Below are 53,971 nucleotides of genomic sequence, written 5' to 3' on the forward strand. Positions count from 1 at the left end.
CCGACGAGCCGCCCGGGACTGGGCGGCCGCTTGGTGTTGGGTCTGCGCGGATGAGCAGTGCCGCCCTGTTAGGGGCGCCACCAACCGAGAAATGAGTGGATCATCCGCATGACGCCTACCGTACCACCCGGTTTGGAGCGGATGCGTCCTCGGGTTGGTGCTGGATATTCCTGACGGCTAAAGGGCGGGTTTGGTGGCATTTCGGGGGTTTGGTCCGGGATTATGCTGCCTGTGGCGATGCTTCGGTTGTTGGCAATCGGGTTTCTTGCCGGTGTCGTGGCGTTCCCGCTCCTGTGGCTGGAACGCGCGGACGGCTTTCAGCATGCGCGGATCGCGGCACTGTTGGCACTGGGGGTGGGGCAGTTCGTCACCGTGCCGGTCGCGCTGGTCGGGGGGCTCGTGCTCGCCGCGAGAGGGGTGTGGGCTCGTACGCCGGGTTATCTGTTGGGGACCGTCACCACCTTTTTCGGAGTGCTTGTCGCCACTCAGGCGTGGGCCATGGGCCGATGGGTCGAGGGACGCGCCGAGGTGGACGATATCGACACCGAAACCGTCCTGGCGTTTCTGGCGACCATTTCCGGGACGGTGACGACGGCCGTCGGCCTGTCCATCGTCCTGTTGCGATGGTCCGGTTATGATTCCCGAACCGCGCCGTTACGTCAGCGGCGTGCGCGCAGGCGCGGGTGAACGAATTCCGTCACGCACGGAACTCCGTTTCCGGGGCTGATCGGTGGAACAAGGAGTTCGGTGAAGTACTGGTTATGGCGGGTGCTGGTCGCGTTTGTCGTGGCGTTCTCAGGAATGGCGGGACAGGCCGTGGCGGCGCCCGGTCACGAAGGCGGTGTCGGTGACGACCAGGAGATCGCGGTCTTCCTGTGCGCGCCGTCCGCGGCCAGGTGTCACAAGCGGTACGCGACGGCGAAGCAGCGTCGTGAACTCGGGGCGTTCCTGAAGTCGGTGCCCGAGGTGACCGAGGTGCGGTTCGTGAGCCGGGCGGCGGCGTACGCGGCGTTCCGGCGGGAGTTCGCCGGCCGGAAGAAGACGCTGGCCGGGGTGCGGGCCAAGGACCTGCCGGAGTCGTTCCGGGTACGGGTGTCGGGGGTGGCCGATCGGGCTCGCGTTCTGGCCGCGGCGGAATCGCGGCCGGGGGTGTGGTGGGTCGTCGACCAGGCGGATGGCCGTTTCAAGACCCAGCCGTCCTGGAACGAGGATTTCTCTGTGCTGCTCTGCACGGGAACCTCGTTCACGAAGGGGTGCAAGCGCGGGCGGGGCAGTGCGAACGACGCGGCTGCCACGGCGAAGGAGAAGAAGGCGATCGTCGCCGCCATCGAGCGGATTCCCGGCCTGGAATCGTACGTGTTCGAGGATCAGCAGACGGCGTATCGGAACTTCGTCGAGACGTACGCGGACGACGAGCCCCTGATCTTGGCCACCAAGATGTCGGACATGCCCATGAGATATCGGCTGTGGGTCCGGCCGAAGGGGAATCCCGGTTCCTGGGGCCACCGGCTGGCGGGCATGCCGGGGGTGAGCCAGGTGGACGACCTGGGCTGTCTGGCCGAAGGAGTGCGGTTCTGGCTGGAGTACGGGCTTGAGAATCACCGGTCCTGGACCAGGGAATGCGAGTTGCGCTGAGACAGGGCGGCCGCCGGTTCGAGCGTTTCGTTCAAGACCGGCGACACGATCGTGGACGCCGGCCGCGGCACCGGTTCACAGGCGATGCTGCTCCACCGTCCCGAACCGCGGGCCCGGGTCATCGGCGGGATCAGCTCCAGGTGGCGCGCTTGAGCACCCCGGCCAGCCCGTAGGTGTTCCAGGCGTCCACCACCAGGATCCTGGACTGCGGCAGGAACCACTCCCGCTGCGTCCACTTCGAGGTCGTGCGGCCGGTGTCGTTCGTCACGCAGCGGTTCGGCCAGGTGGTGTACTGCGCCTTGTGCCCGGCGCCCACCGGCCGCAGCCCGCGGTAGGAGGCCTTCTCGCCGGGGTACCAGCTCAGCTTGGAGTTGTACGGGCACGGGATCACCCCGCTGAACGGATGGAACTGTTCCTTCCCCGTGTACGTGAAGGAACCGCCGCCGACCGGCACGTTCGTGTACTCCTTCGGCCCGAAGATCCAGAAGCTCTCGCAGTCGGGCGCGAACGGCTCCGCCTTCTTGCACAACAACCCGGTCACCACCACGACGTGGTCGCCCGACCGGCGCACCTGCCAGTCGGCGGGGATCCTCAGGGTCATGCCACGGAAGGAGACGGTCTTGACCTGCGCGGACGAGGAGGCCGACGCGGTGGACGCGGTCGCGGGCAGTACGGCCGCCGAGGTCAGGACGGCGAGAAGGAGAAGGCTTTTTCTCATGGTTCGGGAAGGTACGCACCCTCACTTGCGGAGGGCTGGCCATCCACTTGGAGGACGTCCGCCTCGGGTGGGTATGGGGTAAAGCATGATCTTCCTGAGACGGGCCGTCCTGATGGTCCTCCTCGCCTTCCTGGTCATCCCGATCACCGAGGTCGTCGCCGGTCCGCAGCCGGCCGCGGCGCAGTCCCGCGCCGAGGCGCAGGCCGGTGCGGCACGGGCCCGCCGCATGCTGGCCCAGCTCCGCGTCGCCAGGCCCTTGTCGCTGCGCGGCTACAGCCATCGCCGGTTCCAGCCCCGGTGGGGACGTCACAAGGGAAGGTGCGACGTACGGGAGACCGTCCTGGCCCGCGACGGGCGACGGGTGCGCAGGAACGCCGCCTGCCGCGCGGTGAAGGGCGTCTGGTACAGCCCGTACGACGGCAGGCGGTTGAAGAGCGAGCGCCTGGTGGACGTCGACCACGTCGTGCCGCTGGCCTACGCCTGGCGCTCGGGCGCCAAGAGGTGGAGCCAGGCGCGGCGGCGGGCCTTCGCCAACGACCTCACCCGTCCTGAGCTGGTCACCGTCAGCCATTCCGCCAACATCGCCAAGGGCGGGCAGGGGCCGCAGAGCTGGCGTCCGCGCCGCCGCGCCTACTGGTGCCGCTACGCGACCTCGTGGATCACCGTGAAACACCATTACCGGCTGTTCGTGACGCGCGGCGAGCGCAAGGCGCTGTCCAACATGCTCAGGACCTGTGGGCGCTGACCCAGAACGGGAGAAACAGGGATGAAGCCTGACAAAACTGCTGTTGATCAGCGGTTGGATGGGGTGCATGACTGCTCACGAGGTGGCCCGGAGGCTGCCCGACATCCCCGTGCTGCGTGACCTCTGCCGATCGATGGCGGTGCTGGAGGCGGTCCTGAGCCCGGAGTGGGAGGACCGCTTCCACTCCTTCGACGCCCACTGGAGCCCGGGTGAGGAGATGGCCTCCCTGCGGAACGGCTCCGGCGACGACTACTCGATCGTCTTCTCCTCGAAGGGCGCCTACATCCGTGCTTTCGACCACGAGTCCGAGATGAGCCCGTACGCGAACGACGGGCCGTGGCCCGGCGTGCTCGACTCGGTCCCGGACGTCTTCCTCGACTGCGTACGTGAACCCGCGTTCCGCGACGAGGACGGCCTGCCACTCGTGACCGCCTGCATCTGGCGCGAGACCGGCGACGGGGAGTGGCGCACGGGCGACATCGCCTACCCGGACGCGGCCGAGGACGCCGACGGCGCGTCGGGCCTGTTCGCGCTGCTCACGGACCCCTCGCCGGAGGCGTTCCGGCGGTTCGCCGAGGACCACTACGAGATCCCGGTGGATTTGGACGCGGTCCGGCACGTCTTCGCCCTCCGCCCGCTCACCCCCGCCGTCGTGGCCGCGCTGAACGCCGAGCTCACCCTCCAGGACCTCGCCGAGGACCTTGCGGAAGCCGGGTACCCGATGCCGGAAGCCGGCCACCCGATGGCGGAGGCCGGGTAGCCGGGCGGTCGCGCTCACGCCTGCCCGGCGAACACCGCCTTGAGCGCCTCCGCCGTCGCGCGTGGGAAGGCGGTGTTGCCGTTGTGGCCGCCCGGGAGCGTGACCGGCTCGGTGCCGAGCAGCTCCGCCAGCGCGAGCGCGCAGCGGTAGGTGTGCACCGAAGGCCGGGTGGTACGGCCGATCGCCGGGATCACCCGCGTCCCGGTGTGCGTCAGCTCCGCCGGGGCGAGGTCGTCCGCCATGACCGCCGTGAACTCCGTCCCGATGAAGAAGCCGAAGTTGGCCTGCCGCCTCGGCGTGAGCGGTTGCGGGGTGAGCCCTTCCTCGGTTTCGTCGTGGGCCGGGTCGATGCCGAGGTGCCGGGTGATCGCGGGGAAGGCCGCCGGCAGCCCGCCGGACGCGTACGCCTGCTGGATGGCCGTCAGCTCGGAGACGTGCTCGGCCCGGCCGGCGGCGGGCAGCAGGTTCGGCGTCACGGGCTCGTGCGCGATCAGTGTGCCGAGCACGCCGGGGTGCCGCGCCGCCACCTGGAGGCCGATCGCGCCTCCCATGCTGAACCCGGCCATCAGCGCGGGCCCGTCGGCCACCTCGGCGAGCAGCCGCACGACGTCGTCGGCGTGGTCGGCCATGGTGACGGGCGGCGCGCCGGGGTCGAGGGCGCTGCGCGACAGGCCGCGCCGGTCGTAGGTGACGACCGTGAAGGCGTCGGCCAGGAGCGGCACCAGGTCGGCGGTGCGGTCGGCGTCGCCCTCGCCGCTCTGGGACAGCAGGAGGACGGGCCCGTCGCCCTCGACCTGGAAGTGGAGGGTGGCACCCGGGACGGAAAGCGCGTTCATGATCGGTCTCCTCTGCGAAAAGCATCTAAATCGATGCATCGATATAGATGTATCATGTCCTCATGAACGGAGTCCAACTGTTCCTGCTCGGCCGCACCCTCATGAAGATCGGCGAGCAGGCGATGCCCCAGCCGAAGGGCGACGGCCCGCGCGGCTCGGTCCGTACGGTGCTCGTGGTCCTCGGGGACGTGGTCGCCCATCCCGGCACGACGGTCAGCGAGATCGCGGCGCGGACCGGCCTGCCGCAGAGCCAGGTGTCCACGGCCGTCGCGCGGCTGGAGTCCACGGGGTCCGTCGAGGGCGTGCCCGATCCGGCCGACCGGCGGCGGCGGCTCATCCGTCCCGCCGCGACGCCGTCGGCCCGGGTCGCCGAGGTCAGGGCCGCCACGATCGACGACGCCCTCGCCGCCGCGCTCCCCGACCCGGGCCCCGAGGCGGTCCGTGAGGTCGCCGCCGCCCTGGACGTGCTGGCCCGCCACCTCACGCCGGAGGTCACCGCCCGCGTCCGCGCCGTCGACATGGAGAGCGCCGTCGACATGGAGAGCGCCGTCGATGCGGAGAGCGCCGTACGATCTCAACCGTGACCGCCTCCGGCAGGACCCTCTACGTCATCGTGTGCGCGGCCGGCCCGGCCGGCGACGTGGCCAGGCTCGTCGTCCCGGCCCAGGGCGAGGGCTGGGACGTCCAGGTCGTCGCCACGCCGTCGGCGCTCGACTTCATCGACGTGCCCGAGCTGGAGCGCCTGACCGGCCGTCCGGTCCGCAGCCGCTACCGCAAGCCGCACGAGCCCAAGCCGCCCAGGGCCGACGCGATCGTCGTCGCCCCGGCCACGTACAACACGATCAACAAATTCGCCATGGGTGTCGCCGACACCTACGCGCTGGGGGTGCTGGCCGAGGCCCCTGGGCTGGGCATCCCGGTGGTCGTCCTGCCGTTCGTCAACAGCGCGCTCGCCGCGCGGGCGCCCTTCCGGCGCAGCGTCGAGGAGCTGCGGTCGGAGGGGGTGCGCGTCCTGATCGGCCAGGGGCAGTTCGAGCCGCACGCCCCGAGCACGGGCGACGGCAACGACACCTACGTCTGGGAGAGCGCGCTCACGGCGCTGCGTCCGTAGAGGGCCGATCGCGGCCCTTGTCGAACGAGATTCGCGAATGACATTCTGGAATTCGGAACCTCGTCCCCGGAGGACGCATGGACAAGGAAGCCCTCCGCCGCAAATACCTCGAAGAGCGCGACAAGCGGCTGCGCCCGGACGGCGACGACCAGTACGTCCGCCTCACCGGCCGCTTCGCCCACTACCTGGACGACCCGTACACGCCGAGGACCGAGCGCGACCCGAAGACCGACCACGTGACGGTGGCCTTCGTCGGCGGCGGGTTCGCCGGGCTCGTCACCGGCGCCCGGCTCAAGGAGGCGGGCATCGACGACGTGCGGATCGTCGAGAAGGGCGGCGACTTCGGCGGCACCTGGTACTGGAACCGCTACCCGGGAGCACAGTGCGACACCGCGTCGTTCGTGTACATGCCGCTCCTGGAGGAGACCGGCCACATGCCGACGGAGAAGTACGCGCACGCCCCCGAGATCCTCGAACACTGCCGCCGCATCGGCAAGCACTACGGCCTGTACGACAACGCCCTCTTCCACACCGAGGTCCAGGACCTGGAGTGGGACGCGTCCCGGTCGCGCTGGACCGTCCGCACGAACCGCGGCGACGCGTTCACCGCCCAGTTCGTGGTCATGGGGATCGGCCCCCTGCACGTGCCCAAGCTCCCCGGCGTCCCCGGCATCGACGACTTCCTAGGGCATTCGTTCCACACCAGCCGATGGGACTACGACTACACCGGCGGCGATCCCACGGGCGCGCCCATGGACCGGCTGGCGGGCAAGCGCGTCGCCGTCATCGGCACGGGCGCGACGGCCGTGCAGTGCGTGCCGCACCTGGCCCGCGCCTGCGCCGAGCTGTACGTGTTCCAGCGCACCCCCTCCTCGGTGGACGTACGCGACAACCGGCCCACCGACCCCGCCTGGTTCGCCGGGATCGCGACCCCGGGCTGGCAGCGGCGCTGGCTGGAGAACTTCACCGGCAACCAGACCGGCGGCCTGACCGACGAGGACCTGGTGATGGACGGCTGGACCGACATCGCCCGGCGGATCCGCGCCCGCATCACGGCGCTTGCGCCCGAGGACCTGACCCCGGAGAAGATGGCGCAGGCGTACGAGGACTCCGACTTCGAGAAGATGGAGGAGATCCGGGCCCGCGTCGACGCGATCGTCCGCGACCCGGAGACCGCCGCGAAGCTGAAGCCCTGGTACCGCCAGCTCTGCAAGCGTCCCTGCTTCCACGACGAGTACCTGCAGTCCTTCAACGTCCCCGGCACCCGCCTGGTCGACACCGACGGCAAGGGCGTCGAGCGCGTCACCGAGCGCGGCGTGGTGGCCGGCGGCGTCGAGTACGAGGTCGACTGCGTCATCTACGCCTCGGGCTTCGAGGTGACCACCGACTACACCCGGCGCGCCGGCTACGAGCTGACCGGCCGCGACGGCGTCCGGCTCACCGACCACTGGGCGGACGGCATGCGCACTCTGCACGGCATCCACGCGCACGGCTTCCCGAACGCCTTCGTCGTCCAGCCCGCGCAGGGCGCGAACCTCATCTCCAACATCCCGCACAACCTCACCGAGGCCGCCCGGACGGTCGCCCTGACCATCGGCCACGCGCTCGCCCACGGCTTCGACGAGATCGAGGTGACCGAGGAGGCCGAGGACGCCTGGATCGAGCTGCTGCTGTCCGGCCCCGGAAGCATCCTCGGCGCCTCCGCCGACTGCACACCCGGCTACTACAACAACGAGGGCCGCGATCCGGGCAGGAAAGGCCGCCTGAACATCGGTCACCCGCAGGGCGCAATGGCGTACTTCGCGTATATCGACGGGTGGCGGACGTCGGGCGCGTTCGAGGGGCTGGAGTTCCGCAAGCGCGCAGAGGGAGATTGACCCGATCGGTCCCCTGGAAGCATTACTGCCCTGCCGGTGAATTCACTCTTCCGTGACCGGACATTGTCGGCCATCGTATTCGATGTCACACTCATGCGTAACGCCACCAGGGAAAAGGGGTTATGCCGTGGCGCGTCCATGGGAAGCTGACGCATCGGCCGAGCTGCGACGACGCCTGGGGAGGTCGGCCCTTGAGCTTGGCGATACCACCGCAAGTCCCTCATGTCCTGATATCTGGGAACTGTCCAACGGCGATATCGCGATAATCGGACGCGACCTTACGGACAGTTACCGGGGCCGGCTGCCCGCGGGGGTTAGTATTGCCCGTGACGAACGCCTGGTCGTCATTCCCCGCAAGATGCTCGTAGCCGCCAAGCCGGATATCCCTGATGCTTAGAAACGTCGCTGCGGCCAAGTCCCAGCAGCTCACGCCCGACGAGTATTTCGCTGATTTCTGGCCGTACTTCCGCGATCTCGAACGGGTGTTTTGGAAGCTTGAGACGCGCCAGAGCTACCGTGAGCCCGACGAGCCGAGCTGGCTGGCCCTCGACGCCGGCGACTGGGGCGAGGCGATCCGGCTCATCGACGAGCGCCGGCAGGAGATCCAGCGGCCGCTGCGCGAGGCGGGGGAGTTCGCGATGCGGCGGGTCCGGCTCGTCGAGCGGCCCTTCAGTTCCTACCTGCAGTGGGAGCTCTACTACATCCGCCTGCGGGCCCTGGCCGGCGAGCACATCCGCGTCCTCGAGGCCGACGGCCTGGCGGCGCTCGGCTTCCCCGAGGCGCTGCCCGAGGTGGTCATCCTTGACACGACGGTCATGTACGAGGTGCTCTACAGCCAGGACGGCACACTGACCGGAGCGCGCAAGATCCTCGACCGGTCGTTGATCGAGAGCTGCGGAGACGACATGGAGAAGCTGTTCGGCCAGGGCGCGGAGCTCATTCCGTACATGACCGCCGAACGCGACGTGCTTCCTCCGCCGCTGCGCCACTCGGCCACGTTCTAGCCCGGTGAACAGACGGTCGTTCGGGCGCTACTGGGTGACCATCCTGCTCCTGCTGTCGGTCGTCGCCGCCGCCGGCCTGGTCGTGGCCTCCCCCTTCTTCCTGGCCGCCCTGGGACGCAGCCGCGGCGACTGGTCGGTGCTCGGCGACATCGGCCAGACGTACGGCGCGGCCTCGGCCATCCTGGCCGTGCTCGCGCTGATCGGCGTGGCGTTCTCGCTCGTGCTCCAGGCCAGGGAGGCCAAGTCCGCCAGGGAGCAGGCGCTGCGCACGCTGCACGGCGACCTGATGAAGATGGCGATGGACGACCCGCTCTACCGGGCGTGCTGGGGGGCGTTCTTCGCCTCCGGCGACGAGGAGGGCCAGCGGGCCCACCTGTACGTGAACATGATCCTCAACCACTGGCTGCTGATGTGGGAGCTGCGCTCGATCACCGAGGCCCACCTGCGGGAGGTCGCCGCGACCGTGCTCGCCGGGCCGATCGGCGGCGGGTTCTGGCGGCAGGTGCGGGCGTTGCGGATGACGAGCGCCGGGTCGCGCAGGGAGCGCCGGTTCAACCTGATCATCGACGACGTCTACTCCGAGGTGACCGCCGGCGGGACGGCGTCCGTGGCGGCGGCGCCGCGCCGGGGAGGTTCCGTGGCGGTGCGGGTCGGGGTGGTGCTCGCGTTGGTTGTGGTCGTACGGCGTATTTTGCGCAGGTTCGTGGGGGATTGGCACTAGTTTCGTGCACCATGAGCTACGAACTGTACTTCGGCTCGGAGGACGACGAGCCGCGTCCACCGGACCTGGTGGCCTGGAACAACGTCGTCACCCAGGCCCGCGCGCTCCTTGGCGAGGTGAAGATCTTCGAGGACCCGCCCAACTGGGACCTCGAACACGAGGGCACCGGCATCTCGGTGAACCACTGGGAAGGCGGCTGGGGGATCAGCGTGCCGTTCTGGTGGCACGGTGACGCCGCCGGCCGGGTCGTGGAGCTGATGTACCAGGTGGCGCGGATCGTCGAGCGGGAGTCGGGGCTGGCCGGCAGCGATCCCCAGCTCGGCCGCCCACTGGCGGAGGCCGACGCGGCGGAGGCGGTCCTGATGTTCGACTCGGTCGCGGTGCGCTACGGGAAGGTTTGACCCCTTCAATCTGAACGATCGGTCGTTAATGTATGCTGAGCGGCATGGCCGACGTGAAGGAAGACGGTCGCCGGGCGCGCGGGCAGCGCAGCCGTGAGGCGATCCTCGGGCAGGCCGTGTCACTGGCTTCGGTGCACGGCCTGGACGGGCTGACCCTGGGCCGGTTGGCCGAAGCCGCCGGGGTCAGCAAATCCGGATTTTTCGCCCACTGGCGCGACAAGGAGCAGCTCCAGCTCGACACCGTCGAATGGGCCGTCCGCCAGTGGACGGACGAGATCGTCAGGCCCGCGCTCAAGGCCCCGCCCGGCGTGGCCCGCGTCCTGGCCCTGCACGAGGCCCGGCTGCGCTTCTACGAGACCGGCGTCCTCCCCGGCGGGTGCTTCTTCTACACCGCGCAGGTCGAGTTCGACGACCGTCCCGGCCCGGTCAGGGACCGGGTGGCCGAGGCGGCGGCCGACTGGCTCGCCTTCATCGAGCGGCTGGTGCGCGAGGCGGTCGAGCTGGGCGAGCTGCCGCCGCAGACCGACCCGGCGCAGCTCGCGTACGAGATCGAAGCCCTGGGGGAGTCCGTGGTCACCCAGACCCGCCTGCTCGGCAGGGGCGGGGCCGCCTACGAGCGGTCCCGTCGCGCCGTCCACGACCGACTGAAGGAGCCCGTGTGACCCAGACCCGACCCGCCCAGGTGCACTTCGACGACCTCGACGCGATGGGCCTGCTGCACAACTCGCGCTACGCCCTGCTGGTCGAGCGCGCCATCTCCGCCTACTGGGCCGAGCAGGGCTGGAGCTTCGACCCGGCGATCTCCAAGTTCAAGGACCTCTACCTGGCCGTCCGCGAGTTCAAGATCACCTACAACGCGCCGGTCATGGGCGCGGGTGAGGTGCTGGTCGACTTCTGGATCGACCGCATGGGCCGGACCAGCGGCGTCTACGGCTTCCGGGTCCTGTCCGGCGACCGCTCGGTCGTGCACGCCGAGGGCTACCGCGTCAACGTCAACCTCGACCCGCAGACCTTCCGGCCCGCGCCGTTCAGCGCGGAGCTGCGTACGGCCGCCGAGCCGCTGATGGCGGGCTGAGCCGCCGAAGGTAGACCCCGCACTACTGCGCGCCGTTCCCCGCCGCCGATACGGTCACCGGGTGGGAAACAGGACCGCGCTCGAAGCGCTCACGCAGCGCCCGCCCGCCTTCCTCCGGTCGGCCTGGACGTGGCGGTGCGTGGCGTACCTGCTGGGCAGCGTGGTCCCGGGGGCGGCCGTCGGCCTGGGCGTCATGGTGGTCGGGCTCGCCGGGCCGCCGGTGAGCCTGCTGCTCGTGCCGGTGCTGCCGGCGCTGGTCGTGCCGCTGATCGCCCGGTTCGAGCGCGTACGGCTGCGTCTGGTGGACACCGTGCCGCTGCCGCCGGTGCCCGACCGGCGCAGGCGGGAGGCCGGGGTCGCCGTCATGACGGTGTTCGCGATGTGGTGGATCGACCTGCTCATGCTGGGGTTCACCGTCGGGGGGCCGGTGCTGCTGATCCTGTCGCCCGTGGTGCAGCCGGAGGTCGTGCCGGCCGCCGGGCTCGTGGCGAGCGTGGCGGGGGTGCTGCTGCTGCCGGTGGCGGCGTACACGATCACGGCGTGGGGCGGGGCGCGCGGCGCGATGGTCAGGGCGGTGCTCGCGCCCACCGGGTCGGAGCTGAGCGAGGTCATGCGGTCGCGGGCGCGCCTGGTGGACGCGTTCGAGACCGAGCGCCGCAGGATCGAGCGGGACCTGCACGACGGCGCGCAGCAGCGGCTGGTCGCGCTGTCGATGACGCTCGGCCTGGCCAGGCTGGACGTGCCCGACGACTCCCCGATGGCCCGGACGCTCGGCCGGGCGCACGACGAGGCCAGGCAGGCGCTGGCCGAGCTGCGCGAGCTGATCAGGGGCGTGCATTCGCAGGTGCTGACCGACCGGGGGCTGGGCGCGGCGGTCCGCGACGTCGCCGGACGCTCGCCGGTGCCCGTGGACGTGGACGTCGACGGGCTGGGCCGGCTGCCCGCGCCGGTCGAGGTCACCGCGTACTACGTGGTCAGCGAGGCGCTGGCGAACGTCGCCAGGCACAGCGCGGCCACCAGGGCCGCGGTCACCGCCCGGACGGCGGCCGGCACGCTGGCCGTCGAGGTCCGCGACGACGGCGTGGGCGGCGCCGACCCGGCCAGGGGGACCGGGCTGACCGGCCTGGCCGACAGGCTGGCCGTGGTGGAGGGAAGACTGTCGGTGTCCAGCCCGCCGGGCGGCCCGACCCTGGTGAGAGTGGAGATCCCGTGCGCGTGGTGATCGCTGAGGACGCCGTGCTGCTCCGCGAGGGGCTGGTCGGACTGCTCGAACGTTTCGGCCACACCGTGGCCGCCTCGGTCGGCGACGCGGACGCCCTGGTCGCGGCGGTCGCCGAGCACCGCCCCGACGCCGTGGTGACCGACGTGCGGATGCCTCCCGGCTTCACCGACGAGGGCCTGCGCGCCGCGCTCGACCTGCGCCGCCGCCATCCCGGCCTGGCCGTGCTCGTGCTCAGCCAGTACGTCGAGCAGACGTACGCGGCCGAGCTGCTGGAGTCCGGCGACGGCGCGGGCGTCGGCTACCTGCTCAAGGACCGCATCGGCGACGTGCGCGAGTTCGTGGACGCGCTCGACCGGGTGGCCGCGGGCGGCACGGTCGTGGACCCGGAGGTGGTGCGCCAGCTTCTGCGGCGGCGGCGCGGCCCGCTGGCCCGGCTCACCCCGCGCGAGCAGCAGGTCCTCGGCCTGATCGCCGAGGGCCGCGCGAACGCCTCGATCGCCAGGGAGCTGGTCGTCACCGAGGCCGCTGTGGCCAAGCACATCGCCGGCATCTTCACCAAGCTCGATCTGCCGCCCGAGTCCGACGGGCACCGCCGGGTCCTGGCCGTGCTGGCCTACCTTCAGGGATGACCGGCAGGAAGTCCGAAAAGTAAGGTTCGTTGGCATGAACGAGCGGTGGCAGGAGGTCGGCGACCGGGTCTACGTGCGCCGCCATGAGTCCTTCGACATGAACACGGGCCTGATCGTGGGCGACGGGCACTGTCTGGTGCTCGACACCCGCAGCTCCCACCGGGAGGCGGCCGACCTGATCGACGCGATCAGGACGATCACCAGCCATCCATGGACGGTCGTGAACAGTCACTCACATTTCGACCACTACTTCGGCAACGCGCTCTTCCGTCCCGCCGAGATCTGGAGCCACGTCCGGTGCGCCGAGGAGATCGACGTCTACGGCGAGCAGCATCGCGCGGACGTCCTGGAACGGCTGCCCGACCGCCGCGCGGAGATGGAGGAGATCGCCATCGTGCCGCCCGACCACACCTTCACCGCCTCGGCCAGCCTCGACATCGGCGGACGCATGGTGCACCTGCGGCATTTCGGGCTCGGGCACAGCAGCAACGACATCGTCCTGCACGTGCCGGACGCCGGCGTGGTGTTCGCCGGTGACCTGGTCGAGGAGGGCGCGCCGCCGGCGTTCGGCGACTCCTACCCGCTCGACTGGCCGGTCACGACGGGCGCGATGCTCGACGCGCTGCCGGAGCAGGTGTTCGTGCCGGGGCACGGCGCGGTGGTCGGCCGGGCGTTCGTCCAGGAGCAGCGGGCCGAGCTGGAGCTGGTGGCGGAGCTGGCCGCGAAGGCCCACGTGGAGGGGTTGCGCGACTCGATCACGCGGTTCCCGTACCCGGAGGAGGTGTCGCGGCAGGCGATCGAGCGGGCCTTCCTCCAGCTCGACGGCTAGGCTATATTGCAAAGTGCAATATGGAGGGTGGCAACATGGCACAACGCAAGGGCCTGGTCGACCTGACCGTGCTCGCCCTGCTCACGGTGCACCCGAGCCACCCCTACGAGCTCCACCGCTTCATCATCGACACGCACAAGGACTACATCACCGGCCTGCCGCGCAGCCTCTACCACGCGGTCGAGCGGCTGGCCGCGGACGAGCTGATCGTCCCCGCCAAGACCGACCGTGAGGGCCGCCGGCCCGAGCGCACGGTCTACGAGATCACCGACGAGGGCCGCCAGGAGCTGATCACCCGGCTCCGGCGGCTGCTGGAGCAGCCCGACCCCGACCGGCGCGCCTTCGTGGCGGCCATCTCGCTGATCGGCTGCCTGCCGCCGTCCGAGGCGCAGCGGGCGCTGCGTGCCCGCGCCGCCACGCTCGAAGGCACGCTCGCCGGGATGGAAGGGCACATCAAGGCCATGAACGACAGTGGCCTGCCGGAGATCCTCATGCTGGAGGTCGAGTGCGAGCAGGCTCTGCACGCCGCCGAGCTCGCCTGGATCAGGAGGCTTCTCGACCGGCTCCACCAGGGCGAACTCACCTGGACGAGCACGGCCGAGGGGTGAGATGACAAGGGCCGCCGGGGTGAGCCAACACCCCGGCGGCCGACATCCGAACACGGCGCCTGCCCTGCCCGGACGCGCAACTCCCAGGATAGGCGCCGCCACGAAGGGAGCTGTGCCATGTCCGAAGAGATCACCCGCCTGGTCGAGCGGATGACGGAGACCTGGAACGCCGGCGACTCCGCCGGCTACGCCGGCCTGTTCACCGAGGACGCCGACTACATCACCTTCTTCGGCCTGCACCTCAAGGGCAGGAAGGCGATCGAGGAGACCCACCGCGCGCTGTTCAGGACGTCCATCAAGCTCGCCGAGGGCGGCCCCGCGCCGACCGTCAGGCCGCTGACCGACGACGTCGCGCTGGTGATCGCGGGCGGCACCTCGTCGGTGGACGGCGTGCCCGACCCGACGAGGGCGTCCGTCGTCACGCTGACCGCGCTGCGCACGCCGGAGGGCTGGCTGTTCGCCTCCTTCCAGAACAGCCGGGTGAGCAAGCCATGAGGAAACGGCTGATCACCGAGGTGGCCGGGGTGATCGGCGCCCCGGTCGAGCAGGTGTGGCAGGCCCTGACCGGCTCGCCGCCCGCCTACCCGATGACCGTCGAGCAGGACGGGCACACCGTCGCCTACCAGGGCGGCTGGTGGTACCGGGGCGAATGGACCGTCCTGCCGCACCCCGAGGGCGCCCGCGTGGAGCACCGCGTCTACGACGTGGCCGGGTGGGGAGGCTGGGGAGTGGCCCTGGCCAACCGGTTCTTCATCGGGTTCGGGCGGCGGACGCGGGAGGCGTTCGCCGAGCGGATCGCAGGGGTCGGAAAACAATTGGGGTGCTTCACCAGGCTGGCCTAGGCTGCTGGCCATGAGCCTGGCGTGGGAACCGCTGACCCTTGACGACACCGAGGCGCTCGCCGACCTCCTGGCCGCGATCGAGGCCGAGGACCGCATCGGTGAGGTCCACGACCTCGACGACGTCAGGGAGCAGCTCGGCCACCGCCTGATCGACCTGGCCGCGGGCACGCTCGCGGCCAGGGAGGGCGGCGAGATCGTCGCCTACGGCTACCTGCCGGTCCGGCAGTCCGCCACCGACACCCACGTCATGCGGCTGTCGGGCGGCGTGCACCCCGGCCATCGCGGGCGCGGGCTGGGCCGGCGGATCATCGACTGGAGCCTGGCCGTCGCGCCGGAGCTGAGCGAGAAGGCCTTCCCGGGCGTCCCGCTGGAGATCCATCTGTACGTGCCCGACACCAACCTCGGGCTGAAGGCGCTGGCCGAAAGGGCCGGCTTCGCCGCCAACCGCTGGTTCGCCCACATGGGACGGCCGCTGTCGGGCGAACTGCCGGCCTTCACGCCGCCCGCCGGGGTGTCCGTCACCCCCTGGTCGCCCGAGCTGGACGAGGGCGCCCGCCACGTGCGCAACGAGGCGTTCCTCGACCACTGGGGCAGCGTCCCGCACACCCCCGAGAGCTGGCAGGACTACATCGTCGGCTCCCGGAACTTCCTGCCGGAATCGTCGTTCGTGGCCCTGCACGAGGGGCGGGCGGTGGGCGTGCTCATCACCCACACCTTCGAGGGCTACAACGAGCAGGCCGGCGTGCGCCGGGCCTGGATCCAGATCATCGGCACGCTCCGGGAGTGGCGCGGCAAGGGCGTGGCCAGCGCGCTGATCGCGCACGCCCTGGCCGCCTTCCGCGCGCAGGGGTTCGACACGACCGCGCTGGGCGTCGACGCCGACAACCCCACGGGAGCCGTCAGCGTCTACGCCCGCTCCGGGTTCGAGATCTTCGAACGCAGCTCGAACTACGCCCTGGCCGTCAAGCCGGACTGAGCGCCCCCTCGGCGAGCGGGAAGCGGGCCACGAAGCCGGCGTCCGTGTACGTCAGCGTGCCGCCGTGCAGGTGGGCGATGTCCCTGGCGATGGGCAGGCCGAGCCCCGCGCCGCCCGCGTCCCTCGCCCGCGCCTCGTCCAGGCGGGTGAAGCGGCCGAAGACGGCCTCGCGGTGCTCCGGCGGGATTCCGGGGCCGTCGTCCTGCACTTCGAGCACGGCCTGGTCCTCCTCGGCGCGCACCCGTACGCGTACGGCCGAGGCGGCGTGCCGTACGGCGTTGTCGGCCAGGTTGGTGACCAGCCGGTCGAGGTGGGCGCGGGAGCCGTTCAGCACCACGTCGGGCTCGATGTCCAGCTCCACCCGGACCTCGGGCCGCCGCCGGGCGCGCAGCGACTCCTCGGCCGCCACCTGACCCAGGTCCAGCTCGCCGGTGCGCAGCGGCTCGCCGGCGTCCAGCTTGGCCAGCATGAGCAGGTCGGCGGCCAGCGCCTGGAGGCGTTCGACGTCGGCCAGCGCCTCGCGGGTCAGCTCGCTCTGCTCGGCCAGTTCGAGCCGGGCGCGCAGGGTGGCGATCGGGCTGCGCAGCTCGTGCGCGGCGTCGGCGACGAACCGCTTGTGCCGGCCCACGGCCGTCTCCAGACGGTCGAGGGTGCCGTTCACGGTGGTGGCCAGGGCCGCGATCTCGTCCTTGGAGCCGGGTACCGGCACCCGCTGGTGCAGGTCGCGGGCCGTGATGTCGGCCACCTTGGCCCTGATCGCGGCCACGGGGGCCAGCGCGCGGCCCACGGAGAACCAGGTCATGCCGGCCACCACGAGCAGCAGGGCGGGCACGCCGGGCAGCAAGGCGCTGTACAGGGCCTCGACGGCCTTCCGCACGCCGTCCAGGGAGACCCGCGACCAGAGCGTGGCCGGGCCGGTCGGCGTGGTCACCTGCAGGCCCGCGACGGCGTAGCTGGCCGGCTGCGCCCACAGGGCGGGCGAGCCGGTGGCCCGGCCGGCCAGGACGAGGTCGGGATCGGCGAGCCGGACCACGGCCGCGTCCTCCGCCAGGATCTCGCTCGCCTGGCCGGAGGTCGTCCTCGACGGTGGCGTCGCCCCCTCCGGCGCGACCGGCACCGTCTCGGTGGCCGGCAACGTCTCGGTGACCGGCAACGCCGCGTACGGCACAGTCTCCGCGTACGACACCGCCGCCGCGGCCCGCCTGGCCGCCTCCTCGCCCGCGTTGCCCTCCAGCGTGCCGCGCAACGCCATGACCAGCACCAGGGCGGCGACGCCGAGCGCCAGGGCCACCACCAGCGTGGCCGCGACGGTGGCCCGCAACCGCACCGACGACAACCCGGCCGACACCCGCCCCCAGCTCACCCGCCCCCAGCTCACCCGCCCCCAGCTCGCCGGGCCCCAGCTCACCCGGCCCTGGCTCAGGCGCCCCCAGCTCACCCGCAGCCGGTTGAGCCGCGCTCCGAGCGGGGCCCTCACGCCGGCTCCAACCGGTAGCCCGCCCCACGGACGGTCATCAGTGACGTCCGGCCGAACGGCAGGTCGATCTTCCTGCGCAGGGCGCTGATGTAGACCTCGACGATGTTCGGATCGCCGTCGTAGGAGAAGTCCCACGCCTGGGCCAGCAACTCGCCCTTGGAGACCACCTCCCCGGGCCGCCGGGCGAGCGCGTGCAGCACCGCGAACTCCTTCGGCGTCAGCCCGATCTCCACCCCGCCCCTGCGGCAGCGCAGGCCGGCCGGGTCGACCACCAGGTCGCCGACGGTGATCGTCACCGGCCGCTCGGTCCCGCCGCGCCGCACCAGGGCGCGCAGCCGGGCCAGCAGCACCACGTACGAGAACGGCTTGGCCAGGTAGTCGTCGGCGCCGTTGTCGAGCGACTCGGCCTCGTCGTGGACGCCGTCCTTGGCGGTGAGCATCATGATCGGGGTCCAGTCGCCCGCCTCGCGCAGCCGGGAGCACACCGTGTAGCCGTTCATCCTGGGCAGCATCACGTCCAGGACGATCACGTCGTAGGCGTTCTCGGTCGCCATCCACAGGCCGTCGCGCCCGTCGTGGGCCACGTCGACCGCGAAGCCCTCGCCCGCCAGCCCGCCCTTGATCAGGCCGGCCAGCCGTTCCTCGTCCTCCACCAGCAGCACTCGCACGACGTCCAGAGTGCCTGAGTGAACCTAAAGCCAACCTGAAGATCATTTTGGGCGCGTTCAGGATCGCTTCAGGTGCGGGCGAGCACGATCGGGGCGTTCGGATGGATGCGACTGAATTCGACTGGATTCGACTGAGGAGAATGCATGTTCAAGCGACGTCTCGCGGTCCTCGGCACGGTGGGGGTGCTCGCGCTCGCGGTCCTGGGCGGCTCCGCCCTGGCCGACGCGCCCCCCGCCCCCGACGTCCCCGCAGCCACCACCGTGGCCGCCACCGCCCTGGCCGCCTCTGCGGCCCCCACCATGGCCCCCACCATGGCCGGGGTGTCCTGCCGGACGCCGGACGGCAAGGAGGTCAAGTTCGTCCACAGCGTGGCGGCCCGCGTGTTCGTCGCCCGCGACGAGAAGGGCGAGCGCAAGGACGGCGCGCCCGCACCTGACGCCGAGCCGGGCGTCACGGTCGAGATCTCCCCCCTGACCACCACCGAGGCCGCCCCCACCACGCCCAGCGCCCCCGCCGCCCCTGAGGGCGCGCCCGGCGCCCCCGAAGCCGCGCCCATCGCTCCCGCCACCCCCGAGGACGCGCCGAGCGCCACCCTGCCCGAGGGCGAGACGGTTCGGGCGGTCCCCGCGCTGCCTGCGACCGAGCTCCCGCCGGGCGCCGTGAACGCGGACGACCCCAGCAAGGTCGTCCAGATCGTCTGCGCTCAGGCGAAGCCCGTCGACTAGTTCTGTCCAGGGAACGACGGGTGCGGGCCCAGCGCCCAGTACTCGAACAGGCCGTGGCCGACGAGCCCGTCGTACTCGAAGCGGCCGACGGCGTCGACCAGGCCCCACATCCTGGCGGCGTCGTCGGGCAGCTGGTACGTCACTCCCTGCACGACCGGCCCCGGCCCCTGGTACATGCCGTGCCTCCAGTCCGGTTCCAACCCGTACCCGGTGCCGACCATGAGATGGACCGGCAGCACCGGCGTGCAGCGCACCTCGAACGGTCTGCCGCCCGGCGGCGAGAAGGCGATCACCGCCTCCACGACGTCCCGGGTGTCAGGGGCGTAGACCGGGCGGTAGTCCGGCCGGCCGAGGTACTCCTCCTCCCGCCCGTCCGACCACACGCGCACGGCCTCCTCCAGCAGCCGCCGGCCATGCTCGTCCTCCTGGACGATGCACAGGATGGCGTGGTCGTCGAACCTCATCGGCGCGTACAGCCAGTAGTAGGTGAATAAGACAACTCTTCTTCGGGGAGTTCGCCGGGAAGCAGTGTCATGCCTGAAAAGGTCCCCGTCCCCAGCCATAGCGTTGAGCAGGGAGAACGCTGCGACTCCGCCGGTAGGCAGTGATCAAACCGCGATGCCGGGGACGGTTTGGCGAGGAGTTTCATTACAGGGTCAAGGGCTCGCTGCGCTCGCCACGGGGCCGCCCGCCCGCTCAGCGGTCTGGCGGGCTTGCGCGTGCGGCCTGGGGGCCGTTCGCGCCCGCCACCGCACGCGGACGGGCGGCCCCGACGATGTGCTTCCAAGATTCTGCCGCCCCGCTTCCGGTGCTCGGGCCTGGAGGCCCTGTGCTCCGGGTCGGGTTGCCATCGATTCACCCGGGTTGCTGCCTGTGGTGGTCACTGGTCTCCGACTTCAGGTTCGCGGCGAGTTCGTCCAACGTCCTTCCGCAACGGATGTTGGACAGCCCGCTCGCAGGGGAAACCGCGACCTTCCGCATGGCCACCCAGCCCCCGGCCATGTCCTGCACCTGCCACCCCGGGTAGTCGTTGAGCAACTGCCGCAGGGTCACGGGCACGGCTGTGCTCCGGCGACCAAGGGAGAGAACGGGTGAGACTCCCGCAGTTGGGCGTAGCGGAGAGCGATTCTGTGGGCGGCCCGAGCAGGGTCGATGGAGGGATGCCAGGCGTAGATGACTCGGTGTCGTCTCGCATCCCATGCTGATCGCCACCAGTACCGATCGCCGTGACACCAGACGATCAGTCCAACCCAGACGGACACCAAGGCCAGGCCGTAGCCGTCGTGGACGTCTGCTGCGATCTCCATGCGCTCCAGCGCGCGCTGGAGCTGAATGGCGGTGTTCAGAGCGTCATCGTGTGCGGGGGTGAGATCGGCAGTGCCGAGGTTGCTCGTTGGCATGCCACCGAAGCTAGATTTGGCCCCGGCGTAAAAGTCGCACGCCTTGTGTGACTTGCCAGACTCCGCCTAAACGGGCGTGGTCATCTGTATGCGCCGGGCCAATGAGCGCAATGTCTCAGGTATGCGGGTATGGCCCCTCAGAAGGCTGTTGACGGTTTCACGCACCATCGGGTGGTACACCGTGTGCTGTGGCGACAGCCTGTCGGCCCGGTTCAGGGACTCAAGCGCGCGATCAGGTTCTCCGGCCATGAGCTGTACCCGCGCGAGATCGATGTAGTGATGGGACGAGCGCTCCGGAGGAAGGTTGCGCGGCGGTTTGAACCCTTCATTCCTTCTCATTGCCTCATCTGGGTCTTCTAGCTCAATGGCCGCCGCTATCTCATGGATTCGGACATTGCTCGGGCCGAAAGTGAGGCCGTAGTGATTGGTGTCGCGTCCTATGCGTGATGCGTATTCATGCGCTTGGGCAAGGTGCTCCCAGGCATCCACGCCGCGTGGGTGTTGCCGCGCGGCCAGAATGGCGGACCGCAGATGCATGGAGCCCGTTATCGCCAGACCGGCTTCGCGCGTGGAGATGAGCGAGTCGTACTCACGATGTGCCCGATCGAGGTAGGCGAGCCCGGCTCGGTACGCCGTCGAGGCGAAGAACACTTGGCTGCGCTCTTCGGCGGCATAGGCGAGCAGTTCGGGGTTGTCTGTTTCGCGCGCCGCCTGAGCCGCCCGGTCCACGGCTACCGATGTGAGATCCACGTAGCCCAGGCGATAGGCGACAGACTTGGCCGCGACGAAGGCGTGCATCAGCATCTCGGCAACGGTCTTCCGTCGCGCGCCCTCACTGTCATGCAGGATGACGGACATCTCCTCGATGAGCCCCGGCAGCCGCTTGCCCAGTTCGACATAGTTGATCTTGTCGAGCAGGGCATTGACCTTCCGCACGTCCTGGCCTATCGCTGCGAGGTCTCTGGGCTCGACCTCTGGCTCGGGCGGTACGTCCCAATGGCTGAGGGCTATGCGGATGGCCGGGATGCTGGCGTGCACTCGGTCGGTGTGCCGTGTGGAGCCCCGGTACGGCTGCCCGGTCAGCTCCGTGACGTCGATGTGCAGCGCTCGGGCCACGGCCGCGACCAACCATGGGGTCGCGGGTTTGCAGCCCCGCTCGACCTGCGAGACCAAGCTCTTGGAACAGGGGACGAGCAGGGCCAGGCCGTCTTGGGTCAGTCCGGCGAGCTTGCGGGCTTCGGCGATGCGGGGGCCGATGCCTGCCTGATCCATGATCAGAATATTCGTGCCGACGGGGGTCATGGGTGTCACCCTTCCCGAGGTCTCGGCTACCGTCCTCTTTGCCAGAGTAGGCCGAAGCGCAGAGATGGGTGACTACCCAGAGCGAATATCAGGTCACCTTGTGAGATCCTCGCGTCGTCGCTCGCGTGCGATTCGGCGGGCGTTTTCCACTCGCTGGCGGATCATCTCCACCCAAAGGTGCTCGCCGTTGCGGTGGCCACTTCCGGCGAAGCGCCATTCTTGCCGGATGACCGTCTCTCCGGCGGACGGGTCGGGCAGACCTCGTGCAACCCGCGCCTCCTCCGCTCGGTGATCGGCCCGCGCCTGCCGGAGGTCCCCGAGAGTGGTGGAGTAGTGGCGGCTCTTGGTCGAGAAGTGGCCTCGGTATCCGAGCATGTGAGCCCATGCAGCAAGGCGTACCCCTCGATGCGGAGGCAGGTCCCCGAGCATGAAGCAGGTCAGGATCATCCGCCGAGCATGCTCTGTGACGTCGAGGGTCCAGACGTCCCCCCGGTTGCGGATCGGACGATCCACCGTGCCCGCCGACTCCGCGCCCTTGGTCGCGTACTTGGCGATGTATCCGGCGACCCGGTGATCTGTGATGCCCTCCAGTTCGGTCCCGACGTACACGGGCTCCACGTCGAGTTGTTGGCCCCAGCGGAGCGTGATCCTCTCGTCGGCGTCGAGCCCAGGTATCTCCACGGTGATCTGTTCGGCAGCCTGCCGAATCGCAGTCTCCAGCGTGGGGATCGTTGCCCATTCCGGAGGACGGCTTGCGGGACCGTCTGGGCCGTCCACCCGGATCACCCCGTGAAAGTGGATGAGGCCCCGCGCCTGGTACTCGGCGACCTTGGCATAGGAGAGCCGCAGTCGCCGGCGGAGTTCCGTCCGGGTGATGCCTAGTTGCCGGGCGAAGACTGCCGGCAGGGCCTGTGTGAGCCGCCGCCACAACTCCCCGGCATGGGCGTTCCACAGGACGGCGGTCTCGTAGTCGTAGCAGTCCACACAGAGCGGTTGGCCGATCTGGGGGTCGCGCTCCCTGTGCCGCCGGGTGCAGCTCTGGGGCTGTCCGTGCTGGCACACAGGGTGGTCGCGCCGAGGACGGCACGGCAGGCACTTGCCTCCCTTCTCGCGCCTGCTGTGAACCGGCCCGAATGACGGTGCGGTGAAGGTCGCGAACACGCGAGGATGCACGCTCACGCCCTCGGGGACGCCCTTGCCGCCTCGCAGGCCGGAAAGGATCAGGTGGTAGGTGTCATCCCGGTAGACCTCGGAGCAGGCCGGACAACGGGAGGCACGGCGATTGCCGCAGGCGGTCAGGAGATATCCGGTCGGCTCGTCAGCCGTCCGGTAGACGTTCAGGACCTCACCCGATGTGGCGTCCACGGTGACGCGCTCGCCGTGGAGCCGGATCGGGTGAGAGCAGCCGCCTGTGGCGCGGACCATCTGTTGCCATCGGGCGAAGTCAGGCATGGCAGCGCGTTGTGCGGCGGCGATGATGTCGGGAGACGGGAACGGTTCGGTCATGCTGCCCTCCCGCTCGAGGGGGAAGCGGAAGGCTGAACCGCCGGAAGCGGTTCGATCTCGACTTCAAGCAGTGCCCCCACGCGCCGCCACTTCTCGGGGGACCACTCAGGCAGTTCCGCCGCCTTTCGCCTGCCCCACTCCTGAGCAAGCTTGAGGTGCGGAACCAGGTTTTGAGGTAGCAGGTGGACTCCTTTCGCCGAAGGGAGCCACCGCCTGACGGGACGGGCACGCGCAGGCACAGGGAGAGGTCACAGTGCGACCTGATAAACCCTGTGCCAGCAAGAATTTGGAGTGTGAGTGTCTTTTGCGCGGCCTTCTTCTATACCGGGTGGCGTGCCTGTCTTTGGCCTACCGCTGGGCCGGGTCCCTCCAGCGGAACGGCAATAAGTGTTTTGTGTGTCTTAGCCCGGTAGCTGGTTCACGCCGTGTCTGCCGCGTTCCGGTCCTTGCCTGCTTCGTCTCCTTCATCGGGTGGCCTTGATGTATCCAGATCTACCACTGAACAACGAATAAGCGCAGGTCATGGTTCCTGTAGTGCAGAAGTCCGGGAGCGTCCCAGCGAGTCCGTTGAGGTCCGTAGAAGTCCGCGTTTCCCTTCGTGTCATGTGGAAAGTAGAAGGGCTGTCACCTATGGGTAAGGTGAGAGCCCTTCGGGTGACTGAATGACGTCCTAGACGTCCTCGCGTGGGATCGGCTCAAGCAGGTCCGGGTTGAATGGTGCACGCCCTGTCTTGCCGCTCGGATGGACAATTACCGCATGAAGGACCTCGCGGACGTATGCCCTCTTGCGTGATATTGGTAGCCCACCCTCTTCCTCGGTCAGGTACCAGCGGCGCCGGATCTCGTCCACGTCAGTCTGCGCACGCACCCGGCGAGTGGTCGTCTGCCCTTCCCACTTGGCCTTCTCGGCCCGGAGCTTGTCCCGCTCCGTCTCCAGGTCGGGCAGCAGCCGGTAGAACAGCGTCCTGCTGATGCTCTTGTTGACCATGAACTCGTGGACGTGCTGATCCACTGCTTCTTCCGCCTCGGCCAGCTCCGCCTGCTTCGGCCACGTCACGGACGTGGGTACGGTCCTGATCTTCGCTTCTTCGAGCTTGGCCAGCACGGTCTCAGACAGGTACAGGTCCACCAGATCGCCGCGTCGCCCGAGACCTCCACAGCCGCCCTTGGCCTTGGATGGGCATTGGTAGCTGTAGCGCCCGCTGGACGCCTGCGTGCTGACCTTGAGAGGCGTGTTGCACAACCGCCCGTCTTCCAAGATCTTCCCGCAGCGAAGGATGCCGGTGAGCAGGTGACGGTTCTCGCGGGCGTCGTGCAGCAGCGGAGCCCCGACGCTTCCGTCACGGTTCACGCCGTGGCCCCGGCGTCCATCGATGATCGCTTGAACGGCCTGCCATTCCTGAGGTGTGAGGAGCGGCTCCCAGTGGCCGACGACCGGTTCGCCGTCTTCGCCCATCACGATCTCGTTGTTCAGGCTGCGCCAGCCACAGAGCCGGGGGTTGGTGAGCGTCCGGCTCAGAGTGTCCGTCCGCCACCGCTTGCCACGCGGAGTGGTCACCCCCTCACTGATCCACTTCGTCACGATCGAGTGGAGCGAGGTGCCGCCGATGAAGTCGAGCGCGGCCTTCCGTAGCATGGCGGCCTCGATGGGGTCGAGCGTCAGGCGATCGGCCTTCCAGCCGAAGGGGCGGGGGCCGCCAACCGGTATGCCGCTCTCGGCCCGTGCCCGGTGAGAGTTGCGCATGCGACGCTGCATCTTCCGCACTTCCATCTTGGAGATCACGGCCCCGAACAGGCCCATGCTCTCCACGTCCTCGCTGTAGAGGTTCTTGGTCTGCTTCTCGTCCGCGAAGACGAAGCCGTCGTGGTACGTGCATGCCTCTACGAAGCGCTCATAGTCCCCAGGACGGCGGATCAGCCGGTCGTCGGCGACGACCACCACGCCCCGGATCGGTCTGCCGTCGTTCATCTCACCCTTGCGCAGGGCCTTCAGCATGGTCTCGAAGTCGTCGCGGTAGACGTCGGCCTTGGCTGCGGACTTGTCGTTGTCGTCGAACTCATGGACCACCATCCAGCCGTGCTTGGCCGCCGTCCTGTGGTTGATCTTGTGCTGGTCCTTGATCCCGTGTTCGTCCTTGCGGTTGTCCGAGGAGATTCGCGCGTACGAGACGACGGGGATCATGCCGGGGGCCAGGGCGGCGAGCTTCTGCATCGGGGGCTCCTCTGCGAAAGACCTGTCTAAGAACCCTTCTACCAGTAGAACGTGCCGGAGTTGTTCGCCTGGATGCCGGGCGGCTCGGGCTCGCCGACCGGCCGGACGCCCCAGGAGCGGTCCCTGGTGCCGAGCCAGCGGTCGGGGGTGACCGGGATCACCTGGTCGCCGATGGTGATGCTGCCCGTCCAGCGGCCGGTCTGGGCGAGCCGTACCGAGTCGAACATGACCCGCTCCTGCCATCGCAGGAAATGGCGGGGTTCGAGGGTCGCCGGGATCGTCCCCTCCCAGTCGAGCTCGAAGGACAGGCCATGCTCGTTCGGCTCCAGGATCACACGGAGCCGCTTGAGCCCTTCGACGACCTCGACGCGGAACGGGCCGATCCCGGTGTTCATCCGGTCGGGGCCCAGCTCGCGCGAGGCGCGTACGACGCGGTGCAGGTCGCCGTGCCGTACGCAGGCGAAGGCGTCGGTGACGCCGAGGTTGGGGTACTGGCCGAGGCCGACGATCAGCATGAGCTCGTCGGTGCCGGCGTGGCAGTTGAAGTAGTAGCGGTCGTAGAAGTTGCGGTCGGAGGTGGCGACGTGCCGCATGACCTGGGCGGTCTGGTGCACGGGGTGATCGTCGAGCGGTGACAGCGCCATGCCCGGAGTTGTAACAAGCGCTTGGTTCGCCGTCAACAGGCCGGTGGAACACGAAGCGCGCCCCCGCTCTCACGAGAGCGGGGGCGCGCTTTCGAGCCGGATCAGGGCCTGTGGTGGGACGCCTGATCCGTCTTGTTCTGCACGTTGGACGCCATCCGGTCCGCCGACTGCGCGGACCTGTCCGCCTTCTCGCTGACCCAGCGTGACGCATCGGAGGCAGAGTCCTTCATGTGCTCGGTCCACTGCTGGGCGTTGCGGCGGTAGGCCATGTAACCGATCGCGCCGACCGCAAGACCGGTCAGCAGCACCATCGTCGGCCACCGCCGTGACCGGGACGGTTTCGGGTCGATTCGCTTGGCCGCCGCCGTCAGCATCCTGCTGACCTTGGGGGCGACCTGATCCTCGAACCCGTGCGCCGCGGCGTCGAGCCTAGGCGCCGCCCAGTAACGGGCGTCTTCGATGCGCTGGGCGGTGGCCACCTTGGCCTGGTCCGCCATTGGCGCCATGCGATGGCCGGTCTTGACGGCCTGGGCCTTCATTCGGCCCATCCACGTGGCGGGTACCTCTATTACCACGCGGCGTCTCTTCAGTGTCAGGGACACGACAACCTCCCCTGTCGTTGGGGCCCCGCGCTTGACCTTCCCTGGACAAGGCGGCTCAATCATGGCGGTCCATGGGAGGATGGCCGAGGAGGCCGAACGGCCATATTCCTCAGGACATCACATACAACCCTGTACATAGAGGGGGGCAGCTGTCTCGTGGCTGAGAAGCTGATCGCTAATTTGAAGACCAATCGCGGCGACATCAAGGTCGAGCTTTTCCCGAACCAGGCGCCGAAGACCGTCCGGAACTTCGTGGAGCTCGCCGAGGGCACCCGCGAGTGGACCCATCCGGAGTCGGGCGAGAAGAGCACCGCCCGTCTGTACGACGGGACCGTCTTCCACCGGGTCATCTCCGGTTTCATGATCCAGGGCGGCGACCCGCTCGGCCAGGGCATCGGCGGCCCCGGCTACGAGTTCGACGACGAGATCCACCCGGATCTCTACTTCAACCGCCCCTACCTGCTGGCCATGGCCAACGCGGGCGTGCGGTTCGGCAAGGGCACCAACGGCTCGCAGTTCTTCATCACGGTCGTGCCCACGCCGCACCTCAACGGCAAGCACACGATCTTCGGTGAGGTCGTCGAGGGCCAGTCGGTCGTCGACGCCATCGCCAAGACCGACACCGACCGGCGCGACCGGCCCGTCCAGGAAGTCGTCCTGGAGTCGGTCACCATCGAGCGCGTACAGGGCTGAGCCGATCCCTGCGGGGGGCGGGCCACTCTCGGGTCCCGCCCCCTGGGGAAGCCCCAGAACCCCTGATCGACGGCACACAGCTGGGTCTGGTACGTCATAGGCTCTGGACATGACCAGCCAGCCGCCCAGCCCGCCCTCGCAGCCCGAGCAGCCCGCCGAGGCGGTCCCCACGTGCTTCCGGCACCCCGGCAGGGAGACCTGGGTCCGCTGCCAGCGCTGCGACCGGCCCATCTGCCCCGACTGCATGCGCGACGCCGCCGTGGGCTTCCAGTGCCCCGAATGCGTCGCCCAGGGCAACCAGGGCTTCCGCCAGGCCCGTTCCACCTTCGGCGGCCAGGTCGTCAGCACGCCGTACGTCACCTGGGCCATCCTGGCCCTCAACGTCCTCGTCTTCGGCGCCCAATACGTCATGCCCACGGTCACCGGCACGCTGCAGATGTGGCCGGCCGGAGTGGCGGTACTCGGCGACTACTACCGGCTGGTCAGCGCCGCGTTCGTGCACGCGGGCGTCTTCCACATCCTGTTCAACTGCTGGGCCCTCTACGTCGTCGGGCCCTACCTGGAGCGCGCCTTCGGCCACGTGCGCTTCGCGTCGCTCTACCTCATCAGCGCCGTCGGCGGCAGCACGCTCAGCCTCTGGCTCGACCCGCTGAGCCAGCCGACGGTGGGCGCGTCCGGAGCCATCTTCGGCCTGTTCGGCGCCATCTTCGTGGTGAGCCGCAAGCTCAACATGGACGTACGCGGCATCGCCATGCTCATCGTGATCAACCTGGTGATCACCTTCGTGTTCCCCGGTATCAGCTGGACCGGGCACGTCGGCGGCCTGATCACCGGCTCGCTGCTGGCGGGAGCGATGGCCTACGCCCCCAAGAACAACAGGACCCTGTGGCAGGTGCTGGCGATCGTGGGAGCGCTGGCCGTGCTAGCCGTGCTCGTGATGGCCCGGACCTCGGCGATCCTGAGCTCGATCTGACTTCCCCAGGCTGTGGAAAAGACTGTGGAAAGAACTAACGCCAGCGGGTGGAAAGAACCACACCGAAGATGATGAACACAAACCCGATCAGCAGGTTCCAGTTCTGGAGGTCGCTGAAGAAGGGCGCCTGCGGGGCGACGTAGTAGATCGCGATCCACAGGATGCCGATGATCCACGACACCACCATGGTGGGCGCCAGCCAGCGCGGGCTGACCTTGATCTGCTGGGACTTCTGCGGCGGCGTGTAAACCGCCTTCTTGCGAGCCTTGGACTTGGGCACTGGGTAACTCCTGCTGAGGGCCTGGGCTTCCGGATCGTCCACAGGCTCTTCGTTAAGCGTAGTTGAAGCGTGCCCCAGGATAGTCGCCACGCGCACGCCATGGCGATCCCCCGCGTCGGGAGATGTGACGAATACGCTGACGACATGCGGTCCATCTTCCGGGCCGTGGGGGAGCTGAGCATCACCGCCGGCCTGGTCCTCATGCTGTTCTGCGCCTACCTGCTCTGGGGCACAGGCGCCTACACCAAGAGCCAGCAGTTGCTGCTCCAGCGCGAGCTGGCCGCCGAGAAGGCGGAGCACGACCGCGGCCGCATCGACAAGATCGAGCTCGGCAAGGCCGTCGCCATGCTGAGCATCCCGAGACTCGGCCACGACTACCGGTACGCCATCGTCGAGGGCGTGGACGCCGAGCACCTGAAGAAGGGCCCGGGACACTACCCCGACAGCGCCATGCCCGGCCAGATCGGCAACTTCGTGCTCTCGGGCCACCGGACCACGTACGCGGCCCCGTTCAACGAGATCGACGAGCTCGAACGCGGCGACGAGATCATCGTGGACGCCCCCGAGGCCCGCTACACCTACCGCGTGACCTCCCAGGACATCGTGGAGCCCACCGAGGTGGACGTGCTCGCCCCCGTGCCCGGCAAGCCCGACATCCGCCCCATCCGCGCGTACATCACCCTCTCCACCTGCCACCCCGAGTACTCCGCCGCCCAACGCCTCATCGTGTACGGCGTCCTCAAGAAGACCGAGCTCAGAAAGGAATGACATGTACGGCTGGATCTGGCGCAACCTGCCCGGCGACCCCCGTACCAAGGTGCTGACGGCCGCCTTGCTGGTCGTGGTCGTGGGGGTCGTACTCTGGTATGCCGTGTTCCCGCTCCTGGAGCCCGCGGTGACGCTCGACGAGGTGACCGTAAGAAGATGACCCGCCTGCTGGTCGTGGACAACCACGACAGCTTCGTCCACACGATCGTCCAGTACCTGCGCGTCCTGGGCGCCGACTGCGACGTCCGCCCCCGCGACGTCGTCGGCGTGCGCGACGGCGACGGCTTCGACGGCGTCCTCGTCAGCCCGGGGCCCGGCACGCCGGAGGCGGCCGGCGTGAGCGTGCCTCTGGTGCTGCGCGCCGCCGAGCGCGGCACGCCCCTGCTCGGCGTCTGCCTCGGCCACCAGGCCATCGCGGTCGCCTTCGGCGCCACCGTGGCCCGCGCGCCCGAGCTGGTCCACGGGCGCACCAGCCCGGTGTTCCACGACGGCAAGGGCGTCTTCGAGAGCCTGCCGTCGCCGGTGCCGATGACCCGCTACCACTCGCTCGCCGTGCTGCCGGAGACCGTCCCCGAGGTCCTCGACGTGACCGCCCGCACCGACGACGGGGTCATCATGGGCCTGCGCCACCGCCACGCGCCGATCGAAGGGATTCAGTTCCACCCCGAGTCGGTGCTGTCCGAGCACGGCCACCGGCTGCTGGGGAACTGGCTGCGCGGGATCGTGTAACGCCCGGCTCGCGCAGAGCGACTACCAAATGAGCGCCCCCGCCGTTGCCCCCGAGCGGCGGGGGCGCTCTTCGCGCCCGCCCCTGGACGGCCGGCGCCGCGGAACCCTTCCGGGAGAACGACGAGGGCCGCCCTCCCCGTGGGGAAAGGCGGCCCGTCGTGCTTCGTCAGCCGTCAGAACTCGTCGTCGCCGATCGGGTTGTCCTCGGTCGGCTCGTCGGACGGGAAGTCCGTCTGGTCGTCGGTCGGCTGCTGGGTCGGCTGCTCGTTGGTGGGCGGCGGAGCCGTCTCGGGACCGGTGGACACCACGATCGTGATCGTCGTGCCCGGCATCAGCTTCTGGCCCGCGGGCGGGTTCTGCTGGATGACCGTGCCCTCGGCCTGGTCGTTGGCCTGCGGCGAGACCTTCACCTTGAAGCCGGCGCCCTTGAGCGTGGCGGTGGCGTCCTGCTGGGTGTAGCCGGTCACGTCGGGCAGCTCGGTCAGCTCGAAGGGCACGTAGAGGGTGACGCTGGCGTCCTTCTCGATCTCGGTGCCGGCCGCCGGCTTGGTCTCGAAGACCTTGCCCTGCGGCTTGCTGGACTGCTTGGTCTTGACCACGCCCTTCAGCCCGACGTCGTCGAGGGCCTTGATCGCCTCCGTGGTGGTCATGCCGATGAGCCCGTCGGGGACGGCGACCTTCTCCTTGCCCTTGGAGACGAACAGCTTGACCGTGGCGCCCTTGTCGACCTTCTCGCCCTCCGCGGGCTCGGTCCTGATCACCGTGCCCTTGCCGAACTCGTCGCTGGCCTCCTGCACCACCTCGGGCTTCAGGCCCAGGCCGATGAGCGCGCGCTGAGCGGGCTCCAGCTTCTGCGTGGCCAGGGCCGGGATGGGGATCCCGGCGTCGGTGGGCGTGGCCTTGGTGCCGAACACCAGGTAGCCGACCGTGACGAAGGCGCCGATGACCAGCAGCGGGATGACGATCCACAGCGCGGTCCTGAGCGCGTTGCCACCACCGCCGCCGGACGCCCTGCGCCGCCCCACGCGGCTGCCGCCGTCGCCGCCCTCGTACTCGTACGGCGGGATCGCGCCGGTGCGCTGCGTGGCCGGGCCCTGGGCCGCCTGGGTGGCGGTCATCATGCGAGTGCCCTGGTTGAAGTTCCCGGTCATCGCCATCGTCTGCGCGTCGACCGGCATGCCGGACATGGCGCGCTGGATGTCGGCCCGCATCTCGCCGGAGTTCTGGTAGCGGTGGGCCGGGTCCTTGGCCATGGCCTTGAGCACGATCGCGTCGGCCCACGCCGGGATCTCGCGGTCGATCTGCGAGGGCGGGATCGGGTCTTCGCGGACGTGCTGGTAGGCGATCGCCACCGGGGAGTCGCCGGTGAACGGCGGCTGGCCGGTGAGCAGCTCGTACAGCACGCAGCCGGTGGAGTAGATGTCGCTGCGGGCGTCGACGCGCTCGCCGCGGGCCTGCTCGGGCGACAGGTACTGGGCGGTCCCTATCACCTGCGCGGTCTGGGTCATGGTGGCGGCCGAGTCGGCCATCGCGCGCGCGATGCCGAAGTCCATCACCTTGACGTCGCCGGCGCGCGTGATCATCACGTTGGCCGGCTTGATGTCACGGTGGACGATGCCGCCGCGGTGGCTGTAGTCGAGCGCGCGCAGGATGCCGTCGACCAGCTCGGCCGCCCGCTCGGGCAGCAGCCGCCGGTCCTGGCGCAGCAGGTCGCGCAGCGTCCTGCCGTCGACGTACTCCATCACGATGTAGGGCACGGGGGTGCCGTCGGTGACGTCTTCGCCGGTGTCGTAGACGGCGACGACGGCGGGGTGGTTCAGCGAGGCCGCCGACTGCGCCTCACGGCGGAAACGGGCCTGGAAGGTGTGATCGCGCGCCAGGTCGGAGCGGAGGGTCTTGATCGCGACTATGCGGTCCAGCCGGATGTCTCGGGCGCGATACACCTCGGCCATGCCGCCGCGCCCGACGACACCGTCGAGCTCGTAACGACCTCCGAGTAGCCGAGGCTGAGTCATTTCCTGCACTGTCCCTTACCGTTCATCTTGGGTACCGGCCTGCTCGGGGGGCCGCCGGTGTCCATCATCGACCCCGTAGCGCATCACGTCTCCTCCTGCGGCGGGTTTGTACCACCCGGGTCCGGCGAAGCGGTTGGTGTCGGAGTTGTCGGTGTCCTGCTGGGCGTTGGGGTGGTGGGGGTGGGAGTCGGGGTACGGGTGGTCGGGGTTGGCTTCGGTGACGGCTTCTTCGTAGGTGCAGCCGACTTGCTTACCGTAGCCGACCGCGAGGGTACCGGCCGCGTCGACTTCACCGGAAGCGCGGGTGGTCGGCGCGTGTGCTTCTTCGCCCGCGTGGGCCTGAGCAGCTCAGGCGACTGCATCGGGGAGTGGCTGGGTTCGGCGATCTCCGGAAGCGGCGGCGGCGTCGTATCGCGATTGGCGAACGTGATCGCGCTCAGGCCCACCGCGGCCACGCAGCCGGCCGTGGCGACCAGCGCCAGCGTCCTCGCGCCGCGGCGGCTGCGGGCCGGCGGCTCGGGCGGGCTCTGGACCGTCGTCGCCGGGGCGAGGTTCTCGGTCGCCTGCTGGTCCTCCGTGGCCGGCTCGCGCACCCGGAAACCCGCGGGATCGGTGAACATGCTGAGGACGGCGCCCTGCTCGACGCCCTCGACCAGCGACTGGCGCAGCACGTACGCCCGGTCGGCCGCCTCCAGCGCCGAGGCCGGACGCATCCCCGGCTCCTTGGCCAGCAGCGTCATGACCAGATCGCGCACCGGGACGGGCACGTCCGCGGTGAGCGGCGGCGGCTGCTCGTTGAGGTGCAGCAGCGCGATCGCCACCTGGCTGTCGGCCCGGAACGGCGTGTGGCCCGCCAGGCACTCGTAGGCCACCACGCCCAGCGAGTAGAGGTCGGTCGCGGGGGTGAGCGGGAAACCCTGGGCCTGCTCGGGGCTGACGTACTGGGCCGTGCCGAGCACCGTGCCGGTCTGCGTCACCGGCGCGGCCTCCAGGGCGCGGGCGATGCCGAAGTCGGTCACCTTGATCGTGCCCTCGCGGGTGACCAGCAGGTTGCCGGGCTTGACGTCCCTGTGGATGATCCCGGAGGAGTGGGCCGCGTGCAGCGCCTTGGCGGTCTGGTGCACCACGTCGAGCGCCACCTCGGGCCCGAGCGCGCCGTTGCGCGCCAGGATGGCCGACAGCGGCTCGCCGTGCACCAGCTCCATCACGAGGTAGGCCAGGTCGCTCTGCTCGCCGTAGTCGAAGATCTGGGCCACCCCGGGGTCGGCCAGGGCGGCGGTGAGGCGCGCCTCGTTGCGGAAGCGCTCGCGGAACGTGGGGTCGGCGTGCATGTGGCTGCGCAGGATCTTGACCGCGACCTCGCGGCCCAGAAGCTCGTCACGGGCGCGCCACACCTCTCCCATACCGCCCGTGGCGATGCGGGAGAGCAGGAGATAGCGGTTACGGAGCCGCATGACCCAGCACGTTACCGTCATTCACTTGTTCAGCACCGCCTCCAGCACAGCCTTTGCGATCGGGGCGGCGGTGTGGCCGCCCGTGGCCTCCGCGCCGACGTTGGCGGCGCCGGACTCGACGATGACCGCCAGCGCCACCTTCGGGTCCTCGGCAGGCGCGAAGGAGATGAACCAGGCGTGCGGCGGCGCGCCGTCGGCCGTCTCCGCGGTGCCGGTCTTGCCCGCCACCTGGACGCCCGGCACCTGCGCGAGGTTGGCCGTGCCGTTGTTGACCACGCTCACCATCATGTCGCGCAGCTTGCCCGCCGTCTCGGAACTGACCGCTTCGGTCAGCTCCTCGGGCTTGGCCTCCTCCATGACGTCGTTCTTGGAGTCGGTGATCTTGTTCACCAGGTACGGCTTCATCACCTTGCCGTCATTGGCGATGCCGGCCGCCACCATGGCCATCTGCAGGGGCGTCATCCGGTTGTCGCGCTGGCCGATCGAGGCCATGGCGAGCGCCGCGTCGTCGTACTTGCTGCCGAAGTCGCTCTGGGCCACCGACATCGGCACGCCGATCTGCTTGCCCATGCCGAACTTCTCGGTCTGCTCGTTGAGCTTGTCGTAGCCCAGCTGCATGCCGATCTTGGCGAACGGCGTGTTGCAGGACTTCTCCAGCGCGTACACGAGCTGCACCTGGCCGGCGCCGCAGGCCGCGCCGCCGTAGTTGGGCAGGCTGATGGTGGTGTTGGGCAGCGGCAGCCGCTGCGGCGCCTCGACGGTGGTGCTCGGGCCGCGCGAGGAGTCGTCCTCCAGGTACGCCGCCGCCGTCACCACCTTGAACGTCGACCCCGGCGGGTACGTCTGGGCGATGGCCCGGTTGAGCAGCGGCTGGCTCTTGTCCTTGTCCAGCTCGTTGTAGCGGCCGAACACCTTGCCCTTGTCGGTGCCCGACAGCTCGGCGGGGTCGAAGGTGGGCAGCGACACCATCGCCAGGATTCCGCCGGTCTTCGGGTCGAGCGCCACCAGCGCGCCGCGCTTGCCGCTCGAGCGCAACGCGTCGTAGGCCGCCTTCTGCGCTTTGGGGTTGATCGTGAGGTCGACGTTCGCGCCCCTGGTGGGCTCGCCCGTGAACAGGTCGATGCTCCGCCGCAGCAGCAGGTCGGCGCTGGAGCCGTCGAGCAGCTTGTTCTGGGTGCCCTCGATCGCGCTCGCGCTCTCGGGCGAGAAGTAGCCCGTGACGTGCGCGTAGAGCTTCCCGTCGGCGTACTTCCTGATGAACCGGAAGTTCTTGTTGTCGGTCTCCACCGACTGGGCGATCACCTTGCCGCCGGCGGTGATCCGGCCGCGCTCGACGGCGTAGCGCTCGTAGTAGTTGCGGCGGTTGCTCGGGTTGGAGCGGTAGTCGTCGGCCCGGACCGCCTGGAGGATGTTCACGTTGATCATCAGAAGCGCGAACATGACCAGGCAGGCCACGGCCGCGCGCTTCAGAGTGCTGTTCATCGCTGGAACACCTGGGTGAGTCCTTCGTTCTGGATCGCCTGGGGCGGGGGCCGTCGCGCCGCGTCTGACATGCGTACCAGGAGCGCGATAAGGATCCAGTTAGCCAGCAGGGCCGAGCCGCCCTGCGACATGAACGGGGTGACCAGGCCGGTCAGCGGGATGAGGTTCGTCACGCCGCCGACGATGATGAACACCTGCCAGGCGAGGATGAACGACAGGCCGCCCGCCAGCAGCTTCGAGAACGGGTCGCGGGCCACGAGCGAGGTGCGCAGGCCGCGTTCGACCAGCAGGGCGTAGAGCATGAGCAGCGCCATCAGGCCGGTCAGCCCGAGCTCCTCGCCGGTCGCGGCGAAGATGAAGTCGGAGAAGCTCAGCGGGATCAGGTCGGGGTGGCCCTGGCCGAGCCCGGTGCCGAGGATGCCGCCCGCGCCGAACCCGAACAGCCCCTGCATGATCTGGTAGCTCTTGCTGCACATCGGGTCGCCCGGCGGGTCCTCCAGGCAGACGGGGGCCGTGCCGAAGAAGACCGGGTTGCTGGGGTCGAGCCAGGCGGCGAAACGCGCGCCGACGTGGTCGAAGACCTGCCCGGCGAGGAAGGCGCCGCCGACGAAGAGCAGGATGCCGATGAGCACCCACGAGGTGCGCTGGGTGGCGATGTAGAGCATCGCGATGAACGTGCCGAACACCAGCAGCGAGGTGCCCAGGTCCTTCTCGAAGACCAGCACCAGCAGGCTGAGCCCCCAGGTGACCAGGACCGGGCCGAGGTCTCTGGCCCGCGGCAGGTCGATGAAGAGCAACCGCCGCCCGGCCAGGGCCAGCACGTCACGCTTGGCCACCAGGTAGCCGGCGAAGAAGATCACCAGCGCCAGCTTGGCGAACTCGCCCGGCTGGATGGAGAAGCCGCCGATGCGGATCCAGATCTTCGCGCCCTGCACCTCGCTGAGCGAGCCGGGCAGCAGCGCCGGGATCGCCAGCAGCACCAGGCCCACCGCGCCCGCCGTGTACGTCAGGCGTTGCAGCATGCGGTGGTCGCGCAGCACGACCAGGGTGATCGAGAACATCACGACGCCGACCCCGGTCCACATGATCTGGTTGGTCGTGGAGGCGCCGCCCATGTCGGCCGACTCCAGCCGGTAGATCATCACCAGCCCGAGACCGTTGATCAGCGTCACCAGCGGCAGGATCAGCGGGTCGGCCCACGGTGCGAACTTGGCCAGCACCAGGTAGGCCGCCAGCATCAGGCCGCCCAGGCCCAGCCCGTAGGCCAGCATGCCGGCGGGAACCTTGCCGTCGACGGCCAGGCCGACGTTGGCGTAGGCGCCCATGATGATCAGCACCGCCAAGGCGAGCAGGACCAGCTGGGCCATCCGCCGTTTGGCCGGCATCGGGACGGGGGTCGCGAGCATTTCTGCCATTTATTGCGATTTCGTCTTGGTGGCGGAGGGCGTCGGGGACGTGGCCGTGGTGGAGGTCGTGTCGCCCGTGTCGCCCTTGTCGTCCTGGGAGAACTTCAATCCGTTTATCTTCGTCACGCCTTCGTCGACGTCGGTGACGGGGATGCCGCTCTTGATCAGGGCCTGGTCCGCCGGGGACAGCTTGGAGAGCGGACGGCCCGTGCGCTTCTCCACGTGGAAGAACTCGATCGGGCCCACCTCCTGCTTGATCCCCTGGAAGATGACCACTTCGTCGCCCCTGGCACCGACGAAGAACTGGTCCTGGGTCCACTGCCATCCGAGGTAACCGCCGGCGCCCAAGGCGACGACGCCCACCCCGAGCACGGTGACCAGCACGGGCCACACACGACGACGCCGCCCCGAACGCCGGGTCGCCTGCGCGACCGGCTCATCGAAGTCGTCGCCGTCGGTGATCGCCGGCTGGGGTGCGGTCACCGCGCTCACTCGCCCCGGCTGGGTCTCCGGGGCGCCTCCTCGTAGCCTGGTCATCCCCGCGGCGCCGACCACCGCGGGCTCCGCGGGAACCTCCTGGCCGTCGGTGATCTCCAGCACGTCGGCGAGCACGCACGTGATGTTGTCGGGCCCGCCGCCCCGGTTCGCCAGATCGATGAGCTGGCGGACCACCTCTTCGGGGTCGTCGATGTTGGTGAGCGTGGCGTGCAATGTCTCTGCGCTCACCACGCCCGACAGGCCGTCGGAACAGAGCAGGTAGCGGTCGCCCACCTGCGCCTCGCGCAGCGTGAGGTCGGGGTCGACCTCGCCGCTGCCGTCGAGGGCGCGCAGCAGGATCGATCGTTGGGGGTGCGTGGCCGCCTCTTCGGGCGTGATGCGCCCGTCGTCGACGAGCTGCTGCACCAGGGTGTGGTCATGGGTGATCTGGTAGAGCTCGCCGCGTCTCAGGAGGTAGGCGCGCGAGTCGCCCACGTGCACCAGGGCGACCTGGGTGCCGTTCCAGAGCATGGCGGTGAGCGTCGTGCCCATGCCTTTGAGGCTGGGATCCCGCCCGACCATCTCGTGCAGCCGGCGATTGGCGTCGCGTACCGCTGCCTCGATGGCGTTGAGCAGGTCACCCCCCTGTTGGGCCTCTTCCAGAGAGGCCATGGCGGCGATGGCGACAGAACTCGCCACCTCGCCGTGTGCGTGCCCGCCCATGCCGTCGGCGACGGCCAGCAGGCGGCCGCTAGCGTACGCCGAGTCCTCGTTCCCTTCGCGGAGGAGGCCGACGTCCGAGCGGGCGGCGTAGCGGAGTGCGATGGTCATTTGCGCAATTCAATGACTGTCTTGCCGACACGGATCGGAACACCGAGCGGCACCGGGGTCGGACGGGTGACTTTCGAGCGGTCGAGATACGTGCCGTTGGTCGAACCGAGATCTTCCACGATCCACTGACCGTCCTGAGGGAAGAGCCGGGCATGCCGGCTGGATGCGTAGTCGTCGCTGACTACCAGCGTGGCGTCGTTCGCCCGGCCAATGGTGATGGGCGTCTCCGTGAGGTTAATGGTGGTGCCCTGCAATGGGCCACCGGTAACGATGAGCTGGCGTGGCTCGCCCTTCTTGCTCTTGGGCTTGGCCACCGGTTTGGCGGGCTTCACGGCTTTCCGTGGGCCCGCGGGAGCCGTGCGTGAACCGAACAAGTCAGTCCGGATCACGCCGACTGCGGCAATGACGAAGAACCACAGCACCGCCAGGAAGGCGAGCCGGATCAGCAGCAGCGTGAGCTCGGACATGGACCGTCTGTCTACCCCTAATCGCGCCGGAACACCAGAGTCGTGCGTCCCAGCGTCACTCGCGTGCCGTTCTGGAGCTCGATTCTGCGTACCGGCTGGCCATTGACGAAGGTGCCGTTCGTCGAACCGAGATCGACGAGGGCCACGAGCTGGCCCTCGACGCGCAGCTCCGCATGATGCCGCGACACTCCCGGATCGACAAGACGAAGATCGCAGTCGGTGCCCCTGCCGAGCAAGGTCACCGGCGTGGTGAGCTCGTAGGAGCGGTCGCCCTGCGGGTCGTCCTGGGTGGAGACGAGCAGCCTGGGCCGCCCGTTGAAGGCCCCGGGCCTGGACGGGGGCAGGTCGCTCGCCGGCTGGCGGATCTCGTCCTGCTCGACCGTCGCGCCGCGGATGACGCCCGACCGGATGCGGAACAGGCCCACAGCCAGGTCTCCGGCGGTCTCGAAGCGCACCCGGACCGGTCCCACGAAGGAATAGCCCTGTTCCTTGGCATACTCCCTGGCGAGGTTGGCCAGTTCGTGGCTGATGCTGTCGGCGTAGACCTCAAGCCTCTCGCTGTCGGTCGTGGACAGCTCCACCACGAAGTCGTTGGGCACGAGCGTGCGGCCCTGTGCGACGATCGCCGCCCGCTCATCCATCTCCCGCTGAACCGCGCTGGCGACCTCGACCGGCTGAAGGTCAGATTTGAACGCCCGCGCAAAGGCCCCCTCAACCAAGCCTTCGAGCCTTCGCTCGAAGCGCTGAAGGACTCCCACCGGGTACCTCCCTTCTTCCCTGCATATGATCGCGGCCCCAGACGCTTCCGGCGCCCGGTTTCCGCTCGTCCCACGTGGCGGCGTCGTGACGCTCGTTGCCAGTCGCGCCCAGCTCCTCCGCTTCCGTGTCTTCTGCGATCGTATCCGGGTTCAGTACCAGTGGCTGTTCCGTGCTACTGTTTCTCCGCACCCACAAACGGGCGGGTGGCGGAACGGCAGACGCGCACGGTTCAGGTCCGTGTGTCCGAAAGGACGTGAGGGTTCAAATCCCTCCTCGCCCACTTGGTGACTAGGGGATCCTTGGTCGCCGGCCTTACAGGTCGGCTTCCTCGGGTCCCCTCGTCATATCTGCCCGGGGGATAACCCCCGGACCCCCAGGGGGACAAGCTTCGGGGGATTCTCTTCCGGGCCCCCGTTCATGGTGGTTGCCCTCTCGCCTCTTTTGGACTGGCCCACCGTTTCGTACCGTGTCTTGGTTCGCAAGGGTCCTGTGGTTTCTTTCTTGTGACGTGGCTCAAACGACTTTAGGTCGGGGTCCTTGCAGGGGGCTTTCGCGTGGCTTGCGTGATTTAGGTCACATTGGTTTGGTGGGCGGGTTCGGGTGATCCTGGGGGCTACGGCAAACTGTGGCCGCTGGGTTCCGTTCAGGGGGGTTGCCGCTCATGGATGACTCGATGGTTCAGTTGCTCACGCCCTCCGGCGAGCGCGTGGAGCATCCGGAATATCCGTTGCTTATCTCGGATGATGAGATTCGCAGTCTTTATCGGGATCTCGTGGTCGTCCGGCGGATCGACTCCGAGGCCGTCGCGCTCGCGCGGCAGGGAGAGCTGGGGCTGTGGACGTCCCTGCTCGGTCAGGAGGCCGCCCAGGTCGGTTCCGGGCGCGCCGTCGGCGATCTGGACGCCGTCTTCCCCTCGTACCGGGAGCACGGGGTCGCCTACTGCCGCGGGATGGACCCGCTCGACGTGGTCGCCATGTGGCGGGGCGTCAACCACGGCGGCTGGGACCCGGCCCGGCACAACTTCTTCCTCTACACGATCGTGATCGGGACTCAGGCGCTGCACGCCACCGGATACGCGATGGGCATGCAGCGCGACGGCGTCATCGGCACCGACAAGGCCGGGGCGACCATCGCCTACTTCGGCGACGGCGCCACGTCCCAGGGCGACGTGAACGAGGCGTTCGTCTTCGCGGGGGCCTGCCACGCGCCGATCGTGTTCTTCTGCCAGAACAACCAGTGGGCCATCTCCGAGCCGCAGGAACGCCAGTCGCGCATCCCGCTGTACCGCAGGGCCGAGGGCTTCGGCTTCCCCGGCGTCCGGGTCGACGGGAACGACGTGCTGGCCTGCCTCGCGGTCACCCGCAAGGCGCTGGCGGACGCGCGGTCAGGGCAGGGGCCCACGCTCGTCGAGGCGTTCACGTACCGGATGGGGGCGCACACCACCTCCGACGACCCCACCCGCTACCGGGCCAAGGACGACGTGGAGGCATGGCGGCGGCGCGACCCCATCGAGCGGGTCAGGGCGTACCTGACCGCGGCCGGCACCGGGGAGGACTTCTTCGACGAGGTCGAGGCCGACGCCGCCAAGATCGGGGCCGAGCTGCGGAGGCGCTGCCTCGAACTGCCCGACCCCGTCCCTTCTGCGATGTTCGAGCACGTCTACGCCGAGCCGCACGCGCTGATCGAGTCCGAGCGGGCCCAGCACGCCGCCTACCTCGACGGGTTCGCCGCCGGGGAGTAGGCGCGCGAGGCGGCCTTGGTGTCCAGGAGCTCGCCCAGCAGGTCCGTGAGGCTCACCATGCCGATGACCGCGCCGCCCTGGCCGGTGACCAGCGCCAGGTGCGCACGGGCTTCCTGAAGGGCCGTCACGGCCTCGGGGACCTGTGTGACGCAGGCGAGCCTCGGCAGCGGCCTGGCCAGTTCCCCGGCCGTCAGCGTGGGCTGCAGGAGGGCGTCGCGGGCGTGCAGGACGCCCTCGATCCCGGCGGGGCCGCCCACCAGCAGCCGCAGGTGGCCACTGCCCGCCGCCCTGGCCCTGATCTGGGCCGCTCCGGCGGTCGGGAGCACCTTGACGGCTCGGTCGATCGGGACCATCAGGCGCTCGATGCCCTCGGCCTGGAGCCGCAGCGCGCGGGTGAGCAGGTCGTGCTCCTCGCGGTCGAGCAGGCCCATCCGGCCCGACTCGCCCACCAGCATGGCGAGCTGCCGGGGAGTGCGGGTGGTGGCCAGCTCGTCACGCGGCTGCACGCCGAACAGCCGCAGTATGAGGTTGGTCAGCGCGTTCAGCGACGACAGCAGCGGGCGCATGAGCTGCGTGAACCCGCGGAACGGCAGCGTCAGGACCAGCGCCGCCCGCTCGGGGTGCGTCAGCGCCCACGACTTGGGCGCCATCTCGCCCACCACCATGTGCAGGAACGTCACCAGCGCCAGCGCGATCGTCAACGCGATCGGCATGCGCAACGACTCCGGCACGCCGACGGCCGCGAAGGCCGGCTCCAGGAAGTGCTCGATGGCGGGCTCGGTGACCTGGCCCAGGCCCAGCGTGCACAGCGTGATGCCGAGCTGCGCGCCGGCCAGCATGAGCGAGAGCTGACGCCCGCCGCCCACGGCCGACTTGGCCGCGACCCTGACCAGGCGGTTGCCGCCCGAGGCCATCTCCTCAAGGCGGTGCCGCCTGGCGGAGACGAACGCGAACTCGGCGGCCACGAACAGCGCGTTGAAGAACAGCAGCGCGAGGCTGATGAGGATCATCGTCATCGGGACGCCTCCGCGTGCTGCACGGGCGCGAGCCGCACCCATTCGGGGACCCGGCGGTTGAGCGACATGACGGTCAGCTCCGCCAGGTGCTCGGCCGCGTCGTCGGCGAACGGGTCGGTGTCCCCCTCGATCGGGACGGTCACCACGTCGCCGGGGTCGGGCATCCGGCCCAGCCGGGCCAGCACCAGGCCGGCGAGGGTGTCGTAGTCGTCGCTCTCCGGCAGCGCGACGCCGGTCGCGCGCTCGACCTCGTCGAGCCTGAGCCAGCCGGGCACCTCCCAGACGCCGCCGGGACGCTCGACGGCGCCCGCCGGCTCGGGGTCGTTCTCGTCGACGAGCTCGCCGACCAGCTCCTCGGCCAGGTCCTCGACGGTCAGCACGCCGGCCAGGCCGCCGTACTCGTCGATGACGCAGACGATATCGTCGTTGGCCGCGCGCATCCGGTCGAGCACGGCCGGCAGCGGCAACGAGTCGGGCACCAGCAGCGCGGGACGGGTGACGCTGCCGACCAGGCCCTCGTCCAGGCCGGACTCCAGCAGTTCGCGCACGCCCGTCACGCCCACCACGTCGCCGTCGTCCCCGACCACGGGGTAGCGGGAGTGGCCGCGTTCGCGCATGACCTCAAGCAGGTCGGAGATGGGCTGGGAGTCGCGCAGCGCCACCACGCGGGGGCGCGGCACCATGATCTCCTCGGCGTTGTGGTCGCCGAACTCCAGGGCGCGCTCCAGCAGCTCCGAAAGCCTCGGGGGCAGCTCGCCCGCCTGGGTCGACTCCTCGATGATCCGGGACAGCTCCTCCGGGGTCGCGCCGTGCTCGACCTCCTCGACCGGCTCGATGCCGACGCGGCGCAGCAGCCCGGTGGCGGCGGAGTCGAACAGCTTGACGACCGGCCCCACGACCGCCAGGTAGACCAGCGTGGACCCGGCCAGGAACTTGGCCACGGTCTCGGGCCTGGCGATGCCGAGGTTCTTCGGCGCCAGCTCGCCGAGCACCATCTGGACCACGGTCGCCACGAACACACCGGCGGCCACGGACAGTCCCGTGATCGCGGCGTCGGGCAGGCCCGTGGTGCCGAGCCAGGGCCGTACCAGGACGGCGATGGCGGGCTCGGCCAGGAAACCGACGAGCAGGGCCGTGACGGTGATGCCGAGCTGGGCGCCCGAGAGCATGAACGAGAGCCGGGAGGTCACCTGCAGTGCCTTTTCGGCTGCGGGGTCACCGGCGGCGGCCTGCTCGCGCAGGAGACCCCGGTCGGCGGCGACGAAGGCGAACTCCTGGGCGACGAAGTAGCCGGTGGCGGCGGTGAGGAGGAAAAGGGCCAGCAGGCCGAGATAGGCGCTCACCAGAGTGAGCCCTCAGAGGAACCCGTGCCGAGGCACGGGCCAAGACTCCACGAGTCCGGAGCGGACACGATCATCCCTTCGATAGAGGTCGTCCATAACGCTAACGACGCAGTCCGCGTCTATGTTTCCGCAGTGACTCTCCGCTAGTTCTGTGTACTTGTCCGTGGGAGAAACTTGGTGAGATGTCTTCACTGCAAGGGGGTTGGACGTAGCGTCTATGGCAAATCGAAGGGAAGAAGGCGAAGTGTCTGAGGACGACCGTACGCGGGCCATGCGCTCGCCGGGCGACGGCCGCCCGCTGCCACCGAGGCCCGGCGACGGTCCCCGCTCCGGTGGCGCACCCGCCCACCAGGTTCCGCCGGGCGTGCCGAACGCGCCCACCCACAAGCTGCCCGCCTACTCCGACGAGCAGCAGTCCCCGCCGCCTCCCAGATCGGGCGGCAAGGTCTACGGGCGGGAGCGCGCCGGGAACAGCCCGGTCAAACCGCTCAGGTCGTCGGACGACGAGCCCACGCCGGAGGGGCCGCGCGGGCCCAGAAGGCCACGGGTGCGCGGCGGGACCGTGCTGAAGATCGTCGCCGGCCTGGTCGCGCTGCTCCTGGTGGCGGCCGTGGGCCTGTTCTTCTGGGTCGACTCCAGACTGGCGGGCATCGACGGCGTGCTCGACGAGTACGAGGGCCGTCCCGCCGACACACCCGGCACCAACTGGCTGCTGGTCGGCTCCGACAGCCGCAAGGGCCTGACCGCGGCCCAGCGCAAGAAGCTGGCCACCGGGCGCGCGGTCGGGCAGCGCACCGACTCGATGATGCTGCTGCACATCTCCGACAACGGCGACAAGCCCACCCTGGTCAGCCTGCCGCGCGACTCGGCCGTGACCATCCCGGGGCGGGGGCGCGACAAGCTCAACGCGGCGTACGCGTCCGGCGGGCCGAAGCTGCTGGTGCGCACGGTCGAGACCGTCACCGGCGTGCACGTCGACAACTACATGGAGATCGGCTTCGCCGGGTTCGTGGGCATCGTGGACGCCGTCGGCGGCGTCGAGATCAACGTCCGGGCCGACGTCGACGACCCCAAGGCCGGGCTCAAGCTGAAGAAGGGCAAGCAGGTGCTCAACGGCTCCCAGGCCCTCGGCTACGTGCGCACCCGCAAGGGCGGCGCGCTGCCGGACTTCGAGCGCACCAAGCGGCAGCGGCAGTTCCTCGGCGCGGTGGTGAAGAAGGCCGCCAGCCCCGGTGTGCTGATCAACCCGTTCACGTCGATCCCGCTGGCCATGAGCGCCACGGACGCCGTCGAGGTGGACTCGAGCACGGGCGCGTTCGACATGCTCTCGCTGGGGCTGGCCATGGGCGACAGCCCGGTCACGACCGTGGTGCCGTTCGGCGGGAACGAGATCGTCGCGGGCGGCGGCGCGGCGGTCAAGTGGGACCGGCTCAAGGCGCTGGCCCTCTTCGACGCCCTGAAGGCCGACAAGCCGGTGCCGAAGGAGATCGTGGACGCGGGCTGACCCGTCCCCTGAGGCGCGCTCCCGGCGCGCCTCACAGGACTGCGGATCAGCTCGTGGCGGCGACGGTCGCGGCGGTGGTGGTGGTGAGGATGACGGCCGCCGTGATGGCGCTGATCGTCTTGGCGACCGCCTGGCCGGCCCACTCGCCCTCGGCGATCTCCTTGACGCGCCCGCGGTCGGCGCCGGGAAACGCCTTGAGGTCGAGCTTCGCCGCGTACATGATCGCGATCAGGGTGGCCGTGCGCTGGTCGGGCTCGGCGCCGGTGAGGACGGCCGTCACGCGTTCGCGCACGTCGGCCTCCACCTGAGGGTCGGACTCCGGCCAGCGGGTGGTCGGGAAGATCCCCAGGACCTTCCTGCGCTCCTCGGCCAGCACGCCCGACTCGGCGAGCCTGGTGAGCAGCCGCCAGCGCAGCTTGCCCGACTGCAACCGCTGCACCCACCACGCGGGCTTCCTGGCCTTGCCGTCCTCGGCCATGCGTGCGAGGGCGGCGTCGAGCTCCTCGTCGCCCAGCGGGGCCGGGTCCTTGACCGTCACCTTGTCGTCGGCCAGTTCCACGCGGCCCGCGGCGGCCAGCTCGGCGAGGATCGCGCCGCCGAGCGCGGGGTCGAGCTGGATGCCCCCGATGAGCTGCCTGCCTTCCTCCTCGCTGTAGGCGAGCAGGAGGAGTTCTTCGGCGATCGTCACGGTCATGCCTCGACACTAACCTCCCAGCATGAGCATTTCGGAAAAACTTCACGCGATCGGACGTCCGCTGCTCCAGGCGCAGCTCGACCATCCCACGGTGGCCGGGATCGGGCGTGGCGACCTGCCGGAGCCGGTCTTCCGGTCCTGGCTGGAGCAGGACTACCTGTACCTGCTCGACTACGTGCGGGTGTTCTCCAGGCTGGCCTGGCAGGCGCCGGACGGGCATCTGGGGGACCTGGTGGATCTGGCGCACGCGACGTACCACGACGAGTTGCGCCTGCATCGGTCGTTGTCGGCGGAGTTCGGGGCCGACCTGGACAACGCGGTGAAGGGGCCGGCGTGTGTGGCGTACACGGCGTTCCTGTTGGAGGCGGCGGGGTCTTATGGGGAGGGGCTGGCCGCGCTTTATCCGTGCATGTGGGGATATTCGAGTCTTGGGAAGATCCTTGCGGAGAACCCGCCCGCCGAGCCGCGTTACCGGGCCTGGGTGGACACGTACGCCGATCCCGGTTTCGCGGCGCTGACCGTACGGATCGGGCAGATGATCGACGAGGCCGACCCCGATCCTGTACGGGCGGAGGCGCTGTTCACCGAGGGCATGGCCCACGAACTCGCCTTCTGGGACGTGCCGTAGTCGCGTGACGGCCCGGCGCGCGCCATACCCTGGTGGCATGCCGGAACTTCCCGAAGTGGAGTCGCTCACCCACTTCCTGCGCGAGCGGGCGGTCGGCCGTTCGATCGCGGGCGTGGACGTCGTCGCCTTCCAGGCGCTCAAGACGTTCGACCCGCCGGTCACCGCGCTCGGCGGGCTCACCGTCACGGGCGTGTCGAGGCACGGCAAGTTCCTCGACCTCGACTGCGACGGCCTGCACCTGATCATCCACCTGGCCCGCGCCGGCTGGCTGCGCTGGCGTGACGACCTGTCCGGCGCGCGGCCGGTGCGGCCGGGCAAGGGGCCGCTGGCCGTACGCGTACGGCTGGCGCCCGACGACGACGGCCTGGCCCCCGGGTTCGAGCTGACCGAGGCCGGCACGCAGAAGCGGCTGGCCGTCTACGTCACCGACAAGCCGGAGGACGTCCCGGGCGTCGCCGCCCTGGGCCCCGACCCGCTCGACGACGCCTTCACCGTCGAGGCGCTCAAGCGCATCGTGGGCGGCAACCGTGCCCAGATCAAGGGCCTGCTGCGCGACCAGAAGGTGATCGCCGGCATCGGCAACGCCTACTCCGACGAGGTGCTGCACGCCGCCAGGATGTCGCCGTTCAAGATCGCGGCGACGCTGACCGACGCGCAGATCGCCGACCTGCACGAGGCCATCGTGACGACGTTGCACGACGCCGTGGAGCGGGCGCACGGGCTGGCGGCCAAGGACCTCAAGGCGGAGAAGAAGTCCGGGCTGCGCGTGCACAACCGGGCGGGCCAGCCGTGCGACGTGTGCGGCGACACGATCCGCGAGGTGTCGTTCGCCGACTCCTCGCTCCAGTACTGCCCGACCTGCCAGACGGGCGGCAGGCCGCTGGCCGACCGGCGGATGTCGCGCCTGCTCAAGTAGGGTCCGGGGCGCGGGATGATGGAAGCATGACCGTTCCAGAGATCGAGGCCACCGCCGTTCCCGACGACGCCTACCTGCTCGACGTCCGCGAACAGGACGAATGGCTGGCCGGCCACGCCCCCGAGGCCGTGCACATCCCCATGTCGCAGATCCAGGGCCGCGTCGAGGAGGTGCCCGCCGACCGCACCGTCTACGTAGTGTGCCGGGTGGGCGGCCGGTCGATGCAGGTCACGGCGTGGCTCAACCAGCTCGGGCGCGACGCCGTCAACGTGGGCGGCGGCATGCAGTCGTGGGAGTTCGCCCGCCGTCCGATGGTCAGCGAGACCGGACAGCAGCCGTTCGTGGCCTGAATGCCCCACTGTGGCGGTTCTGCCGCCATTGAGGCATGATGAGGGCGCCAACTGCATAGTCGCGGGAGCTCGGGGTGCCGGGCTGAGAGGGCAGTAACACAGCCGCTGCCGACCGCCTGAACCTGTCCGGGTAATGCCGGCGTAGGGAGTGTGCGATGACGCATGTCGTCGACGAAGTACCGCTGACCCTTGACGGCGCGCCCCCCAAGACCCTCGGCGTCCTCGACCAGGGCGCGCTCTGGGCCAACCTCGGCGTCAGCCTCCTCGGTTTCTCCGGGGCGCTCATCCTGATCGACCCGCTGGGCGGCGCGCCGCTCAGCCTCGTGGCCGCGCTCACGGCCGCCGTGGTCGGCAGCCTCATCGGCACCGCCATGGTGGGCCTGTCGGCCATTCCCGGCACGCAGACCGGGCGGCCGGCGATGGTGCTGCTGCGCGGGCTGTTCGGGGCGAAGATGTCGTACGTCCCGTCCGTGCTGAACATCGTGCAGATGCTCGGCTGGGGGGCCTTCGAGCTCTGGGTGATCGCCAAGGCCGCGAACGCCATCTTCGGGGACGTCCCGTACCAAATGTGGGTCGTGGTGGCGGGCGTGCTGACCACCGCGCTGGCCGTCTGGCCGCTCGGGTCGATCAGGCTGCTGCGCCGGTACGTGACCGTCGGCGTGATCGTGTCGCTGATCTGGTTCACCGTGTCGTTCCTGGGCGAGGCGCCGACGTACACGGGCGGGTCGTGGACGGCCTTCGCCCCGGCCGTCGACTACGTGATCGCCCTATCGGTGTCGTGGGTGCCGATGGCCGCCGACTTCGCCAGGCACTCGCGCTCCAGCCGGGCCGCCTTCACCGGCGTCGTCGGCGGCTACACCGTCGCCCAGGTGGCCTGCCTGGCCCTCGGCGTGTACGCGGTGGCCATCGCGGGCGCCCAGGCGGTCCAGGCCGACGGCATGGTCGTGTTCCAGCCGTTCGTCGTGGCGCCGCTGGGCGCGCTGTTCTTCGGCATCCTGGTGCTGCGCGAGACCGACCAGTCCTTCGCCAACGTCTACTCCACCACCGTCTCGCTCCAGAACCTCATGCCGAAGGTCGACCGGCGGGTCGTCTCCACCGCGATCGGCGTGCTCACCACCGCGATCGCCCTGGTCGTGGACGTCACCTCCTACGGCGCGTTCCTCGGCGTGATCGGCGCGGTGTTCGTGCCGATGTTCGCGGTGCTGGCCGTCGACTACTTCGTGCTCGGCGGCGCCGCCCGCTGGAACACCGCCGAGGACGCGCCTTCGCGCTGGCTGATGCTGCTGCCGTGGGCGCTCGGCTTCGCCGCCTACTGGTTCACCACCTCGACGCCCACCGTCGCCGGCTGGGACGACTTCTGGGCGGCCGCCCGCGACGCGGTCGGCTTCACACGGGAGACGTGGATGAACGGCGCGCTCGGCGGCGCGCTCGTCGCCGCCCTGGTGACCCTGCTGATCGGTGGGCTGACCGGTGGGCTGACCGGTGGGCTGACCGGTGGGCTCACCAGGGGCCTGCGCCGGTCAGCGGGCCGTTGAGACGCGGCGCTCGACGTTGAGCAGGTGCTGCTTGGCGGCCACGCCTCCGGCGTAGTCGCCGAGCTCGCCGTCCTCACGGACCACCCGATGGGAGGGCACGATCACGCAGACGGGGTTGGCGCCGACCGCGTTGCCGACCGCGCGCAGCGCGCGCGGCCGTCCGATGCTCGCGCCGATCTCCTCGTACGTCGTGGTCGTGCCGTAGGGGACGGCCATGGTCTTCTGCAGCACGCTACGGGCGAACGGCGTGGCCAGCGCGAGGTCGACCGGCGTGGCGAACGTGCGCAGCCGCCCGGAGAAGTACGCGTCGAGCTCCCGGCGCACCGGGTCGAGACGGCGGGCGTCGGGCCCGATGAACGTGCCGACCTCCTTGGCCACCCGCTCGTACACGACGTTCTCGGACTCGAAACTGCAGGCCGCGATGCCTTTCCCGGTGACCGCCAGGACCAGCCTGCCCACGGCGCCGTCGTAGGTGCCGAACGCGATGTGCGGCGGGCCCTCGCCCTTGTAGGTGTTGGAGGTCACTCTCAGCAGGGCATCGAGGTCGCTGCTCGACATGCCTCTCACCCGTTTCAGCCACCGGAATCTTCGTGAGCGCAGCGTATCGGACGGATCGCCCGTCAGACCCACCACGCCACGTGCACTATGGAGGTGTGGGGGACACATGGGTCGGCAGTGACGAGGAGATCGCTCGCGCTGTGCTCGCCGGTTCCCCCAACGCCGTGGTGGCGCTCGACCGCGACCAGAGCGTGCTGGTCTGGAACGCGGCGGCCGAGCAGCTGTTCGGCTGGACGGCCGCCGAGATGCTGGGGCGCCGGGCGCCGATCGTCCCCGACGAGCTGACCGCCGAGCACAACGCGGTGCTGGAGCGCGTACGGACCGGGGGGCAGGTGTCGTTGCGCACCAAGCGCGTCCACAAGGACGGCGGCGCGCTCGACCTGCGGGTGGACATCAACGCCCTGCGCCTGGGCAACTCCGTGGTCGGCTACGTCTGCGTCCACCATCCCGCCCGGGCCGACGAGGTGGCCGGGTTGCGCATGGAACGCCGGGCCAGGCTGGTGCGCCGGCTCACCGACGTGGTCGGCGACATCAACTCCGAGCTGGAGCTGCCGGCCGTGCTCGACCGGATCTCGGCCAGCCTGACCGAGCTGACGGGCGCGGACGCGGGCGGCTTCGTGCTGATCGAGGGGGAGCGGCTGCGGCTGGTCAGCACGTACCGGCTGCCGGAGACGCTCAGGGGCACCACCACCGGCCTGCGGACGAGCCTGGTGGACAAGCTCTTACGCACGGGCAAGACCGTGATGCTGGAGTCCCACGGGCTCGACGACCTGGTGTGGGCCAGGCTCAACGGGCTGCACACGATCGCGCTCGGCCTGGCCGCGGTCGGCGGACGCCCCTACGGCGCCCTCTACGCGCTGTTCGCCGGGACCGCCCCCGGGCACCTGGAGCTGGAGCTCCTCGAACTGCTGGCCGGGCACGCCGGCATCGCGGTCGGCAACGCGGTGGCCTACCAGGAGGCGGTACGGCAGCGGGCGCACGAGCGGGCCGTGTTCGACGCCAGCGCCGACGGCATCGCCGTGCTGGACGACGCCGGCCGGGTCGTGCGCTGGAACCCCGCCGCGGCCGAGCTGACCGCCTTCCCGGCCGACGTCGTGATCGGCGGGCCGCCGCCGTTCCCGCTGCCCAGCCCCGGGGAGAAGCTGACGTTCCAGATGGAGAACGGCCGGTGGCTGGACGTGGTGAGCGCGAAGATCGAGGAGACCGGCGAGATCGTCATCGACTTCCGCGACGTCACCCAGGCCAAGGAGCTGGAGGAGGCCAAGGACCTCTTCCTGGCCACGACCAGCCACGAGCTGCGTACGCCGATCACGATCGTGCGGGGGTTCGCCAGCACGCTCGACGCGCGCTGGGACAAGATGAGCGACTCCGAACGGCGCTCGGCCGTGCACACGATCGCCGAGCGGGCCGGATCGCTGGGTCAGCTCATGGACCATCTCCTGCTGGGGGCCAGGGCGGGCGCGGACGAGCTGGCGGTGCGGATCGAGGCGTTCGACCTCGCCGCCCGCATCCACGCGGCCACGCTCGGCCTTCCCGTGTTGTCCGACCGCCACCGCGTCGAGGTCCGCATCCCGGACGGATTGCCCCCGGTGCTGGGCGACGCCCTGGCAACCGACATCGTTTTGGGGCAATTGCTGGAGAACGCGTTTAAATATTCCCCAATGGGTGGATTGATCTGTGTTGAAGCTTGGTCCGAGAGCGACGACGTGGTCGTAGTGGTGGATGACGAGGGGGTCGGAATCTCACCGCCTGACCGCGAACGGATCTTTGAGCGCTTCGTCCAGGTGGACAGCGGGGACCGGAGGCGCTTTGGTGGAGTGGGGCTCGGGCTCTATATCGTGCGCAGTCTGGCCAGGGCGCAGGGGGGAGAAGTGAGTGCTCAACCGAGGTCCGGAGGGGGTACGAGGATGCGGTTGGTGCTGAGGCGCGCTTCCACTATCCGATCCGACACACCGATGCGGTAACGAGGTGGTCACAGTTGAGCTGATCTATCGTCCAATGTGTACAAGCTGTGATCGAGATGCGGTTTCTGCGATTGGCTAACGGGGCATTTCGGTCGTACCGGGGAGTGTTCCCGCGGGGGGCACAGGGAACGGGGAGGTGGGTGTGTCAAGCGTGGTGCTGCTGCCGTACGCGCCGTCCAGCGTCGCCGTCGCCCGCCAGCGTCTGAGCACTGACCTGCAGGATTGTGGGGTCTACACCGCCGCGATCGACGATGCCGTGCTGGTGGTGAGCGAGTTGCTGAGCAACGCGCTGCGGCACGCGCATCCGCTGCCTTCAGGCATGGTGAGGGTCGCCTGGATGCGTAGCGACGATCACATCGAGGTGGCGGTGAGCGACGGGGGTGCGGCGACAGAGCCGCGGGCGGGCCGCCCGACCCTGTCTTCGCTCGGGGGCCGGGGGCTGGGAATCGTCGAATACGTGGCTGAGAGCTGGGGGGTTCGTCACGACGGGGACACGACGACCGTGTGGGCCATCCTGCCCGCACCCAACGGCGCGTCGGTGAACGGGCAGGTCGCGGCCCTGAAGGAGGCCGGTTAGGCGGCCCTGGCCGCGAGCACGGCCCGTTCGGTGACGGCCCATGCCGTGGAGACCAGGAGGTACAGGCCGCCCGCCAGGGGGAGCACGAGCGCGGCCAGCGCCGAGCCGTACGGAAGCAGCGGCATGACCTTCCGCAGCAGCTCCGGCTGGTCCTCCGAGACCTTGATCGAGCGTGCCGACAGCCATGCCAGCAGCACGAGCCCCGCGATCACGACGACGAAGACCGAAACCGGCCAACTGATCAGACCGAAATTGGCCACCACGCCGGCGATCTGCTGCCCCAGCGGAGCTCCGAACAGCGTGTGCCCGGCCAGCGCGGTCGGATGCGTGGCCACCCTGAACATCAGCCACATGAACGGCAATTGCGCCAGCATCGGCAAGATCCCCGCGAACGGTGACGTGCCTTCCCGGGCGTACAGCGCGGTCAGCTCCTTGGACAACCGCTCGGGATCGCGTCCGTGACGCTTCTGCAGCTCCCGCAGCTCCGGCGCGAGCCGCTGCTTGACCCGGTTGGTGCGCGCCTGGCGCACGTTGAGCGGCAGCAGGACCAGGCGTACGGCGAGGGTGAACAGCACGATGGCGAGCGCGGCGTGACCCCCGGACACGCCGATGACGAACGTGACAAGTGAATCGATCATGAGCCCTTCAGACATGACGACGGATCAGGGCTCACGTGTGATGAGCCCCGCTTGACCGGAAGCGGGGCTCGGCTAAGGCGCTCGTGGACGCGGGCGTCCGGCCGCGTCGGGATCGCGCAGCCGCTGGAAGGCCGTGCGGCGCGCGTAGGTCAGCGGGAAGCCGGAGTGCTCACCGCCGAGTGCGGGCAGCAACGTGGCTGCCCACGTGGCCAGCAGGAGGATCGCCATCATGGTGATCCCCACCAGCCACGGATCGAACAGGAACGACGTCACTGTGACGAACGGGACTTACCGACGATGGTGACCGCGATGAAGACGATCAGTGCGACCACACCGACGATCAGGACGAGCTTGAACAGACCTGCCAGCAGGGGCAGAACGAAGGTGAACAGCACGAAGAGACCGAGGATGGCCCCTAAAACGAGCATGACGACTCTACTCATGAGGCCACCGTACGTCCTCCGAGGATGATCCGCGAGGCTTACGAACCTGTGACGTACATGTCCCCTACGTGGGGCTCAGCCGTACGGTGAGACGGTGAACACCCGCATCCTGGTGGTCGACGACGATCCGACCGTGTCCGAGGTCGTGGCGCGCTATCTGGAGCGCGACGGGCACGAGGTCGAGTGCGTGGGCGACGGCGCCGAGGCGTTGCGCAGGGCGCTGGCCGATCCGCCCGACCTCATGGTGCTCGACCTGATGCTGCCCAGGATCGACGGCCTCCAGGTGTGCAGGAAGCTCAGGGAGCGGTGGCCGGTCCCGGTGATCATGCTGACCGCGCTCGGCGAGGAGATCGACCGGGTGGTCGGCCTGGAGACCGGGGCCGACGACTACGTGACGAAGCCGTTCAGCCCGCGGGAGCTGGCGTTGCGCGTCCAGTCGGTGCTGCGCCGGGCGCGGGGGGCGTCCGTCACGGCCGGGACCGGCGTGCTGCGCGACGGCGATCTCGTCGTCGACGTCGGGGCCCACGAGGTGCTGCTGGGCGGCCATCGGGTGCTGCTGACGGCCAGGGAGTTCGACCTGCTGGCCTACCTCATGCGCAACCCGCGGCAGGCGTTCAGCCGGTCGGCGCTGCTCGACCAGGTGTGGGGCTGGTCGTTCGGCGACTCCTCGACCGTGACCGTGCACGTGCGGCGGTTACGGGAGAAGATCGAGGCGGACCCGACGCAGCCGCGGCGGATCGTCACGGTCTGGGGCGTCGGATACCGGTACGAGCCACTGGAGATCGCGCGGTGACACCCGCCGAGCCGTGTCTGCTGGAGACGTGCCCGGAGGTCGTGGTGTCCGTGAGCGAGCTGCCCATGGTGGTGGCCGTCTCGGCGGTGCTGGGGCTGCTGGTCGCGGCCGCCGGCGTGTGGGCGATGGGACGGCTGCGGACCAGGTCGATCGGGGTGATGCTGGCCGTCGTCGTGGTGGTCGCCGTGGCGGCGACGCTGGCGGGCGTGGTCGCGATCACCATGAAGATGATCATCGAGGGCGCGGTCAAGGACTTTGTGCTCAGCGTCGTCGCTGTGGGCGGCCTGGTGGGGCTCGGGGTGGCGTTCGTGCTGGCCAGGCGGGTGGTGGGCGAGAGCAGGCGGCTGGTGGCGGCCGTGCGGGAGGTGCCGTTCAGGGCGCCGCAGGGGTTGCCGGCCGAGCTCCAGGAGA

General features: G+C 69.6%; 62 protein-coding genes, 1 tRNA gene and 1 riboswitch (1 of these 64 only partly in view). Of the genes, 37 read left to right on the top strand and 26 right to left on the bottom strand.

Annotated elements, in window-relative coordinates; translation table 11 throughout:
* Positions 1 to 231 precede the first annotated feature (231 nt).
* Together ACIA8R_RS02295 and ACIA8R_RS02300 are read left to right on the top strand one after the other, a co-directional pair.
* Positions 232 to 687 carry a hypothetical protein gene (locus tag ACIA8R_RS02295; RefSeq protein ID WP_397036048.1) on the top strand — a complete coding sequence of 152 codons (456 nt, stop codon included), beginning with the start codon at positions 232 to 234 and terminating at the stop codon, positions 685 to 687.
* A 60-nt stretch (positions 688 to 747) separates the two neighbouring features.
* Entirely contained in the window at positions 748 to 1,635 is an 888-nt protein-coding gene (locus tag ACIA8R_RS02300; protein WP_397036050.1) for a permease-like cell division protein FtsX, read from the top strand.
* Positions 1,636 to 1,765: 130 nt separating this feature from the next.
* Here ACIA8R_RS02300 and ACIA8R_RS02305 read toward each other — a convergent pair whose 3' ends face one another.
* Positions 1,766 to 2,353, bottom strand: coding sequence for a hypothetical protein (locus ACIA8R_RS02305; RefSeq protein WP_397036052.1), 588 nt, complete (start codon positions 2,351 to 2,353; stop codon positions 1,766 to 1,768).
* Positions 2,354 to 2,438: 85 nt separating this feature from the next.
* Between ACIA8R_RS02305 and ACIA8R_RS02310 the strand changes: the two genes are divergently transcribed.
* The gene (locus tag ACIA8R_RS02310) at positions 2,439 to 3,098 is read left to right on the top strand and encodes an HNH endonuclease family protein (RefSeq protein WP_364083412.1); all 660 of its coding nucleotides are present in this window, start codon (positions 2,439 to 2,441) and stop codon (positions 3,096 to 3,098) included.
* 67 nt (positions 3,099 to 3,165) lie between these two features.
* Positions 3,166 to 3,858: a hypothetical protein gene (locus tag ACIA8R_RS02315; RefSeq protein WP_357693204.1), complete on the top strand. Its 693-nt coding sequence runs from the start codon at positions 3,166 to 3,168 to the stop codon at positions 3,856 to 3,858.
* Positions 3,859 to 3,872: 14 nt separating this feature from the next.
* Here ACIA8R_RS02315 and ACIA8R_RS02320 read toward each other — a convergent pair whose 3' ends face one another.
* Positions 3,873 to 4,694 carry an alpha/beta hydrolase gene (locus tag ACIA8R_RS02320; protein WP_357693202.1) on the bottom strand — a complete coding sequence of 274 codons (822 nt, stop codon included), beginning with the start codon at positions 4,692 to 4,694 and terminating at the stop codon, positions 3,873 to 3,875.
* Positions 4,695 to 4,756: 62 nt separating this feature from the next.
* Between ACIA8R_RS02320 and ACIA8R_RS02325 the strand changes: the two genes are divergently transcribed.
* From ACIA8R_RS02325 to ACIA8R_RS02400, 16 genes are all read left to right on the top strand, one after another.
* Positions 4,757 to 5,278: a MarR family winged helix-turn-helix transcriptional regulator gene (locus ACIA8R_RS02325; RefSeq protein WP_397036055.1), complete on the top strand. Its 522-nt coding sequence runs from the start codon at positions 4,757 to 4,759 to the stop codon at positions 5,276 to 5,278.
* On the top strand, positions 5,275 to 5,805 hold the full coding sequence (locus ACIA8R_RS02330) for a flavoprotein (RefSeq protein WP_357693198.1): 531 nt from the start codon (positions 5,275 to 5,277) through the stop codon (positions 5,803 to 5,805). Before ACIA8R_RS02325 ends, ACIA8R_RS02330 begins: the two co-directional genes overlap by 4 nt.
* A 77-nt stretch (positions 5,806 to 5,882) precedes the next feature.
* Complete coding sequence (locus ACIA8R_RS02335; RefSeq protein WP_397036057.1) at positions 5,883 to 7,682, top strand: flavin-containing monooxygenase; 1,800 nt, start codon at positions 5,883 to 5,885, stop codon at positions 7,680 to 7,682.
* Between the two features lie 127 nt (positions 7,683 to 7,809).
* Positions 7,810 to 8,079, top strand: coding sequence for a hypothetical protein (locus tag ACIA8R_RS02340; RefSeq protein ID WP_357693194.1), 270 nt, complete (start codon positions 7,810 to 7,812; stop codon positions 8,077 to 8,079).
* A complete protein-coding gene (locus ACIA8R_RS02345; RefSeq protein WP_357693192.1) occupies positions 8,072 to 8,686 on the top strand; it encodes a DUF6879 family protein in 615 nt (204 codons plus the stop codon). Before ACIA8R_RS02340 ends, ACIA8R_RS02345 begins: the two co-directional genes overlap by 8 nt.
* A gap of 4 nt (positions 8,687 to 8,690) precedes the next feature.
* Positions 8,691 to 9,407 (top strand): DUF6082 family protein, encoded by a 717-nt coding sequence (locus ACIA8R_RS02350; protein WP_397036060.1) that lies wholly within the window; start codon positions 8,691 to 8,693, stop codon positions 9,405 to 9,407.
* Positions 9,408 to 9,418: 11 nt separating this feature from the next.
* Positions 9,419 to 9,808, top strand: coding sequence for a hypothetical protein (locus ACIA8R_RS02355; RefSeq protein ID WP_397036062.1), 390 nt, complete (start codon positions 9,419 to 9,421; stop codon positions 9,806 to 9,808).
* A gap of 44 nt (positions 9,809 to 9,852) precedes the next feature.
* Entirely contained in the window at positions 9,853 to 10,470 is a 618-nt protein-coding gene (locus tag ACIA8R_RS02360) for a TetR/AcrR family transcriptional regulator (protein ID WP_357693186.1), read from the top strand.
* A complete protein-coding gene (locus ACIA8R_RS02365; RefSeq protein ID WP_357693184.1) occupies positions 10,467 to 10,883 on the top strand; it encodes a thioesterase family protein in 417 nt (138 codons plus the stop codon). The genes ACIA8R_RS02360 and ACIA8R_RS02365 overlap by 4 nt, the downstream gene beginning before the upstream one ends.
* Positions 10,884 to 10,944: 61 nt before the next feature.
* Complete coding sequence (locus ACIA8R_RS02370) at positions 10,945 to 12,105, top strand: sensor histidine kinase (RefSeq protein WP_397036064.1); 1,161 nt, start codon at positions 10,945 to 10,947, stop codon at positions 12,103 to 12,105.
* Positions 12,093 to 12,734 (top strand): response regulator, encoded by a 642-nt coding sequence (locus ACIA8R_RS02375; protein ID WP_397036066.1) that lies wholly within the window; start codon positions 12,093 to 12,095, stop codon positions 12,732 to 12,734. The genes ACIA8R_RS02370 and ACIA8R_RS02375 overlap by 13 nt, the downstream gene beginning before the upstream one ends.
* A 34-nt stretch (positions 12,735 to 12,768) precedes the next feature.
* A complete protein-coding gene (locus tag ACIA8R_RS02380; RefSeq protein ID WP_357693178.1) occupies positions 12,769 to 13,563 on the top strand; it encodes an MBL fold metallo-hydrolase in 795 nt (264 codons plus the stop codon).
* A 35-nt stretch (positions 13,564 to 13,598) separates the two neighbouring features.
* Positions 13,599 to 14,171 carry a PadR family transcriptional regulator gene (locus ACIA8R_RS02385; RefSeq protein WP_364083377.1) on the top strand — a complete coding sequence of 191 codons (573 nt, stop codon included), beginning with the start codon at positions 13,599 to 13,601 and terminating at the stop codon, positions 14,169 to 14,171.
* A 117-nt stretch (positions 14,172 to 14,288) separates the two neighbouring features.
* Positions 14,289 to 14,666: an SgcJ/EcaC family oxidoreductase gene (locus ACIA8R_RS02390; protein WP_364083374.1), complete on the top strand. Its 378-nt coding sequence runs from the start codon at positions 14,289 to 14,291 to the stop codon at positions 14,664 to 14,666.
* Positions 14,663 to 15,013, top strand: a complete 351-nt coding sequence (locus tag ACIA8R_RS02395; RefSeq protein WP_357693172.1) for a hypothetical protein — start codon at positions 14,663 to 14,665, stop codon at positions 15,011 to 15,013. The genes ACIA8R_RS02390 and ACIA8R_RS02395 overlap by 4 nt, the downstream gene beginning before the upstream one ends.
* A 10-nt stretch (positions 15,014 to 15,023) precedes the next feature.
* Complete coding sequence (locus ACIA8R_RS02400) at positions 15,024 to 15,989, top strand: GNAT family N-acetyltransferase (RefSeq protein ID WP_397036069.1); 966 nt, start codon at positions 15,024 to 15,026, stop codon at positions 15,987 to 15,989.
* Here the strand turns inward: ACIA8R_RS02400 and ACIA8R_RS02405 are convergent.
* Both ACIA8R_RS02405 and ACIA8R_RS02410 read right to left on the bottom strand, forming a co-directional pair.
* The gene (locus ACIA8R_RS02405) at positions 15,976 to 17,466 is read right to left on the bottom strand and encodes an ATP-binding protein (protein ID WP_397036071.1); all 1,491 of its coding nucleotides are present in this window, start codon (positions 17,464 to 17,466) and stop codon (positions 15,976 to 15,978) included. The two genes, ACIA8R_RS02400 and ACIA8R_RS02405, sit on opposite strands and share 14 nt — an antisense overlap.
* A complete protein-coding gene (locus ACIA8R_RS02410) occupies positions 17,463 to 18,134 on the bottom strand; it encodes a response regulator transcription factor (protein ID WP_357693166.1) in 672 nt (223 codons plus the stop codon). Before ACIA8R_RS02410 ends, ACIA8R_RS02405 begins: the two co-directional genes overlap by 4 nt.
* Positions 18,135 to 18,278: 144 nt before the next feature.
* Here ACIA8R_RS02410 and ACIA8R_RS02415 point away from each other — a divergent pair, with 144 nt between their 5' ends.
* On the top strand, positions 18,279 to 18,860 hold the full coding sequence (locus tag ACIA8R_RS02415) for a hypothetical protein (RefSeq protein ID WP_397036073.1): 582 nt from the start codon (positions 18,279 to 18,281) through the stop codon (positions 18,858 to 18,860).
* Here ACIA8R_RS02415 and ACIA8R_RS02420 read toward each other — a convergent pair.
* The 7 genes from ACIA8R_RS02420 to ACIA8R_RS02450 all read right to left on the bottom strand — a co-directional run bounded on the left by ACIA8R_RS02420 (position 18,857) and on the right by ACIA8R_RS02450 (position 26,463).
* Positions 18,857 to 19,324 (bottom strand): hypothetical protein, encoded by a 468-nt coding sequence (locus ACIA8R_RS02420; protein WP_397036075.1) that lies wholly within the window; start codon positions 19,322 to 19,324, stop codon positions 18,857 to 18,859. The genes ACIA8R_RS02415 and ACIA8R_RS02420 overlap by 4 nt on opposite strands.
* A gap of 391 nt (positions 19,325 to 19,715) precedes the next feature.
* Positions 19,716 to 19,919, bottom strand: coding sequence for a hypothetical protein (locus ACIA8R_RS02425; protein WP_397036077.1), 204 nt, complete (start codon positions 19,917 to 19,919; stop codon positions 19,716 to 19,718).
* A gap of 407 nt (positions 19,920 to 20,326) precedes the next feature.
* Positions 20,327 to 21,562: a helix-turn-helix domain-containing protein gene (locus tag ACIA8R_RS02430; RefSeq protein ID WP_397036079.1), complete on the bottom strand. Its 1,236-nt coding sequence runs from the start codon at positions 21,560 to 21,562 to the stop codon at positions 20,327 to 20,329.
* A gap of 93 nt (positions 21,563 to 21,655) precedes the next feature.
* Entirely contained in the window at positions 21,656 to 23,068 is a 1,413-nt protein-coding gene (locus tag ACIA8R_RS02435; RefSeq protein WP_397036081.1) for a replication initiator, read from the bottom strand.
* Between the two features lie 670 nt (positions 23,069 to 23,738).
* On the bottom strand, positions 23,739 to 25,280 hold the full coding sequence (locus ACIA8R_RS02440) for a recombinase family protein (protein ID WP_397036083.1): 1,542 nt from the start codon (positions 25,278 to 25,280) through the stop codon (positions 23,739 to 23,741).
* A 38-nt stretch (positions 25,281 to 25,318) separates the two neighbouring features.
* Complete coding sequence (locus ACIA8R_RS02445; RefSeq protein ID WP_397036085.1) at positions 25,319 to 25,924, bottom strand: hypothetical protein; 606 nt, start codon at positions 25,922 to 25,924, stop codon at positions 25,319 to 25,321.
* A gap of 101 nt (positions 25,925 to 26,025) precedes the next feature.
* The gene (locus ACIA8R_RS02450; RefSeq protein WP_357693160.1) at positions 26,026 to 26,463 is read right to left on the bottom strand and encodes a hypothetical protein; all 438 of its coding nucleotides are present in this window, start codon (positions 26,461 to 26,463) and stop codon (positions 26,026 to 26,028) included.
* A 219-nt stretch (positions 26,464 to 26,682) separates the two neighbouring features.
* Here ACIA8R_RS02450 and ACIA8R_RS02455 point away from each other — a divergent pair, with 219 nt between their 5' ends.
* On the top strand, positions 26,683 to 27,219 hold the full coding sequence (locus tag ACIA8R_RS02455; RefSeq protein ID WP_357693158.1) for a peptidylprolyl isomerase: 537 nt from the start codon (positions 26,683 to 26,685) through the stop codon (positions 27,217 to 27,219).
* Between the two features lie 109 nt (positions 27,220 to 27,328).
* Positions 27,329 to 28,192, top strand: a complete 864-nt coding sequence (locus tag ACIA8R_RS02460) for a rhomboid family intramembrane serine protease (RefSeq protein ID WP_357693156.1) — start codon at positions 27,329 to 27,331, stop codon at positions 28,190 to 28,192.
* A gap of 34 nt (positions 28,193 to 28,226) precedes the next feature.
* Here the strand turns inward: ACIA8R_RS02460 and ACIA8R_RS02465 are convergent, their stop codons facing one another.
* Entirely contained in the window at positions 28,227 to 28,472 is a 246-nt protein-coding gene (locus ACIA8R_RS02465; RefSeq protein ID WP_357693154.1) for a cell division protein CrgA, read from the bottom strand.
* 144 nt (positions 28,473 to 28,616) lie between these two features.
* On the opposite strand from ACIA8R_RS02465, the gene ACIA8R_RS02470 reads away from it, so the two are divergent.
* From ACIA8R_RS02470 to ACIA8R_RS02480, 3 genes are read left to right on the top strand one after another with little or no spacing between them, the layout of a single operon-like run.
* On the top strand, positions 28,617 to 29,240 hold the full coding sequence (locus ACIA8R_RS02470) for a class E sortase (protein WP_357693152.1): 624 nt from the start codon (positions 28,617 to 28,619) through the stop codon (positions 29,238 to 29,240).
* A gap of 1 nt (position 29,241) precedes the next feature.
* Positions 29,242 to 29,400: a hypothetical protein gene (locus ACIA8R_RS02475; protein ID WP_364083357.1), complete on the top strand. Its 159-nt coding sequence runs from the start codon at positions 29,242 to 29,244 to the stop codon at positions 29,398 to 29,400.
* Entirely contained in the window at positions 29,397 to 29,969 is a 573-nt protein-coding gene (locus tag ACIA8R_RS02480) for a gamma-glutamyl-gamma-aminobutyrate hydrolase family protein (RefSeq protein ID WP_357693148.1), read from the top strand. The genes ACIA8R_RS02475 and ACIA8R_RS02480 overlap by 4 nt, the downstream gene beginning before the upstream one ends.
* A 173-nt stretch (positions 29,970 to 30,142) precedes the next feature.
* Here ACIA8R_RS02480 and pknB read toward each other — a convergent pair whose 3' ends face one another.
* The 7 genes from pknB to ACIA8R_RS02515 all read right to left on the bottom strand — a co-directional run bounded on the left by pknB (position 30,143) and on the right by ACIA8R_RS02515 (position 38,859).
* Positions 30,143 to 31,984, bottom strand: coding sequence for a Stk1 family PASTA domain-containing Ser/Thr kinase (gene pknB, locus ACIA8R_RS02485; protein WP_397036089.1), 1,842 nt, complete (start codon positions 31,982 to 31,984; stop codon positions 30,143 to 30,145).
* An 83-nt stretch (positions 31,985 to 32,067) separates the two neighbouring features.
* A complete protein-coding gene (locus ACIA8R_RS02490; RefSeq protein WP_397036091.1) occupies positions 32,068 to 33,438 on the bottom strand; it encodes a protein kinase in 1,371 nt (456 codons plus the stop codon).
* Positions 33,439 to 33,459: 21 nt separating this feature from the next.
* Entirely contained in the window at positions 33,460 to 34,920 is a 1,461-nt protein-coding gene (locus tag ACIA8R_RS02495; protein WP_357693142.1) for a penicillin-binding protein 2, read from the bottom strand.
* A complete protein-coding gene (locus tag ACIA8R_RS02500) occupies positions 34,917 to 36,335 on the bottom strand; it encodes an FtsW/RodA/SpoVE family cell cycle protein (protein WP_357693140.1) in 1,419 nt (472 codons plus the stop codon). The genes ACIA8R_RS02495 and ACIA8R_RS02500 overlap by 4 nt, the downstream gene beginning before the upstream one ends.
* Positions 36,336 to 37,634, bottom strand: coding sequence for a Stp1/IreP family PP2C-type Ser/Thr phosphatase (locus tag ACIA8R_RS02505; RefSeq protein ID WP_357693138.1), 1,299 nt, complete (start codon positions 37,632 to 37,634; stop codon positions 36,336 to 36,338). It lies immediately after the preceding gene.
* Entirely contained in the window at positions 37,631 to 38,101 is a 471-nt protein-coding gene (locus ACIA8R_RS02510) for an FHA domain-containing protein (RefSeq protein ID WP_357693136.1), read from the bottom strand. The genes ACIA8R_RS02505 and ACIA8R_RS02510 overlap by 4 nt, the downstream gene beginning before the upstream one ends.
* 17 nt (positions 38,102 to 38,118) lie before the next feature.
* Positions 38,119 to 38,859 (bottom strand): DUF3662 and FHA domain-containing protein, encoded by a 741-nt coding sequence (locus tag ACIA8R_RS02515; RefSeq protein WP_125640997.1) that lies wholly within the window; start codon positions 38,857 to 38,859, stop codon positions 38,119 to 38,121.
* A gap of 198 nt (positions 38,860 to 39,057) precedes the next feature.
* Between ACIA8R_RS02515 and ACIA8R_RS02520 the strand changes: the two genes are divergently transcribed.
* Positions 39,058 to 39,140, top strand: a tRNA-Leu gene (locus ACIA8R_RS02520).
* 381 nt (positions 39,141 to 39,521) lie between these two features.
* A complete protein-coding gene (gene pdhA / locus ACIA8R_RS02525) occupies positions 39,522 to 40,601 on the top strand; it encodes a pyruvate dehydrogenase (acetyl-transferring) E1 component subunit alpha (protein WP_397036095.1) in 1,080 nt (359 codons plus the stop codon).
* On the opposite strand, the gene ACIA8R_RS02530 is transcribed toward pdhA, so the two are convergent.
* Both ACIA8R_RS02530 and ACIA8R_RS02535 read right to left on the bottom strand, forming a co-directional pair.
* Positions 40,571 to 41,617: a hemolysin family protein gene (locus ACIA8R_RS02530; protein WP_357693132.1), complete on the bottom strand. Its 1,047-nt coding sequence runs from the start codon at positions 41,615 to 41,617 to the stop codon at positions 40,571 to 40,573. The two genes, pdhA and ACIA8R_RS02530, sit on opposite strands and share 31 nt — an antisense overlap.
* The gene (locus ACIA8R_RS02535) at positions 41,614 to 42,960 is read right to left on the bottom strand and encodes a hemolysin family protein (protein ID WP_364083345.1); all 1,347 of its coding nucleotides are present in this window, start codon (positions 42,958 to 42,960) and stop codon (positions 41,614 to 41,616) included. The genes ACIA8R_RS02530 and ACIA8R_RS02535 overlap by 4 nt, the downstream gene beginning before the upstream one ends.
* 244 nt (positions 42,961 to 43,204) lie before the next feature.
* On the opposite strand from ACIA8R_RS02535, the gene ACIA8R_RS02540 reads away from it, so the two are divergent.
* Positions 43,205 to 44,464: an LCP family protein gene (locus ACIA8R_RS02540; RefSeq protein ID WP_397036097.1), complete on the top strand. Its 1,260-nt coding sequence runs from the start codon at positions 43,205 to 43,207 to the stop codon at positions 44,462 to 44,464.
* A gap of 46 nt (positions 44,465 to 44,510) precedes the next feature.
* On the opposite strand, the gene ACIA8R_RS02545 is transcribed toward ACIA8R_RS02540, so the two are convergent.
* Positions 44,511 to 45,158, bottom strand: a complete 648-nt coding sequence (locus tag ACIA8R_RS02545; protein WP_397036099.1) for a GPP34 family phosphoprotein — start codon at positions 45,156 to 45,158, stop codon at positions 44,511 to 44,513.
* Between the two features lie 22 nt (positions 45,159 to 45,180).
* On the opposite strand from ACIA8R_RS02545, the gene ACIA8R_RS02550 reads away from it, so the two are divergent.
* The 4 genes from ACIA8R_RS02550 (at position 45,181) to ACIA8R_RS02565 (ending at position 48,587) form a co-directional block, all read left to right on the top strand.
* Positions 45,181 to 45,786 carry a TenA family protein gene (locus ACIA8R_RS02550; protein ID WP_357693124.1) on the top strand — a complete coding sequence of 202 codons (606 nt, stop codon included), beginning with the start codon at positions 45,181 to 45,183 and terminating at the stop codon, positions 45,784 to 45,786.
* Positions 45,787 to 45,823: 37 nt separating this feature from the next.
* The gene (locus tag ACIA8R_RS02555) at positions 45,824 to 46,702 is read left to right on the top strand and encodes a DNA-formamidopyrimidine glycosylase family protein (RefSeq protein ID WP_357693122.1); all 879 of its coding nucleotides are present in this window, start codon (positions 45,824 to 45,826) and stop codon (positions 46,700 to 46,702) included.
* 26 nt (positions 46,703 to 46,728) lie between these two features.
* A complete protein-coding gene (locus tag ACIA8R_RS02560) occupies positions 46,729 to 47,052 on the top strand; it encodes a rhodanese-like domain-containing protein (RefSeq protein ID WP_357693120.1) in 324 nt (107 codons plus the stop codon).
* Between the two features lie 51 nt (positions 47,053 to 47,103).
* Positions 47,104 to 47,217: riboswitch (TPP riboswitch) on the top strand.
* Entirely contained in the window at positions 47,208 to 48,587 is a 1,380-nt protein-coding gene (locus ACIA8R_RS02565) for a purine-cytosine permease family protein (RefSeq protein WP_397036102.1), read from the top strand. Its footprint overlaps the riboswitch before it by 10 nt.
* On the opposite strand, the gene ACIA8R_RS02570 is transcribed toward ACIA8R_RS02565, so the two are convergent.
* Positions 48,573 to 49,145: a methylated-DNA--[protein]-cysteine S-methyltransferase gene (locus tag ACIA8R_RS02570; RefSeq protein ID WP_357693116.1), complete on the bottom strand. Its 573-nt coding sequence runs from the start codon at positions 49,143 to 49,145 to the stop codon at positions 48,573 to 48,575. The genes ACIA8R_RS02565 and ACIA8R_RS02570 overlap by 15 nt on opposite strands.
* A 95-nt stretch (positions 49,146 to 49,240) precedes the next feature.
* Here ACIA8R_RS02570 and ACIA8R_RS02575 point away from each other — a divergent pair, with 95 nt between their 5' ends.
* Positions 49,241 to 51,109: an ATP-binding protein gene (locus tag ACIA8R_RS02575; protein WP_397036104.1), complete on the top strand. Its 1,869-nt coding sequence runs from the start codon at positions 49,241 to 49,243 to the stop codon at positions 51,107 to 51,109.
* Between the two features lie 151 nt (positions 51,110 to 51,260).
* Positions 51,261 to 51,686, top strand: a complete 426-nt coding sequence (locus ACIA8R_RS02580; protein ID WP_357693112.1) for an ATP-binding protein — start codon at positions 51,261 to 51,263, stop codon at positions 51,684 to 51,686.
* Here the strand turns inward: ACIA8R_RS02580 and ACIA8R_RS02585 are convergent.
* The 3 genes from ACIA8R_RS02585 to ACIA8R_RS02595 form a co-directional block, all read right to left on the bottom strand.
* On the bottom strand, positions 51,683 to 52,324 hold the full coding sequence (locus tag ACIA8R_RS02585; RefSeq protein ID WP_364083325.1) for a YidC/Oxa1 family membrane protein insertase: 642 nt from the start codon (positions 52,322 to 52,324) through the stop codon (positions 51,683 to 51,685). The two genes, ACIA8R_RS02580 and ACIA8R_RS02585, sit on opposite strands and share 4 nt — an antisense overlap.
* 72 nt (positions 52,325 to 52,396) lie before the next feature.
* Positions 52,397 to 52,597 carry a DUF6412 domain-containing protein gene (locus tag ACIA8R_RS02590; protein WP_364083322.1) on the bottom strand — a complete coding sequence of 67 codons (201 nt, stop codon included), beginning with the start codon at positions 52,595 to 52,597 and terminating at the stop codon, positions 52,397 to 52,399.
* Positions 52,594 to 52,767 (bottom strand): hypothetical protein, encoded by a 174-nt coding sequence (locus tag ACIA8R_RS02595; protein WP_357693107.1) that lies wholly within the window; start codon positions 52,765 to 52,767, stop codon positions 52,594 to 52,596. Before ACIA8R_RS02595 ends, ACIA8R_RS02590 begins: the two co-directional genes overlap by 4 nt.
* Before the next feature lie 94 nt (positions 52,768 to 52,861).
* Between ACIA8R_RS02595 and ACIA8R_RS02600 the strand changes: the two genes are divergently transcribed.
* The gene (locus ACIA8R_RS02600; protein ID WP_364083319.1) at positions 52,862 to 53,560 is read left to right on the top strand and encodes a response regulator transcription factor; all 699 of its coding nucleotides are present in this window, start codon (positions 52,862 to 52,864) and stop codon (positions 53,558 to 53,560) included.
* On the top strand, positions 53,557 to 53,971 hold the 5' portion of the coding sequence (locus ACIA8R_RS02605) for a HAMP domain-containing sensor histidine kinase (protein WP_364083316.1). 737 nt of this gene lie beyond the right edge of the window; 415 of the gene's 1,152 nt are visible here — the first part of the coding sequence; the start codon lies at positions 53,557 to 53,559; its stop codon lies beyond the right edge, outside the window. The genes ACIA8R_RS02600 and ACIA8R_RS02605 overlap by 4 nt, the downstream gene beginning before the upstream one ends.

Source organism: Nonomuraea sp. NPDC051191, from assembly GCF_044455665.1.
Taxonomy (GTDB): Bacteria; Actinomycetota; Actinomycetes; order Streptosporangiales; family Streptosporangiaceae; genus Nonomuraea.

Bases quoted from the DNA above. Each gene is read 5' to 3' on its own strand.
- ACIA8R_RS02345 (WP_357693192.1), top strand. From the start codon at position 8,072: ATGCTTAGAAACGTCGCTGCGGCCAAGTCCCAGCAGCTCACGCCCGAC.
- ACIA8R_RS02495 (WP_357693142.1), bottom strand. From the start codon at position 34,920: ATGAACAGCACTCTGAAGCGCGCGGCCGTGGCCTGCCTGGTCATGTTC.
- ACIA8R_RS02400 (WP_397036069.1), top strand. From the start codon at position 15,024: ATGAGCCTGGCGTGGGAACCGCTGACCCTTGACGACACCGAGGCGCTC.
- ACIA8R_RS02430 (WP_397036079.1), bottom strand. From the start codon at position 21,562: ATGACCCCCGTCGGCACGAATATTCTGATCATGGATCAGGCAGGCATC.
- ACIA8R_RS02505 (WP_357693138.1), bottom strand. From the start codon at position 37,634: ATGACCATCGCACTCCGCTACGCCGCCCGCTCGGACGTCGGCCTCCTC.
- ACIA8R_RS02355 (WP_397036062.1), top strand. From the start codon at position 9,419: ATGAGCTACGAACTGTACTTCGGCTCGGAGGACGACGAGCCGCGTCCA.
- ACIA8R_RS02335 (WP_397036057.1), top strand. From the start codon at position 5,883: ATGGACAAGGAAGCCCTCCGCCGCAAATACCTCGAAGAGCGCGACAAG.
- ACIA8R_RS02310 (WP_364083412.1), top strand. From the start codon at position 2,439: ATGATCTTCCTGAGACGGGCCGTCCTGATGGTCCTCCTCGCCTTCCTG.
- ACIA8R_RS02325 (WP_397036055.1), top strand. From the start codon at position 4,757: ATGAACGGAGTCCAACTGTTCCTGCTCGGCCGCACCCTCATGAAGATC.
- ACIA8R_RS02445 (WP_397036085.1), bottom strand. From the start codon at position 25,924: ATGGCGCTGTCACCGCTCGACGATCACCCCGTGCACCAGACCGCCCAG.
- ACIA8R_RS02550 (WP_357693124.1), top strand. From the start codon at position 45,181: ATGAGCATTTCGGAAAAACTTCACGCGATCGGACGTCCGCTGCTCCAG.
- ACIA8R_RS02480 (WP_357693148.1), top strand. From the start codon at position 29,397: ATGACCCGCCTGCTGGTCGTGGACAACCACGACAGCTTCGTCCACACG.
- ACIA8R_RS02555 (WP_357693122.1), top strand. From the start codon at position 45,824: ATGCCGGAACTTCCCGAAGTGGAGTCGCTCACCCACTTCCTGCGCGAG.
- pknB (WP_397036089.1), bottom strand. From the start codon at position 31,984: ATGACTCAGCCTCGGCTACTCGGAGGTCGTTACGAGCTCGACGGTGTC.
- ACIA8R_RS02530 (WP_357693132.1), bottom strand. From the start codon at position 41,617: ATGACGATGATCCTCATCAGCCTCGCGCTGCTGTTCTTCAACGCGCTG.
- ACIA8R_RS02500 (WP_357693140.1), bottom strand. From the start codon at position 36,335: ATGGCAGAAATGCTCGCGACCCCCGTCCCGATGCCGGCCAAACGGCGG.
- ACIA8R_RS02565 (WP_397036102.1), top strand. From the start codon at position 47,208: ATGACGCATGTCGTCGACGAAGTACCGCTGACCCTTGACGGCGCGCCC.
- ACIA8R_RS02385 (WP_364083377.1), top strand. From the start codon at position 13,599: ATGGCACAACGCAAGGGCCTGGTCGACCTGACCGTGCTCGCCCTGCTC.
- ACIA8R_RS02510 (WP_357693136.1), bottom strand. From the start codon at position 38,101: ATGTCCGAGCTCACGCTGCTGCTGATCCGGCTCGCCTTCCTGGCGGTG.
- ACIA8R_RS02395 (WP_357693172.1), top strand. From the start codon at position 14,663: ATGAGGAAACGGCTGATCACCGAGGTGGCCGGGGTGATCGGCGCCCCG.
- ACIA8R_RS02315 (WP_357693204.1), top strand. From the start codon at position 3,166: ATGACTGCTCACGAGGTGGCCCGGAGGCTGCCCGACATCCCCGTGCTG.
- ACIA8R_RS02560 (WP_357693120.1), top strand. From the start codon at position 46,729: ATGACCGTTCCAGAGATCGAGGCCACCGCCGTTCCCGACGACGCCTAC.
- ACIA8R_RS02490 (WP_397036091.1), bottom strand. From the start codon at position 33,438: ATGCGGCTCCGTAACCGCTATCTCCTGCTCTCCCGCATCGCCACGGGC.
- ACIA8R_RS02470 (WP_357693152.1), top strand. From the start codon at position 28,617: ATGCGGTCCATCTTCCGGGCCGTGGGGGAGCTGAGCATCACCGCCGGC.
- pdhA (WP_397036095.1), top strand. From the start codon at position 39,522: ATGGATGACTCGATGGTTCAGTTGCTCACGCCCTCCGGCGAGCGCGTG.
- ACIA8R_RS02595 (WP_357693107.1), bottom strand. From the start codon at position 52,767: ATGAGTAGAGTCGTCATGCTCGTTTTAGGGGCCATCCTCGGTCTCTTC.
- ACIA8R_RS02450 (WP_357693160.1), bottom strand. From the start codon at position 26,463: ATGAAGGCCCAGGCCGTCAAGACCGGCCATCGCATGGCGCCAATGGCG.
- ACIA8R_RS02380 (WP_357693178.1), top strand. From the start codon at position 12,769: ATGAACGAGCGGTGGCAGGAGGTCGGCGACCGGGTCTACGTGCGCCGC.
- ACIA8R_RS02545 (WP_397036099.1), bottom strand. From the start codon at position 45,158: ATGACCGTGACGATCGCCGAAGAACTCCTCCTGCTCGCCTACAGCGAG.
- ACIA8R_RS02460 (WP_357693156.1), top strand. From the start codon at position 27,329: ATGACCAGCCAGCCGCCCAGCCCGCCCTCGCAGCCCGAGCAGCCCGCC.
- ACIA8R_RS02305 (WP_397036052.1), bottom strand. From the start codon at position 2,353: ATGAGAAAAAGCCTTCTCCTTCTCGCCGTCCTGACCTCGGCGGCCGTA.
- ACIA8R_RS02415 (WP_397036073.1), top strand. From the start codon at position 18,279: ATGTTCAAGCGACGTCTCGCGGTCCTCGGCACGGTGGGGGTGCTCGCG.
- ACIA8R_RS02475 (WP_364083357.1), top strand. From the start codon at position 29,242: ATGTACGGCTGGATCTGGCGCAACCTGCCCGGCGACCCCCGTACCAAG.
- ACIA8R_RS02420 (WP_397036075.1), bottom strand. From the start codon at position 19,324: ATGAGGTTCGACGACCACGCCATCCTGTGCATCGTCCAGGAGGACGAG.
- ACIA8R_RS02585 (WP_364083325.1), bottom strand. From the start codon at position 52,324: ATGATCGATTCACTTGTCACGTTCGTCATCGGCGTGTCCGGGGGTCAC.
- ACIA8R_RS02570 (WP_357693116.1), bottom strand. From the start codon at position 49,145: ATGTCGAGCAGCGACCTCGATGCCCTGCTGAGAGTGACCTCCAACACC.
- ACIA8R_RS02390 (WP_364083374.1), top strand. From the start codon at position 14,289: ATGTCCGAAGAGATCACCCGCCTGGTCGAGCGGATGACGGAGACCTGG.
- ACIA8R_RS02435 (WP_397036081.1), bottom strand. From the start codon at position 23,068: ATGACCGAACCGTTCCCGTCTCCCGACATCATCGCCGCCGCACAACGC.
- ACIA8R_RS02360 (WP_357693186.1), top strand. From the start codon at position 9,853: ATGGCCGACGTGAAGGAAGACGGTCGCCGGGCGCGCGGGCAGCGCAGC.
- ACIA8R_RS02320 (WP_357693202.1), bottom strand. From the start codon at position 4,694: ATGAACGCGCTTTCCGTCCCGGGTGCCACCCTCCACTTCCAGGTCGAG.
- ACIA8R_RS02440 (WP_397036083.1), bottom strand. From the start codon at position 25,280: ATGCAGAAGCTCGCCGCCCTGGCCCCCGGCATGATCCCCGTCGTCTCG.